Raw genomic sequence first — 57,671 nt, forward strand, 5'->3', positions numbered from 1 at the left:
GGCTGCTGCCGACCGGCCCCCCTTGCGTGCGCGTTCAGTCCCGGCCGAGTCCGGCCTCGACGTCCCGGACGACCCGCCACATCGGTGTCCGGCGCCGGGTGATGACGATGACCACGTCGTCCTCCTCGGCCGCGGCGCCGGCGGCGGACGGCGTCGGTGTCCAGGTGGCCGCGACGTAGTCGAGCGCGCGGTCCATCTCGGCCGTCGCGTCACCCTCCCCGTCGGCGCGCAGCCAGGTGCGCAGGGCGTGGTTGTGCGCGGCGACCACGGCCGCGGCGACCACGTTGGCCCGCAGGGCGCCGTCGTGCCGGTCGGCGAACCGGCCCCGCAGGTAGTCGGCGAGGGTGCGCTCGTAGCTGCGGACCACGGACAGCTCGTAGGTGCGCAGGCCGGGGACCTTCTTGGTCAGGCGGTAGCGCTGCACCGAGAAGGTGGGGTTCTCGGCGTACATCCGCAGGACCAGGCGGGCGGCGTCGCAGACCCGCAGGACGGGGTCGTCCTCGTCCTCGCTGGCCTGCAGGAAGGCCGTCATGTCCTCCAGGCACTGCTCGTGGTCGGGGAAGACCACGTCCTCCTTGGAGGGGAAGTAGCGGAAGAACGACCGCCGGCCGACGCCGGCCAGCGCCACGATGTCGTCGATCGTCGTCTGCTCGTAGCCCCGCTCCAGGAACAGCCGGATCGCCGCCGCGACGAGGGAGTCGCGCATGGCGGGCTTCGCGGCGGCGGGGGCGGACGCCCGGTCGGCGGGCTGCGGGTCGGTCATGTCGTGAACCTAGCATTTTCCGACCAGGAAGCGGCACTCGGTACACCCGACAGAGGATACTGCGTACCGTGTGCCGCTTCCGGGATCAGCCCTCCCGGGCGGCGTCGATCTCGGCGATCAGGCCCTCGATCAGACCCTTGATCTCGTCCCGGATCGGCCGGACGGCCTCGACGCCCTGGCCGGCCGGGTCGTCCAGCTTCCAGTCGAGGTACGTCTTGCCGGGGTAGTACGGGCAGGCGTCGCCGCAGCCCATGGTGATCACGTAGTCGGACGCCTGGACGGCCTCGGCGGTGAGGATCTTCGGCGCCTGGTGGGAGATGTCGACGCCCAGCTCCGCCATCGCCGCGACCGCGGCCGGATTGACCCGCTCACCCGGGACGGAGCCGGCCGAGCGGACCTCGACCCGGTCGCCGGCGAGGTGGCGCAGGAAGCCGGCGGCCATCTGCGAACGCCCGGCGTTGTGGATGCAGACGAACAGCACGGAGGCGACGGGAGCGGGCATCGTTCTCATTCCTTCGGTTGCGCGGCCCGGTGCCCCGCCGGGCGGCCGGGGAAGGGCTCGGGAGGGCTCGGGAGGGCTCGGGCTCGCCAAGTGGGCCCGACGCCGGGTAACGTATCAGCCCATGGTGACGTCAGTCGACAGTGATGTATTGAAGATTCTGGCCGACCCGCTCCGGCTGCAGATCGTACGGCTCCTCGCCCGGGAGGCGCTGTGCACGACCCATCTGGTGGCGGAGACCGGCGCCCGGCAGACCAACCTGTCCAACCACCTCAAGGCTCTCCGGGACGCCGGCCTGGTCGACACCGAGCCCTGCGGGCGCTTCACCTACTACTCGCTCCGCGCCGAGGCGGTGGAGGCCCTGGCATCGGACTTCGCGTCACTGGCCGCCACCGCCCGCGAAGCCGCCGCGGCGGGCCGCAAGCGGTCCTGCTGACCCGCCCTTCCCAGCCCGACACCCGGCGGCCGGCCCCACCCGGCCCCGTCCACCCGCCCCGCCCGAGGAGCAACCCGTGAGCACCACCGCCGAGGCCGGACCCGAGCGACTGGCCGGGTCGGAGCCCACCGCGGCCGGACACCCGGCCGAACGTCCGGCTGAACCCCCGGCCGCCCCGCTGCCGAACCGGGTGGCCGCCGAACTGGTCGGCACCGCCGCACTGGTCGCCGTCGTCGTCGGCTCCGGCATCCAGGCCACCGGGCTGAGCCAGGACACCGGCCTGCAACTGCTGGCCAACTCGCTGGCCACCGTCTTCGGCCTCGGCGTACTCATCCTCCTGCTGGGGCCGGTCTCGGGCGCCCACTTCAACCCGGTCGTGACGCTCGCCGCCTGGTGGACGGGCCGCGCGGACCGCACGGGCCCCGGCCCGCACGAGGTCGCCGCCTACATCGCCGCGCAGACCGCCGGGGCGATCGGCGGGGCCGTCCTCGCCGATGCGATGTTCGGCGAGCCGCTGGTGCGATGGTCCGCCCACGACCGCTCGGCCGGGCACCTGCTGATGGGCGAGGTCGTCGCCACCGCGGGCCTGGTCCTGCTGATCTTCGGTCTGGCCAGGACCGGCGCCCTCCGCCTCGCCGCACCCGCGGTCGCCTGCTACATCGGCGCCGCCTACTGGTTCACCTCCTCCACCTCCTTCGCCAACCCGGCCGTCACGGTGGGCCGCGCCTTCACCGACACCTTCGCCGGTATCGCCCCCGGCTCCGTCCCCGGCTTCGTCGGTGCCCAGCTGCTCGGCGGCGCCGTCGGCCTGGGCCTGGTCGCCCTGGTCTTCGACCACCGCCGCCGCAGCGCGGCCGCAGCCGGCCCGAAGTGAGCCCGCCCTCCCGGAGCCGGCCGGGCACGGCCGCGCCGACCGGGGCGGGAGGGCAGCCGCCCCGGTGCACCCGCGCGCAGGCCCGGCCGGGCCGCCGACACGGCCCACGGACGGATCTCCCACTCGACGCTGCTCCGGCCGGACGAGTGCTCGAAGATGCCGGGCCAGTAGTACCTGAACGGGTGCCGGTCTCCGGGGCCCGTGTCACCACGTCCACGAATCCGGCCGGGCTCGCCCCCCGGAAGGTCCCGTCCAGGTCGCCCGAGCCGGTACCCGGCTCGTACAGGTACCCGTAGGTGGCGCCGGACCGGTGCCCGCCTCGTACACGTGCCCGTAGGTGGCGCCGGGCCGGTGGTCGACGAACACACCCCCGTCGGCGGGCAGCGCGAGCGGCACACACTGATGCAGGCGGCCTACGAGGTCCTCCTCGTCCCACAGCTCGGCCTCGGTGTTCTCCCGGCCGATGCCGACGAGGACCCGGTGCCCCGCCGCGATCTCGGTGGTCACGGCGAGCCGGTGGCACAGCGGCAGGATTCCGCCGGCCGGGAAGCCCTCCTGCCCCGCCCCGTGGTTCCACTCGGGCTCGACGGCACCGTTGCGCCGCTCCAGCGGCATTCCGCGCTCCGGGTGGAGGACGAAGCCCAGCTGCTGCTCCAGGGCGGCGAGCTCGCCCGCCGTGGCCCCGGAGCCGGTCCGAACATAATTGATGACAACATGTCAACATGCTTCTCCGGTAGGCCAGTTGACGTCACGGCGGGAGATCCCGCTTTCATCGCGAAAGGACGGCCGCGGCCGAATTCGACGAATTCCATGTGCCGGGCCAATTCGGGCATTCGCCCTCCCACGAACCGATCCTGATCAGAACCGGACGCCGTCCGACGGCCGTACCAGTGGAGCCGGCCCTCCCGCAACTCTCGGGACGGTGCCGTGAACCCGGCCTCTCGGCATCGGGGGTTCTCCCCTCCTCGCCCTGCCGTCGGGGCAGGATCCCGCTCGGGCGAGTGCATCAGGACTGGTCCGGGCCGTTCGTCTGCGCCGTTCGACGCCGGGGAGCGACACCGCCACCCGCACCCGGGCCTGCGGATGCGCCGAGGATAAATGGGGCACTCCAGAGGGAACGGGGAATTTGGGTACTTGTCTTGATATTCCTTGCCGCAGAAGGCCGTTGCCAAGTTTGTTAATCCACTGGTAACCTCCTGTTCGCTCGGATGTTCCACTCAGTTGACGTTCCGTCTGCTGGACGTGAGACCCCGATGCATTTCTTCTGGCATCCAGCGCCGCATGCCGGTTCCAAGACTCTTTTCGACGCCGGCCCATGCTCCGGCGGCACCGCCATGGGGGAACGACAGTGGCAATACTTCGTACGGAGCGTTTCTCCGATCTCATTTCCAGATGCGCGGAGGAAGCCGACTCCCTGGTGCGCGCCGCCGATGCCGCGCGTCACGTGGCCACGCTCGGCGGGCGGCTGCCGGCGGAGCTGGGGTTCGCGGCGCTGACCCCGGAGGAGGCGCTCGTCCTGGAGGCGGCCGAGGCCGCCGGGGCCACGGTGCACTGCACCGTGTCGCAGTCCGTCCGCAGCGACCGTCTGCTGATCGCCCCGACGGGCCGTCTGAGCATCGTGGTGGCGGGCCGGGAAGCCTCGCCGGAGGCGGCGTTCGTCGGAGAGCTGGAGTGGCACGGGCGCCGGCCCGCCGACCTGGACGAGCAGTTCGCACACCTGCGTGCGGCGGGCGCGACGAGCCGCGAACAGATCAAGAAGTGGCTGGTGGCCGAGGACGGCGACCGGGCGCTCGTCCTCCTGCGGCGGCTGCGGAACACGCTCCAGCACGTCGGCCCGATGCTGGTCCACATCGGGGACCGCTCCTACACGAACCTCGGCAAGGGCGCGAACCTGGTCGGCAAGTCCGTCGCGGTCGACTCACCGCGCTGCCTGCTCACCGCGCTGGAGCCCGTCCCCGTCTGGGAGTGGGCGGCGGAGGACTGCGCGTTCCTGGTGCTGATGAGCGTGCTCATCGCGTCCGGCACCCCCTCGCGCACCGAGGAGTTCAGCGGCACCCAGCTCTCCGCGGAGCGGCTGGAGCCGTTCGTCCGCGGCCGCCTGGCGGCATACGGCCGGCCGGTGCCGCCGGACGTGGAGACGCTCCCCGTCGTGGAACGCCTCCGGAAGCTGGCCGAACTGTCCGCCGAAGGGCGGGTGGCCGCGATGGCCGGCGGGGCGGCCGTCTACCGCGTCGTCCAGGGCATGACCATCAACAAGGAGGAGCGGGTCCTCGATGAGCCGGTCGACGGCTCCGACCTCCCCGACTCCGTCCTGGCGCTGCTGCAGCCGTACCTCACCCCGGCGCAGCTCGGTGACCTGCGCGATCCGGCTGCCCTGGCGGCGGCCTGGGCGCCGTGCGTCCCGGGCCTGCACGAGCCGTCGGACGCCGGGTTCTCCTCCCGCTTCGAGGAGTTGCTGCACCGGATCGTCGCCGTCGCCACCTCGGCCACCGGCTCGCACGTCGGCATGTCGCGCGGTCCCAAGGACATCGGCCTGCTCGGGCGGCTGCTCGCCGAGGGGGACCCGGCGCCGGGTGACTGGAAGACCAGCGACTACTACTGCTGCGTCGTCCCCACGACCGATTTCGTCGACCGCTTCGCCGCCGCGCCGGACAGCCTCGTCCAGGTGGTGCGGGCCATCGCCGCCCGGATGCGCTGGAACGGCTGGCACTTCATGCCGCCGGTCGCCGGGCCGCCGGAGCTGTTCCAGGACCGCGACTGGTTCTACCCGCCGTCGATGCCCGACATCACCGAGTGGACCTCCCACCACCACCAGGGGCACATCGCCAACGGCGTACGGCACGCGATCCGCGTACCGCTGCCGCTGGTCCTCGGCGGCACCGCCCGCCCGGGTATCCACGACTTCCGTCTGATGCGTTCGGACGGCGATCCGTACGGGCTCCCCGAGCTCCGGGCCGCCATCGCGATCTCCCGGGTCCTGCAGGGGCTCTACCAGGCCCACGCCTCCGCCCTGGAGGCCGCCGGTACGAGCCTGGTCGTCGCGGACTTCAACAACCGCTGGTACCAGGCCCGCTACCAGCCGCCCGTCGAGGCCTGACCCCGGGCGGGGCCGACGCACCCCGTATGATCCGCCGATACCCCAGGACAGCAGGACAACCCGCAGATGAGAGTTGGTGCCGAGGACATGGGCCCGGACGTAGCAGCAGCCGGCCGCAAGGTGCTGATCGTCGGCTGGAAGGCCAAGGCCATCGAGGCCCTCACCCGCCACGGCGCCGAAGTCACCAGCGTGGTCACCCCGGACGAGGCGGTGAAGTGCCGCCGGCTCGGGACGGGACGGACGCTGGTGGTCGCCGACACCGGCCGCGCCGAGGAGGTCGCGGCGGTACTGGCCCGGCAGCAGGAGTCCGCCGCCGACTTCGACGTGGTCTGCAGCCCGCAGGAGTTGACCGTCCTGACGGCGGCTCTGCTCGGCACGCCCGGCGGGAACTCGGCGATCCCGCTGCGGGCCGCGCTGGCGCTGCGCGACAAGGCGATACAGAAGGCGGCCGTGCGGGCCGCCGGCCTGCCGGTCGCCGCGTGCACGGTGGTGGCCCGCACGGCCGACCTGCTCACCGCCGCCGACCAGGGGCCGGTGGTGGTGAAGCCGCTCAGCGGGGCCGGCAGCGCCGACACCTACCGGGTCGAGGACGCAGCGCAGGCCGCCGGACTCGCCGCCCGGCTCGGCGAGCAGGGCTCGTCCGGGCCGTGGCTCGTCGAGGAGTTCGTCCACGGCGAGGAGCTCCAGGTGGACGGCGTGGTCCGGGGCGGCCGGCTGCTGCGGATGTCCGTGGGCCGCTACCTGGACAACCTGATCCGGATCCACGACGGCGGCCTGGCCGGCTCGGCCGCGCTGGCGCCCGGCGCCCACCCGGAGCTGTACCGCAGCCTGCGCGAGCACGCCTCGACCGCCCTGGAGGCGATCGGATTCACCGACGGCGTCTTCCACATGGAGGTGTTCGCCGGGCCCGGCCGGATCGTGTTCAGCGAGTGCGGCGGCCGGGTGGGCGGCGCGCTCACCGACGAGATGCTGCGCCACCGCTTCGCGACGGACATCTACGACGAGTGGGCGCGCGCGGTGCTCGGCCTGCCCTCCGACGCGGCCGGGGAGATCCCGGATCCGGGCGACAGCGTCGGCTACATCCACCTGACCACCCCGCCCGGGCGGGTGGTGGCGATGCCCACCCGCGAGGAGGTGGCGGCCCGCCCCGGTGTGCTGCACGCGGAGCTCGACATCAGCGTCGGCGACGTGGTCGGCGACCTGACGGCCAGTTCGCACCTGCGGGCGGCGCGGGTGCTGGTCCGCGGCCGGGACGACGTGAGCGTCGCCGAGGACCTGCGGGCGCTGGCCCGCTGGTTCGGGCAGGCGGTCCAGCTCGCCCCGGCGCCGTGAGCACCGCACGCGCCGTGAGCGCCACACGCGCCACGAGCGCCGCACAGGTGCCCGCCGAACGTTCCGACGCCACTTCATGGAGCCGTTGAGATGACAGCAACCACGCCGACCGGCCCCCGCCAGCCCGAACGGCAGCCGGTGGTGGTCCTGGGCTGGAAGCCCACCGAAGTCCTGGAGGCCCTCGGCCGATACGGCGCCGAGGTCGTCTGCGTGTGCGAGCCCGCCGACGCGGCCGCCGCCGAGAAGTCGGGTGTCGCCGACCGGGTCGTGATGACGGCCTCCCTCGCCGACGCCGGCGAGGTGGTCGCCGCGCTGGTGCGCGAGCGCGTGCCGCTCACCGAGGACAGCATCGTCTGCTCGGCCGACGAATTCCCGCTGGTCACCGCGTCGGTGGCCGGTGAGGCCCTCGGCTGCCGGTCCTGGCCGGTCTCCCGGGCGCTGGCCCTGCGCGACAAGTTCGTGCAGAAGCTGCTGATCCGCGCCGCCGGGATCCCGGTCGCCGACGCGCACCAGGTGGACCGGCTCGCCGACCTCGCCGGCGTGCCCTTCGAACCCCCCTACGTGGTGAAGCCGTTCGACGAGGCCGGTGTCCGGCGGACGGTCCTGGTGGCCACCACCGAGCAGGCCGAGGAGATCGCCGCCCGGGGCGGGGCGGAGGACCAGGGGCCGTGGCTGGTCGAGAGCTTCGTGCCCGGCGGGGAGCTCCACGTCGACGGCGCCGTCCGGGCCGGCCGCCTCGAACTGGTCAGCGTCTCGCGCTACCTGAACAACGTGATGGCGTTCCGCGACGGCGGCCTGGTCGGCTCGACGCTGCTCGATCCCGAGGAGCACCCGGGCCTGTACGCGGCCGTCTCCGACGTGACGGCCCGTTCGCTGAACGCCCTGGGGCACCCCGACGGGGTGTTCCACCTGGAGCTGTTCGAGCAGGACGAGCTGCTGGTGTTCGGCGAGTGCGCCGGGCGGGTCGGCGGCGGCCGGGTCGACACGGTGGTCGGCCTGAAGTTCGGTGTGGACCTCCACGACGAGTGGGCCCGCGCCGTCCTCGGGCTGCCCTCGGCGGCCGGCTCGGGCCTGCGCGACAGGCGGACCTTCGGGTGGCTGCACCTGCCCGCCGTCGCCGGACGCGTCACCGCCATGCCCGGGCCGGACGAGATCCGCTCGCGGCCCGGCGTCGAGGTGGTCGAGATGAAGGCCGAGGTCGGCGGCGTGATGGCGGACGTCCGCAAGGACTCCAACTCCCGGGCCGGGCGCGTGGTCGTCTCCGGGGACGGCGCCGCCGAGGTCGAGCAGCGCCTGCGCGACCTCGCGGACTGGTTCCGCGCCGCCGTCCGGGTCGAGCAGGCGTGAGCTCCCCGATCGCCGCCCGGCTGGCGGGCCTGCTGCCCGCCGGCCGGGCCGGACGCACCCTCGCCGCAGGCTCGTTCGTCGACGCGTTCGGGTCCGGCCTGTTCCTGGCGACCTCGACGCTGTACTTCGTCGGCACGGTGGGCATCACGCCCTCCGCGGTCGCGCTGGCGCTGGCCGTGGCGGGCTGCCTCGGCCTGCTGAGCGGCGCCCCGAGCGGCCGGCTGGCCGACCGGTTCGGAATCCGTCCGGTCTACCTGGCCCTGCTCGCGCTGCGCGGCCTCTCCTACGGCCTGTACACGCTGGTCGGCGGATTCCCCGGGTTCCTGCTGGTCACCTGCCTGGCCACGGTGCTCGACCGGGCCTGCTCCCCGCTCAACCAGGCGGCCGTGCGGCAGGTCGTCGGGGCCGAGGACCGCAACCGGACGATGGCCTCCATCCGGGCGCTGCGCAACGTCGGCTACACGGCCGGCACCCTGGCCGCCGCCTCGGTGGTGGCCGCGCACAGCACGACGCTGATCCGCCTGCTGTTCGTCGTCAACGGCGTGACGTTCCTGGTGACCGCCTGGTGCTCCCGGCGGGCGCTGACCATCACCGCCGCCCCGGCCACCACGCCCGCCACCGTCCCGTCCGCCGTCCCCGGCCCCGGTGCCGCCGCCCCGGACGGCCTGCCCGCCGGCGTCCCGTCCCCGTTCCGCAGTCCCGCGTTCATGGCGCTGACCGTCGGCAACGCGCTGATGTGCCTGCACGACACGGTGCTGATCGTGCTGCTGCCGGTGTGGGTCGTGCACCACCAGGCGATCCCGGCGGGCATCGTGCCCGTCCTCCTGGCGGTCAACACGGCGCTGACCGTGGTCGTCCAGCTCTGGATCTCGTCCCTGGACGTGGACCGCAGGCAGGCGCTGCGGCTGCTCTGGGCGGCGGTCGTGACGCTGGTCGCGGCCTGCGGCCTGTTCGCGGTGGCCGGGACCGGTCCGGTGGCCGTCGGGATCACCTGCGTGGCCGCCGCGGTGGTGCTGCTCACCGTCGGCGAGAACCTGCACGCGGCGACCTCGTGGTACCTGTCCGACGCGATGGCGCCGCCGCAGGCGTACGCCCGCTACCTCGGCGCGTTCACCACCAGCGTCACCGCGCACGGGCTGCTCGGGCCCGCCCTCGTCCTCGGCGTGCTGTTCCCGTTGGGGACGGCCGGCTGGGCGGCCCTCGCCCTGCTCTTCGCGGCCGGCGCCGGCGGGATGAGCCTGGGAGCCGCCGCACGGCCCGAGCCCGCCCCACCGCCGCCCGCACCCCAGACCGCACTGTCGACCGGCACCTGACCTCCGGTCCGCCACCCACCCAGCAGGAGAGACACACATGGCAACCCAACCCACCGTGATCTACGTCGGCACCAGGCGCGGCCCCCACGAGGCCAATCGGGCGCTGATGGCCGCCCGCGACGCCGGGTACCGGGTGGCGCTGCTGGGCTCCAAGGCCCCCGGCATCCAGGACGACCTCATCCACGACTTCGAGAAGGCCAACCTCTCCAACCGGGCCGACGCCCTGGAGGCCGCCCTGCGGCTCGCCGGGCGCACCGGTGCGAGCGGCGCGCTGGCCTGGACCGACGGCGGTGTCGAGCTGGCGGCGGCGATCTCCGAGAAGTGCGGGTGGCGCGGTGTGCCCGTCGAGGCCGCGCACCGGGCCCGCAACAAGCACTCGATGCGGCAGGCCCTCGCCGGCCGCCCCGACCTGATCCCGCAGTTCCGGCACGTCACCTCGCTGGAGCAGCTGCTCGCGGCCCGCGCCGAGATCGGCGCTCCCGCCGTGCTCAAGCCGGCCGGCGGCAGCGGCAGCCGCTCCATCCTCCAGGTCGAGCCGGACACCGACCTGACGGCCCTGTACGCGCAGGCCACCGCACTCACCCTGCCGTCCGTCGCCTCGATCTTCGCCGACTACCCGGGCGAGTTCGTGTACGAGGAGCGCCTCGGCGGCACCGAGCACAGCGTCGAGGGCTTCGTCCACGACGGCCGGACCTACATCGCGGGCATCACCGACAAGCAGGTGACCTTCCCGTACTACGTCGAGTACCAGGAGATCCACCCCAGTGCGCTGCCGAGCGCGGCCGTGGACGCCGTGCACGCGCTGACCGTCGAGGTCACCCGCGCGATCGGGCTCGACTGGTGCGGCTTCCACCTGGAGTGCCGGGTCCTGCCGGACGGCACCGCGAAGCTGCTGGAGATCGCCGCCCGCCCCGGCGGCGGGTTCATCACCTCCCACCTCGTTCCCGGCAGCACCGGCATCCCGTTCCACGGCAACCTGGTGCGGCTGACCGCCGGCGAGGTGCCGGACATGGAGCACCGCCACAGCGCGCACTTCGGCGCGCGCAGCATCCTCAGCCCGACCGAGGGCGTGTTCCAGGGCTTCGACGGGCTGGACGACGTCCTGCGGGTCGGCGGGGTGGAGCACTTCGTCTTCGGCGCCGGGACCGGTGACCAGATCGTGCTGCCGCCCGGCGACGCCGGCAGCTGCGAGCTGGCCAGCGTGCTCGTGCGCGCGGCGGAGTTCCAGGACGTCGAGGCCGCCCTGGAGCGCGCCGCCGCACTGGCCCGGCCCCGGATCGGCTAACACCGGCCACCACCCGCCGCTGTTGCCGGGCAGCGGCGCACCATCCACTCCGACGTGAAAGACCTGTGACGTGAGCGACCTGATCATCCCCTCCGAGCTGAAGCCCGCCGACGGGCGTTTCGGCTCCGGGCCCTCCAAGGTCCGCCCCGAGTCGCTGGCGGCCCTGGCCGCCGCCGGCCCGGTGTTCGGCACCTCGCACCGCCAGGCCCCGGTCAAGGCCGTGGTCGGGCGGGTCCGGGCCGGCCTCGCGGAGCTCCTGGACCTCCCGGACGGCTACCAGGTCGTGCTCGGCAACGGCGGCGCGACGGCCTTCTGGGACGTCGCGGCCTACGGCCTGATCGGGAACAGGTCCCAGCACCTGGTGTTCGGCGAGTTCTCCGCGAAGTTCGCCGCCTCCGCCACCACGCCGTGGCTCGCCGCGCCCACCGTGCGGCGGGCCGAGCCCGGCACGCTCGTACCGGCCGCCGCCGAACCGGGCGTGGACGTCTACGCGTTGACGCACAACGAGACGTCGACCGGCGTCGTCGCCCCCGTCCGGCGGGTGGAGGGCGCCGACGAGGGCGCGCTGACGCTGGTCGACGGCACGTCCGCCGCCGGCGGTGTCGCGGTGGATGTCGGCCAGTGCGACGCCTACTACTTCGCCCCGCAGAAGAACCTCGGCTCGGAGGGCGGCCTGTGGATCGCCGCCCTGTCCCCCGCCGCCGTCGAGCGCGCCGGGGCGATCGCCGCCTCGGGCCGCTACATCCCGCCGTTCCTCTCCCTGACCTCGGCGATCGAGAACTCCGCCAAGGACCAGACCTACAACACGCCCTCGCTCAGCGCGCTGATCCTGCTGGCCGACCAGGTCGAGTGGCTCAACTCCCAGGGCGGTTCGGCCTGGGCGGCGGCCCGCACCCGGGACTCCTCCTCCCGGCTCTACACCTGGGCCGAGAAGTCCCCCCTGGCCGCGCCGTTCGTCGCCGACCCGGCGCTGCGCTCCCCCGTGGTCGCCACCGTCGACTTCGCCGACAGCGTCGACGCGGCGGCCGTCTCGGCGGTCCTGCGCTCCAACGGGATCGTCGACACCGAGCCGTACCGCAAGCTCGGCCGCAACCAGATCCGGGTCGCCTGCTACCCGTCGGTCGACCCCGCCGACGTCGAGGCGCTGACCGCCTGCATCGACTACGTCGCCGAGCGGCTCGGCTAGTCACCGTCCGGCCCCGGTCCGGCCCCGGTCCACAGCCGGGGCCGGACCGGACGGTCCGGTGCGGAGCCCGTTCGATTCCGGCGCGGCGGCATCGGTGGCACCATGTCAGATACCGGTGCTGGTAGGGGATCCGGGGTCGCAGTCGAGGAGGACGGATGCTCACCGAGTCGTTGGTCGCACTGGCCGGTGCGGGGGGTACGGCGGTGGTCGGGGCGATGGCCACCGATGCCTGGCAGTCCACCAGGGCGGGCGCGGCCCGGCTGTTCGGGCGGGACGGCGAGAGCCGGCACGACGTGATCACGGCCCGGCTGGAGCACGACGCCGGGCTGGTGGCCCGCGCCTCGGAGCCCGACCGGGCGCGCGGGGGCCTCGCGCCTGCCTGGCAGATCGAGTTGGAGGCCCTGCTGGAGGAGCAGCCCGGCCTCGCCGGGGAACTCCGGGCGTTCGTGGACCGGACGGTGGCCGCCCTCCCCCGGGCCGAGCAGAACTGGACGCTCAACGTCACCGCCAGGGACCACGGCCGGGCCTTCGGCGCGCTCGGCGGCAACGTGGTGGTGTACGAGTCCGGTACGGCCGAGCCGCCCCGGCCGCCGGCACCCGACCGGCGCGAGGAGGCGGCCGGGGAGTCGCCGTGACGACGTCCGGGGCCGCCTCCGACGCCGCCGGGACGCCACCCCCCACCGCTCGGCACGTCGGTCAGCACGTCGTCGCGGAGGCCGGCTTCGCCTACGGCGCGATCGGCGCGGACATCCACGTGTTCGGCGACGGCACACCCGTCTACCTGCTGGCGAACTGGCACCCCGAGGGCCCGGCGGACGGCGCCTGGCTGCGCGAACTGCCGAGCCGGATGCTCAACGCCCGCTGGGAGGTGGTCGGGTTCACCGGACGGGCCGAGGACCTCGCCCGGCTACGGTCCTGGTGCGCGGACGGCCCCCGGCTCGCCGTCCGGTGGCTGCACGCCCCCGGGGGTCAGGGCAAGACCCGCCTGGCCGCCCAGCTGGCCCGGGAGTCGGCCGCCGAGGGCTGGAAGGTCGTCACCGCCACCGAGGGCCCGGGCAGCGTCCTGCCGCCACCCGGCAGCCAGGACCTGCGCCTGGACGGCGTGGCCGGGCTGCTGCTGATCGTCGACTACGCCGACCGGTGGCCGCTCTCGCACCTGACCTGGCTGCTCAGCAACGCCCTGCTGCACCACCCGGCCGTCCCGGCGCGCGTCCTGATGATCGCCCGCGACAACGGCCCGTGGCCCGCCGTCCGCGCGGCACTGGCCGACCACCGGGCCGGCACCTCGGCCCAGGCACTGGCCCCGCTCGGCGACGGGGGCGCCGACCCCGGCGACCTGCGCGGCCGGATGTTCCGCGCCGCACTGGACGGCTTCGCCGCGCGGTACGAGGCCCGGGCCCCGGGGCCCGCGGCGCCGCCGCCCTGGCTGGACGGTCCCGAGTTCGGGCTGACCCTGGCCGTCCACATGGCCGCGCTGGTGACCGTCGACGCCCGCTCGACCGGCCGGCGGACACCGACCGACATGGCCGGGCTGACCCTGTACCTGCTGGACCGCGAGCACCTGCACTGGGCCCGCCGGCACGGCGACGGCACCCACCGGCTCGGCGAGGGCACCCACCGGCCGGGCAGCCGGGCGGCCCCCGAACCCTGGGCCACCCCGCCCGAGGTGATGAACCGCGTGGTCTTCACCGCCGCCCTGACCGGCCCGCTGGCGCGGCCGGCCGGAACGCACGCGATAGGCCGGCTGGACCTCGCCCTCCCGGCGGACGCCGTACTGGCCGACCACGCGAGCTGCTACCCGCCCGCCGACCCAGCCCGCGCCACCGTCCTCGAACCGCTCTACCCCGACCGCCTCGCCGAGGACTTCACCGCCCTCACCCTCCCCGGCCACCTCGCCGACTACCCGGCCCGGGCATGGGCGCCGCAGACCGTCCGCGCGCTCACGGACGGCCAGCCGTACCCCGGTTGGATCCGGCGCAGCGTCCTCCAGCTGGCCACGGCCGCCGACCGCTGGCCGCACGTCGGCTCCGAGCACCTCTTCCCGCTGCTGCGCGAACGGCCCCGGCTGGCGGTCGAGGCGGGCAGCCCGGCGCTCAGCGCGCTGGCCGCGCTGCCGGACGCCCCGCTGGACCTGCTGGAGGCCGTCGAGGCGCACCTCCCCTCCCACGACCGCACCGACCTGGTCACGGGGGCGGCCGACCTGGCCGGCGTGCTGGCGCGCCGACGGCTGGCCCGGACGAGCGACCCCGCTGAGCAGGCCGCGATCCACAGCCGCCTCGCGGTCGCCCTCGCCGGGGCCGGCCGCTACCGCGAGAACCTCGCCGCGCTGCGGGAGGCGGCCCGGCTCTACCGGCCGCTGGCGGCCGCCGACCCGCAGGCCTTCGAGGAGGCGTTCGCCCGGGTCCTGTCCAACCTCGCCAACCGCCTCGGGCGGTACGGCCGGCAGGTGGAGGCGCTCGCCCTCTCCCGGGAGGCCGTGGACATCGCCCGGCGGCTCGGCTGGCTGGACGCCGGCACCCCGGTGTCGGCCGGCGGCGCCCTGCTGGTCAACCTCGCCGGCAGGCTGCGCGCCGTCGGCCGCACGGTGGAGGCGCTGGAGACCGAGCACCGGGCGTTCGAGATCTTCCGGCGGCTGTCCCGGGCCGACCCCAGCGAGGACCGGCACCTGGCAGCCTGCCTGGTCAATCTCGCCTCGCTGCTGCCGCTGAACTACCTTCAGGGCAGGGGCGCCCTGGCCGCCTTCGAACAGGCCGTCACCCTGTACCGCCGCCTCGCGGCCGACGACCCGCCCCGCCACGAGGCGAGCCTCGCCTACGCCCTGACCGTGCTGGCCGGCCGGACCGTCGGCTACAACCAGCTCGCCGAGGGCATCGCCAAGGCCATGCCGGACAGTGCCCACCTGCCGCCGGTCGCCGCGGACTGGCGGCAGCGGGCGGTGGCCCTCGCCGCGGAGGCGGTCGAGATCGACCGGCGCCTGCTGGCCGCCAGTCCGGCCGTACTGGAACTCCAACTGGCCGACGGGCTCCTGATCCTGCACAACACCCTGGCCGCCGCCGGCCGGCCCGCCGAGGCCGCCGCCGCCCTGGAGGAGAGCACAGCGGTACGGGCACGCCTCGCGGACCCGGCCTCCGCCGCCCTGCCGGCCGACCCCGCCGAGTACTCGGGGCCGCCGGACCACCGGGCGGAGTCGATGGCGGCCGCCCGCGCCGGAGTCGACCTCTTCGTGTACCTGGCCGAGACCGACCCCGCGAGGTACCGCCCGGGGCTGGCCGACGCCCTCGAACAGGTCGGCGCCGTAGCACCCTTCGGCCTGGACGGGCTGCCCGACCGCGAGAGCGTCCTCCCGCACTGGCGGCTGCTCGCGGAGGCCGACCTGCCGCTCCACGGCCCGGGTCTCGTCCGGACGCTCGCCCTGATCTCCTCCGTCCAGCGCACCGCCGGGCTGGACGCGGCCGCCGCGCGGACCGCGGAGCAGAGCGAGCGGTGGGCGGCCCGGATCGCCGCCGCCCTGGCGGAGGCGGGCCGGCTGCGCCTCGCCTCCCGGATTCCGTGGGGGACGGCCGAGGACATCGACCGCGAGGCCCGGCGGCTCACCGCCGCCGGGGACGCCACCGGGCTGTGGGCGTTGACCCTTGCCGTCCCCCTGGCGGACGGCATCCGGCTCGCCCGAGCGCTCGACGGCCGCCGGCTCCCGCCCGACCCGGCCGCCCGGGAACTGGCCGGGCGCCTCGCGGCCGCGGAACCCCCCGCGCTCCCGCGCCACGGCGCCACGGCGCCGCACAGCGCGCTGCCCACCTACTACGGGAGCGGGGAGGGCATCTCCTTCGCCCACGGCCTGCCCGCGCTGGCGATGCACGGCATCCAGTCGGACGGCAGCTGGGCCCTCGGCGCGCTCGACCTCGGCAGCGGCCGTCTGAAGCGGCTCCAGCACGGCGACCGCCAGGAGTGGACGTCGATCGCCTGCCTGGGCCCGCGCCGCGCCGTCGCGCTGCGCCGCCTGCCGGAACCCCCGGACCAGGAACTCGTCCTGCTCGACCGGGGCGCCGAAGAGCGTCTCGCCTGGGGCAACGCCCTGCGCGGCGCCCAGGTGTCGGCGACCGCCACCGGCTACGTGGTGGGCCTGTCGATGATGCGCGCCGTCCTGGTCGGCACCGGCAGGGAGTTCCCGGAGCGGGTCGACCTGGAGCACACCGGGCTGTGGCGCTGCGACCGCCTCGCCGTCGACCCGGCGGGCAGCAGGATCGCCCTGGTGGACGGCCGCCTGCTGGTGGTCACCGAGCTCCCCGACGCGCGGGTGGTGGCCGCGGCCCCGGCGCCCGGCGCGGCGCACGCCGTCTTCCTCGGACCCGACCGGCTGGTCACCGCCGGCGCGGACGGCGGGCTGCGCGTGTGGGAGGTGCGCGGCGAGGAGCTGCGGCCGGTCGTCGAGGCGCGGACACCGGTCATGCAGCCCCTGTTCACGGTGCCCGCCTGGCGTCTCGTCGGCGGCTGGGCGTTCGGCGCGTTGCGGTTCCACGACTCCGACACGCTGGAGCAGGTGGCGGAGCCGCCGGCGACCTCGGGGTTGCTGGAGCTCACCACGACCTGGATCTCCTCGGCCGACGGCCGGTTCGTGCTGCACGGCGGCTGGCCCCCGCAGTCCGACCCCGAGCAGGAGCCGCGCAACCTGGTGTACGACCTCCAGCACCCGCTGGCCTGGCTGGCCCGCCCCGCGGCGGCCGTCGCACCGGCCGACCTGCCGACGCTGGACGGCCTGGCCCGGCGCGCCGACCGCAGGCTCCGGCCGCTGCTGCGCCTCCTGAGGGACGTCTGCGCCCACCGCCTCGGGCCGGCCGGGCCGAACGGCTGAGCCGGGCCCGTCGGTCCGGCACCGGTGTGCGGACCGACGGGCCCGGGACGGACGGGCGCGGGACGGACGGGCGCGGGACGGACGGGCGCGGGACGGACGGGCGCGGCTGCGGCGTGCGGTGTGCGGCGTGCGGTGTGCGGCGCCGTCAGGCGAACGTGAACCAGTTGACGTTGACGAAGTCGGCGGGCTGTCCGCTGTCGAAGGTCAGGTAGACGTCATGGGTGCCGGTGGTGCGGGCGATGTCGGCGGGGACGGTGCGCCAGCTCTGCCAACCGCCGGTGTTGGCGACGGCGAAGCTGCCGACCGGCGTCCCGGTGGGGCTGCCCAGTCTGACCTGGACCAGGCCGCTGACCCCGGCGGCGGCGCCGGAGGCGACCCGGGCGTCGAAGCGGGTGGCTCCGGAGCTGCCGAAGTCGACCGCCGGGTACTTCAGCCAGACGCCGTTGGCGAGCCGCCCCATGTCGGTGCCGCCTCCCGTGTCCGAGCAGGGTTCGGCGCTCCCGCCGGAGGCCGCGCCGAAGGCCTCCGCCTGGATGGTGCCGAACGCCCCGACCCCTGCGGCGCCCCCGGTGGCGGTGGCGGTCGGGGCGGGAGTGGTGGCGGTGGCGGTCGGCGTCGGGCTCCCCGGGCCGGGGCCGCCCGCCGCACCGCCGACGGAGATGGTGAACAGGCCGGGGCTGCCGGACTGCACCTTGCCCTCGAAGTCCACGCCGGCGGGGTGCACGTCGTCGTACGGGAAGGCGTACCCGAGTCGGTCCGGGGTGCTGGAGTGCAGGATCCGGGCGTAGTGGTTGGTGCGGGCGCGCGTGTAGAAGGCCGCCGGGTTCTCGGCGGTCGGCTGGTCCGGGTTGTCGAGCAGAGTGGTGCGGTTGAAGGCGGCGGCCAGTCGCGCGCTCAGGTTGCCCATGAGGTCGTTGCCGGTCGTGAAGGGAGCGTCGCTGCACGAGAAGACCGCCAGGGTGGAGGGCCGGCCGAAACTGCCGACCCCGGGGAACGTCAGCGTGTCGCCGTTCACCCGGCCCGTCACGGTGCCCCAGGTGAACTGGGTGTCGATCCGGAGGTCGGTGGAGCGGTAGCGGTTCCACACCTCGTCGACGTAGCCGTCGAAGTAGCCGGCGAACAGCGCGGGGTTCCCCCGGATCGCCAGGTTGGGGCTCAGCACCCGCAGGTCGGCGCCGTTCCTGGTGACGATCAGGCGGCTCCAGTCGCTTCCGTCGGCGGCGGCCTGGGCCCGCAGGGCGGCCGCCACCCGGTCGAGCCCGTCGCCCGGGAGGCCGGCGACCGTCTGGACGCCCTCCGGGGTCTCCAGCCGGAACGAGATCGGCAGCCCGACCATGTCGACGAAGGTGATGTTGGCGTACAACTGATCGCTGTTGTAGGTGAATTCGCAGAAGTCGTGCCGGACGTCCACGTTCGGGTCGGTGGGGTTGCTCACGGACGGCAGGGCCAGCCCGCCCCCGCGGTTCGTCAGGAAGGTGAGCCGGGCACCGACCGAGAAGTAGATCCGCCCGCTGTCCAGGCGGGGCAGGGTCACCCGGCGGGCGGCGGCCCCCGGCTTGTTGAGGGCGATCGCGCAGTCCACGCCCAGCGGCGTCCCGTCGGCGGTGGGGGACGGCGGGTGGTGCAGGGTGACACCGTCCGACCGGATGAAGGCCCAGTTGCCGCCGGCCGCGGGGTCGCGGCCCAGGACGTAGGCGTAGACGGTGTCGCTGCCCGTCGTGTTGACCAGGTCGAGCGGGAGGGTGGCGAGCGTGGAGGCGGTCGCGGCCGACTCGATCCAACGGGCACCGGCGGGCACGGCCAGGGCCAGGGCGGCGGCGCCGACGAGAAGCTTCCGGCGGGACATCGGCCGGTGATGACGGGCGGTCATGGGCAGTCGCTTCCTTCACGGGGACGGGGTGTGATCAGGGCGGGGTGTGAGCAGGGCGGGGCGTGAGCAGGACGGGCCGCGGGTGCGACCGGCGCGAGTGCGACCGGCGCGGTCCGGTGCGGCCACGGGTGGGAGCCCGGCTCAGCCGAGGGTCCACTTCTGGTTGGCGCCGCCGGTGCAGGTCCAGATCTGGAGCCGGGTGCCGTCGGCGGCGGAGTTGCCCCGGGCGTCCAGGCACTTGCCCGATCCGGCGTTGGTGAGATCGTGTGCGGCCGTGTAGGTCCACTTCTGCGCACCCGTGCCGTTGCAGGTGTAGAGCTGGACGGCCGTCCCGTCCGCAGCGGACCCACCGCTCACGTCGAGGCACTTGCCGAGTGCGCGGACGGTGCCGTCGCCGCCAACGGTCCACTGCTGCGCCGGATTGCCCGTGCAACCGTGCAGTTGGACGGGTGTGCCGTCGGCGGCCGATCCGCCCGCCACATCGGCGCACATGCCGCCGATCCCGCGGACCGCACCGGTGCGGCCGCCACCCGCCGGGGAGTCGTCCCAGGCGAAGGCGCGTACGTAGTCGACGGTCATGCTCTGCGGGAGGGAGGTCGACGCGTCGGGGCTGCCCGGCCAGTCGCCGCCCACGGCCAGGTTGAGGACGAGGAAGAAGGGGTGGCCGAACACCCAGGCATGCCCGGCGGCGTCGGCCGGGGTACGGGTCTCGTACGCGGTGCCGTCCACCGACCAGGTGGTCGAGGTGGGGGTCCAGTCGACGGCGAAGACGTGGAAGTCGTCGGCGAAGGAGCGGCCGTCGGGCAGGGTGTACGCCGCACCGAGGCCGCCCGCACCGGAGTAGCCGGGCCCGTGGATCGTGCCGTGGACCGCACCCGGCTCGCGGCCGATGTTCTCCATCACGTCGATCTCGCCGCTGTTCGGCCAGCCGGTGCTGCCGAGGTCGTCGCCGAGCATCCAGAAGGCCGGCCAGATCCCCTGGCCGCGCGGGATCCTGATGCGGGACTCGAAGCGGCCGTAGGCCTGGGTGAAGGTCCGCGCGGTGTTCAGCCGGGCCGAGGTGTACCGGCAGGGCCCGTACCAGCAGGTGAGCCCGGGGTCGGAGTTCGTCCGGGCGGTGACCACCAGGTTGCCCCGGCCGTCGAGGGCGGCGTTGTCGGTGCTGCCGGTGTAGTACTGGAGTTCGTGGTTGCCGTTGCCCGAACCCCCGTTCTCCAGCGTCCACTTCGCGGCATCGGGAGCCCGGCCGGCCGGGCCGTCGAACTCGTCGGACCAGGTCTGCGCGGTCGCGGCCGCGCCTGCCTGCGACGTGGCGGGGCCGGTGGCCGAGAGCGTCCCCGCCAGCACGAGTGCGGAGGTCAGCGCCAGCACGATGCCCCCGAGGGACCATCGACGTGCACGATGAGCAGCCATGGCAGTGCGCACCCTTTCGTAGGGGGCCGGCCCCGGAGGAGTTCCGGATGAGGCCCGCCGGGCGGGACGGGAGCAGCCGCACGGGCCACTGCGTCGGGAGCCGCGTCGAGAGCTGCACTGAGAGCGCTCTCTCGACGGCGCCGCCCGTTCCGTGGGCCCAGATGCTACGCACGGCCCGTCGGCGGGGACAACGTGAGCCGCTGCGGCCGCCAGGACGCTGACCTGCGACGACACGGTTGCCACGCAGCCTGTTAAGGCTGCCTTAGGCCTGACTTGACCTTTGACGAAGACTCAGCCGGTCACTCCCGGCCCCTGGACAGCCGCGCCGCCTCCGGGAAGGGCGGCGGCGACCGGCCGCGCCGGACCGCCGACCGGGTGCCGGGTCAGAATATGTCACTAAATGATCAATAGTCAGACATGCCTGACATCAGGTCAGTGCCGGCCCTAACCTGGCGTCTGCCTCAATCAGTCAACTCGCAAGGGGGCACTATGTCCCGGAGTCGCAAGCTCCACCGCCTCGGCAATCCCGACACCGATGAGCGCCGCGCGCAGCGGATGCTCTTCCGTCACCTCCGCGACGACAGCAACGCGAATCGCGGCCGGATGACCAGGCGGGTCCACGAACTCCAGCTTCTGCTGGCGATGGACCCGGTCGCCTTCGAGCAGCTCATAGCCCGGCTGATGGAAGCCATGGGCATGAAAGTGGAGCTCACGGCCCGGTCCCGGGACGGCGGCGTCGACGTGCGCGGCATCGACACGGACCCGTTCCGCGGCGGGAACGTGATCGTGCAGGTGAAGCGGTACCGGGACACGGTGACACCGTCCGCCGTACGGGACCTGTACGGCACCTTGCAGCACGACCAGGCGGCGACGAAGGCCGTGCTCGTCACGACCAGCAGGTTCGGCCCGAGCTCGCACCAGTTCGTCACGGGCAAACCGATCACTCTGATCAACGGCGCCGAGCTGGTGGGCCTGCTCAAGCACCACGGCTTCCACGAGGTCTTCGCGGCCGCAGGATCCGGCGCCGCCGCTGGCGGCGCAGCGGGCGACCTGCCCCCGGTCGAGGTCGCCGCCGAGCCGGCCCGGCTCCTCCTGCACTGGACGGGCGAGCAGGAGTACGACATCGCCGCCCTGGTGTGCCGGGGCAACCGGGCGCTCTCGGACGAACACCTGGTGTTCTACAACAACGGCTCCACGCCGGACGGTTCGGTGCGGTTGGTCACCGGCTACGGCGACGCGAACGCCTGCCTGATGGTCGACTTCGACGCACTTCCGGCCGAAGCCGACCGGCTCGTCATCGTCGCCGCGGCCGACACCGAGAACCACCCGGGCTCCACCATGGGCGACTTCGCGGGGCCGGCGCTGATCCTCGAACCCGGCGCCGACCAGGCCTCGGCCGTGGTGCACCTCGCCGACGGCGCCCCGAGCAACACCGCGATGCGGCTGGGCCGATTCGACCGCGACTCCGCCGAGGACTGGGACTTGACCCCCGCCCTCGCCGGGTACCCGGGCGGGCTGCGCCAGGCCGTCGTCGCCTACGGCCTGGAGGTCGACGACGCGTAGGCGGCACGGTCGCGGCGCGAACGCCCCTGCGCCTCCCTCCCGTTGGGCGACGCCGGGGCACGGCGCCCGGATCAGGGTCGGCGCCCGGGTCGGAGTCGGGGGCTGGGCACACGCCCGGCGCCCGGCCCCCACCTGCGCCCGGGGTTTCCGCAGGCCGTAGCGGCAACTGGCTTCCGCCTGTGGTGGGTTGGAGCCACCTCCGGGTACGTCCCAGTCGCCCGACACCGGCCCGGAGATGCGCGCGCGGCGACGATCCTGCGTCCCGGCGTGTCAGGAAGATTGACATGCCCGGCGCACCCTCCCATCATGGGAGCGCTCCCAAGCTACACCCGTCGCCCCCACCGTCGACGGTTGACGCGGCACCGTACGCCGCACAGTTCCCTGTCCCTCGTCCGGCTCCGCGGCGTGGCCCCGGGCCGGCGTATCCCCCGGGAGGAACAAACCCCATGCTGTTCCGCAGGAGACCAGACCGCCTCCGCCGCCCCCTCGCCGTGACGGCCTCGGCCGCCCTGGCCGTGGTGGCAGCGGCCCTGCCGCTGTCCGCCCCCGCCCTCGCGGCCGACCCGGCCGCCACCGGCGACACCACGGTCACGGTCAACGCGAGCGCGGGCCTGGGCACCGTCAGCTCCACCGCGCTCGGCGCCAACACCGCCATCTGGGACTCGTACATGAACGACCCCCAGGTGGCGTCCCTGTACAAGGACGCCGGGATCGGCGCGCTGCGGTACCCGGGCGGCTCGTACTCCGACATCTACCACTGGGTCGACAACACCGCACCCGGCGGATACGTGGCCCCCGGCACCGACTTCGACGCCTTCATGGGCACCGTGAAGGCGTCCGGCGCCCAGCCGATCCTGATCGCCAACTACGGCTCCGGTACAGCCCAGGAGGCCGCGGACTGGGTGCGGTACGCCAACGTCACCAAGGGCTACGGGGCGAGATACTGGGAGATCGGCAACGAGATCTACGGCAACGGCGTCTACGGCAACGGCTGGGAGAACGACGCCCACGCCGACAAGACGCCGGAGCAGTACGCCAGGGAGGTCAAGGCGTACGCCGCGGCCATGAAGGCCGTCGACCCCACCGTCAAGATCGGTGCGGTGCTCACCATGCCCGGCAACTGGCCGGACGGCATCGTGGCCGCCGGCGGCACCGGCGACTGGAACCACACCGTGCTCGCCGCTGTCGCCCACGACGTCGACTTCGTCAGCGTCCACTGGTATCCGAACACCGCCGACGGCGCCCAGTCGCTGGCCGCCGTGCAGCAACTGCCCGGTGAGCTCCGCGAGGTGCGCAACCTGGTGAACCAGTACGCGGGCGCCGACTCCGCGAACATCGGCATCGCGATGACCGAGGTGAACTCCAACGCCGGCAGCGGCGCCTTCACCAGCCGTCCCAACGGCCTGTTCGCCGCCGAGGCCATGATCACGGCGCTGGAGAACGGCGTCTTCAGCGTGGACTGGTGGGACACCCACAACGGCGCGGGCGCCATCACCACCGTGGGCGGTGAGACCGACTACGGCGACATGGGCATGCTGTCGAACGGCAGTTGCACCGGCAGTGTCTGCGAGCCGGCGGTGAACACCCCGTTCGCGCCGTACTACGGCATCAAGACGCTGGGCGCGCTCAGCGACCCGGGCGACAGCATGGTGGCCTCCCGCGCCTCCAGCTCCGAGGTCTCCTCGCACGCGGTGCTCCGGGCCAACGGCGACCTCAGCGTCCTGCTGCTGAACAAGAGTTCCGCCACCCCGCACACCGTGGACCTGCGCTACCAGGGCTTCACCGCCGCCTCCCCCGCACCCGCGGTCCAGCGGTGGGCGCCCGGCGACAACGGCCTGGTGGACGCGACCGGCACCGTCACCTCCTCCTCGGCGACCCTGGCCCCGTCCTCGATCACCGTGCTGACCGTGCACCCGAGGAGCGGCACCGGCCCGTCCGCCGCGACCGTCGGTACCCCCGGTACGCCGCAGACCACCTCGGTGGGTGCCGGCACCGTCGCCCTGAGCTGGCCGGCCGCCACCGGCGCGGTGGACAAGTACGAGGTCTACGAGCAGCTCGGCACCACCATCCAGCTGCTCGGTACGTCCACCGGCACCACCGCCACGCTCTACAACCTGCCGCCGGGCTCCCGGCACACGGTCAACGTGCTGGCCCGGGACCAGGCGGGGCACCTCTCCCGGCCCTCCGTCCCGCTGACCTTCACCACCGGTACGCCGAGCGACAGCACCTGCACCGTCTCGTACCAGGTGACCACCGGCTGGGGCAACGGCTTCGTCTCCGACGTCGTGGTGAGCAACCTCGGCCCGGCGGACATCAACGGCTGGACGCTGGACTTCGACTGGCCGTCGGCCGGGCAGTCCGCCGGCTCCTGGTGGAACGCCGTGATCACCAGTCAGGGGCAGCACGTCCGGGTGACCAACGGCGAGTACAACGCGCGGCTCGCGCCGAACGGCGGCAACTCCGTCAACTTCGGCTTCGTCGGCGGCAACAACGGCGCCAACCCGTCCCCGACGGTGTTCCGGCTGAACGGGACGGTCTGCCGGACCGTCATCTGATCGGCACCGCCACCCCGGCGGGGGTACCCGTGGGTACCCCCGCCTCACGCCGGCGCCGCCTCACGCAGGTCGTACGGACCTGCGGGAGGCGGTGCCGGTGACGGCCGCCGGACCCCTCGGGGAGGCCTCTCCCGCGCTTCGCCGCACGAGGCCCCGAAGCGTGGCGGACGTCGCGTCAGGTGGCGCCGGACCCAGCGGATCCCGGCAGGGCGAGTGACCTGCCGGGACGGACGCCGGGCTCAGCGCAGGGCGTCCGCCTTGGCCCGCATGTCGGCGGCACGTGCGACGTGGAGCTGGGTGAACAGGTCGGCGGCCCGGTTCCAGTGCGTTCGGGCCTCCTCCGTCGCGCCGAGTTCGGCCAGGGCGGAGGCGAGGTTGTCCAGTGCCTCGGCCTGGTTGTAGCGGTCGTGCATCTCCTCGAAGACGCGCAGGGCCCTGCGGTGGCCGGCGACGGCGTCCTGGAGGTTGCCGAGGTCCTGGTGGGCGTAGGCGATGGTGCCCCAGGCCCCGGCCTCGTAGCGCCGGTCTCCGGCCTGCCGCAGGATGGGGATCGCCTCCTCGCACCTGGCGATGGCCTCCTGGTGATCGCCCAGCTGCACCAGCCGCCAGGCCGCGTCCGTGAGCGCCCGTCCGACCTCGTTGTGCTGGTCGAGGCTGCGGGCGGTCGCCAGGGCGTCGAGCGCGTGCCGCAGCCCTTCGGCGGGGCGCTCCAGATAGAGGTAGACCCAGCTGACATCGCGTTCGGCCCGCGCCCGGCGCTCGACGGGCAGGCGGCTCAGGTGCTGGAGGACGATGTCGAGGGGGCGGTCGACGTCACGGAGGCGGCCTGTCTCGATGAGCGACCGGACCAGGTTGTGGCCCGCCCTGTTGATGGTGACCGGATCGTCGATCTCCAGCGCGGCTTCGAGCGCGGTGCTGGACGCGCTGATCTCCTCGCTCCAACGGCCTTCCACCTCGTTGTAGGCCGCCCATTCGAGCGCGAGGTCCAGGCGGTGCCGCCGCAGAGCCGGGTCCGCCGCCGAGCGCTGAACGGCGAGGAAGGCCGGATCCTCCTGGCCGTACCAGTCGAGGGCGTCCTCACGGCTGTCGACGGTGACCCGGACGACGCCCGGTTCCGGGGTACCCATCGGCAGGGCCGGGACCCGGGACAGGAACCGGTTGGCCGCGTGGGCGTTCTGGCGCAGGTAGTCGAGGAGCCGGCACCGGGCGGCGAGACGGTCGTCGCCCTCCTGGTGGACCAGTTCGGCTCCGTAGGCACGCAGGAGATCGTGGAGGACGTAGCGGCCGGCGGCGTCGCGGGAGAGCAGGCTGGCGGCGGTCAGTTCGCGCAGGTGCAGTCGGGCGGCCGGCAGTTCCACGCCCGCCAGGGAGGCGGCGGCCTCGGCGGACACCGCCGGTCCCGGGTGGAGCGCCAGGCAGCGGAAGAAGTGTGCCGTCCGCCCGCCGAGCGAGTGGTAGGAGAGCGAGAGGACGGCGCGGACATCGGCCCGCCTGTCGTCCCCCGCCAGGGCGTCGAGGCGTGGTTCGGTCCCGCGCAGTTCGCGGACGGCCGTGCTCAGGGACATCAGGGGGTTCGCACTGAGCTGGGCGGCGACGACGGCGACGGCCAGCGGGAGGTGGCCGCACAGTCCGACCAGTTCGGCGGACGCCTCGGGTTCGGCCTGACAGCGCCGGTCGCCGATCCGCGCGGACAGCGCCGCCACGGCCTCGGCCTCCGTCCACACGTCCAGGCCGACGAGGGCGGCGCCGTCGGTGGCGGCCAGGCCGGCCAGCCGGTTGCGCGAGGTGATGATGGTCAGGCATCCCGGGGACGCGGGCAGGAGAGGGCGGACCTGTTCCGCGGTGCGGGCGTTGTCCAGCAGGACGATCATCCGCCGGTCACGCGTCCGCTTCCGGAACAGCGCGGTGCGCTCTTCGGTGCCGGACGGGATCTCGGTGCTGGCGACGCCGAGCGCACGCAGGAATCCTCCGAGGGCCGCACCGGGGTCCAGGGGGCTGCGCGCGTCCTCGAAACCCCGGAGATTGACGTAGATCTGACCGTCCGGGAAGCGGTCGGCCACCCGATGCGCCCAGTGCACCGCCAGGGCGGTCTTGCCGACGCCGGCCATGCCGCCGATCGCCGAGATGACGACATGCCCGCCCTGCCCGGAGGCCCGGTCAGTGTGTCCGAGGACGCCGGCCAGCTCTGCCTCGCGGCCGCGGAAGGCCGCGAGATCGGGCGGCAGTTGCCGGGGCACCTGGGAGGTGCGCCGGGTCGAGGCCTGGACGAGGGCGCGTCGGGCGCTCCCCTCCAGCTGCAGGGCGTCCAGGAGTTCGGTGAGCGTGGCCGGGCGGGGCAGACTCCTGCCCCGCTCCATGTCACCGATGGCCCGCACACTCACCCCGGATGCCTGGGCGAGCCCCTCCAGGGTGAACTGACCGCGCCGGCGCGCCTCGCGCAGCAGCTGACCGAATGCACCTTCGTCCGTCCCCATCCGCAGGAAGCTAGAACAAGTCGGCGCCTCCCACGATCGATGTCCGCATCCCGGACGTCCTGGCCCCGGAGGTGCTACGCGGCGCCGGCGAGGTGCTCCGTGAAGAAGGCCGCGAGCCTGTCGACGGCGGGCTCGACGTACTCCTTCCGGTCGTAGAGATCGACGTGGCTGGCGCCCTGGATCCAGTGGAGTTCCTTGGGTCCGGTCGCCCGCTGGTGGACGTCGACGGCCATCCAGGAGGTGACCGCGCGGGTGCCGACGACCTGTAGGAGGGGACGGGGGCCGATGAGCGGCACGGCGTGGAAGGCGTCGAAGAAGGCCAGCTTGTCGACGCTGGGCCAGGCGAAGCTCCTGGCCGACCGGTCGTGCCGGCCCCGGGTGGTGCAGTAGTACTCGAATCCCTCGACGGCGTGCTCGCCACCGAGCGCGGCGGCCTGCTCGGCGGTCTCGGGAAAGATCGGCAGCGCGCCGGGGTCCTCGCCGCGGGCCACGGCGGTACGGGCCCGAGCGGCGGCGTCGAGCAGGCCCCGGAAGACGGCCGGGTCCTGCGTCCCGTCGGCGCCCAGGCGGAACTGGCGGGCCACGTCGACGCCGCTGACGGTGGCAACGGCCCTGACCCGCCGGTCCCCGCCCGCGGCGGCCAGCGAGTATCCGCCGGAGGCGCAGATGCCGAGCAGTCCGATCCGGTCGGTGTCGACGTCCGCGCGGGTGGTGAGGTAGGAAACGGCGGCCTTGAAGTCCTCCACCCGCTGGGCAGGGTCCTCCAGGCCACGGGGAGTGCCGCCGGACTCGCCCTGGTAGGCGGCGTCGAAGGTGAGGGTGAGGAAGCCGCGCTCGGCCAACTGCCCTGCGTACAGGGCGGGGGACTGCTCCTTCACGCTGGTGCCGGGGTGTCCCACCACGACGACGGGAAGCGGCCCCGGGGCCCGGCGGCCGGGGAGGTACAGGTGGGCGGCGATGTCGGTGCCGGCGCTCTCGAAGGTCACGCTGCTACGGGTCATGAGGGCTCCTGGTGGATCTCGGACCGCTGACGGGCCGAAGGACCGGTCCCGGCGGTCGGGTCGGGTGCCGAGGGGATCACCGGCGGCGGAGGATGGCCCCGCTTCGCAGTGATCGCTTCCACCGTGCCCGGTCGAAGGGGGTGCGACATCCGTCAGATGACGGTCGGTCGGTGCGCCGGTTCCCGACCGTCCCGGGGGTTCGTGTGACGGAGGCGGACCCAGGTCGGCACGCACCCGCCCGGTCACCACCGCACCGAGGCCGACCGTCATCTGACGGATGTCCGGCACGGGCCACGAGGTGAGAGTGAGCACGGGGCAGGGTCCCGGCCGCTCGGACGGGTGTCGCCGGGCGCCCTTGCCGTCACAGAACCTGTTCAAGCGGTTACCTTTCGGCAGCTCGCTTGACCCGAACACCTGGCTTGCCCAGAACCCAGAAGGAGACAGCGATGACAGTCAGCTACACCGGCGTGGTGACCGTGACGGGAGAGGGCCGCAACGGCGGGCGGGTCACCGCCAGCGACGGTTCTCTCACCACCGCACTCGCCATACCGCAGGAGCTGGGGGGCGGCGGTGGCGCCACCAACCCCGAGCAGTTGTTCGCCGCCGGCTGGGGAGCGTGCTTCCTCGGGGCCGTGCGCCGCGCCGCCGCCCAGCGCAGGATCCGGCTGACGAGCACCGCCATCACCGTCGAGATGACCCTGACCCACGGCGACGACGACGCGTTCGGCCTCGGCGCGGTGCTCACCCTCGAACTCGGTGGCGTGGAGCAGGAGACGGCCGCCGAGCTGGCCGATGCCGCGCACCAGCTGTGCCCCTACTCCAAGGCGACCCGTGGCAACATCCCGGTGACCATCAACGCCAAGGCCGTGGCGGTCTGACGCAGCCGGCGTCCGCCCGGCCGGGCCGGGCAGCGGAAGCGCCGGCCGGGCCGGGCGGACGAGGCGGAGGGCGGACGACGGACGGCGTTCGCCCGCCGCGCCACCCCTGCGCGTCTCCGTCCCGTACGGGTGCGGGCGTCGGGAACGGCGTCGGGGGTACCCTCACGAGCCAGGCTCACCACTGTGGCGCGCGCGGTAGGTGGCGGCCTTGACCCGGTTGCCGCAGGTCCTCATGGCGCACCACTCACGCCGGTGACCGCGTGAGCGGTCCAGGTAGACCTGGGTGCACTCGGGCCGGGAGCACTCGCGGAGCAGCGCCGCGTCGTCACCGCCGAGGATCTCGACGGTCTCGCGGGCGAGGGCGGCGAGCCCCTGGGCCGCGAGCCCGGTCCTGGTGGCGCCGTCGGCGTAGAGGCGCAGCGTCACGGGCAGTCCCGCCGCATGCCTGTTCACCTCGGCGATCGCCCGCGGCGGCAGCGCTTCGCCGTGGAGCCGGGCGCCGACCAGCGCGTAGATCGACTCGCGCAGGTCCACGGCGATGTCGAGGTCGGTCTCGTCGGCGCCGGGTGCGGCGTCGAACATCCCGGCCTCGACGAACCAGGCGTCGAGCTGCCGGGGGGTGGCCAGCTTCTCCGCCGGTGCCTCGTTGCGCCGCGCGCGTAGGGTCCCGACGAAGTCGAGCGGCAGGGTCCCGCAGGGGAAGGCATGCATCACATAACTATTCTGACCGGTTGCTCCCCCGGCAGGCAATCCACACCTCGTACGGGCCGGCCCGGGTGCGGCAGAGCGGGGTGGCCGCCGGGGGTGCCCGGACGGGGCCACGGGCACCCCCGGCCTCCGTCGGCGGTCAGCGAGCGTGCAGCGGACCGGCGAACGACTTGCGCAGGGACGACGGGGCGACCACGGGGAGCAGCGACGCCAGGAGCTTCCCCTTCAGGGTGCCCGGCTCTCTGGTCAGCCGGACGTCGACGCGGGTCCCGTCCCCCTCGGGGGTCAGCCGGAACACCCATCCTCCCCCGGGCCCGAAGATCTTGGAGTCGAGGGTGGTGATGACGACTTCGTCGCCGCCGGGCTGCCAGTCGTAGCGGGCGCGTTCCCAGGCGGCGGCGGTGCCCTCGGTCACCTCGGCCCAGCCCTCGCCGAGGCCGTGCACCTCGAAGTGGTCCGCGTCGATGGTGGGCCACGCCTCGGCCCGGGCAGCGCTGAAGTCGGTGAGGACCTCCAGCACAGCGGTCGGGCTCAGCGAGGAGAGGAGATGGAAGTTCACGACGGTCACGGTGTCTCCAGGTGCGTGTGCACGCGTCGGATCGTGTCGGACGACGCGCGGGGTGACATGGGGCCTGCGGGTGCTCCCCGCCCGGCCGCACCCACTCTGGTCGGCTGCCGGGGCGTCCACATCCGTCAGTTGACCGCCCGCGGGCGGTTGAGTCATGGGCCGCGTGTTCGTGGACGGTTGCGTGTTCCTCGCACCGCCGGAACGGAACCGAATCGGCCTGAGCCCGGGCAGGGCCGGGGCGGACCGGACGAGGCGTCAGGCGGTGGGCTCGTCGGTGCCTTGGCCGAACAGCGCGTCGCGGATCGCGGTGCGGGAGGCGATACCGAGCTTCGGGTAGATCCGGTAGAGGTGGGCGCCGACCGTCCGGTGGGAGATGAAGAGGCGTCCGGCGATCTGCTTGTTCGTCAGGCCGGTGGCGGCCAGCTCGGCGATCTCCCGCTCCTGCGGTGTGAGCGCGCCGACGCCCCGGCCGTCCGGGACCCCGGCCGGTTCGCCCGCGGCCCGGAGCTCCTTGCGGGCGCGCTCGGCCCACGGTTCGGCGCCCAGGCTCTCGAAGATCCGCAGGGCCGCCGCGAGCGGGGCTCTGGCGTCCGAGACGGCCCGGTCCCGGCGCAGCCGCTCGCCCTGGGCCAGGCGTACCCGGGCCAGGTCGAAGGGCCACTTCTCGGCCTCCGGCGCGCCGACCGCCCGCGCGAAGAGGCGGGCCGCGTCGCGGTCGTCCACCGCGGCGATCGCCTCCGCGCCGGTGGCGAGGAGCGCGAGGCGGGGCGAGAGCGCGGCGAGGTTGCTCTCCCGCGCCGCCCGGACGTGCGCCGCCGCCGCTTCGTGCCGGCCGGTGCGCGCGGCCGATTCCACCAGGTCGAAGAAGACCCACAGGGCGTGGGGGGTACGGGGGGCGAAGGTGCCGGCGGGGCTGACGGCGTCGGCGTGGCCGAAGGCCCGGTCGTAGTCGCCCTCCGCGATGTCGGCCAGCAGGTGCACCTGGCGGGCGCAGTCCGTGCTCATGCGCACCCCGCGCGGCGCCGCCCAGTCGGTCATGGCGGTGGCCAGGGTGCGGGCCTGCTCGGCGTCGCCCCTGGAGGCGACGACGAGGCCCTTGGTGAACTGGAAGAACCAGGTGCAGACGGTGTAGCCGGAGTCCGCGCACAGCGCGAGGCCCTCGTCGGACAGGTCCAGCGCCTCCTGCCACCTCCCGCGCAGGTAGTCGTCGAGGCAGAGGTGGAGGAGGGAGCCGATGTGGCGGCGTACCGGTCCGCCCTCGCGGCCCTGCCGGACCACGCGCCACGAGGCCTCGCGCAGTGCCGACAGCCGGTCCGGGTAGATCGCCGCCGCCCCGATGCGGACGATCTCGGCGAGTTCGGTGCCGGGGGTGACGCCGTCGATGATCTCGTCGAGCCGGCGCAGTGTCGCCTCGTCGGCGTGCAGGGGGTCGGAGAAGGTCTGGGCGCCGATGCCGAGCAGGGGCGGGGCGGTGGGCCGCAGCCGGGACAGGGCCGCGTGGAACGGTGCCCACAGCTCCTCCTTGCCGCCGTAGCTGCACAGGAGCATGAGGAAGTGGAGGGTGTCGAGGAGTGCCGGGTCCTCGGCCTGGTAGCCGTGGTCGCCCTCCTCGACGGCGCCGACCAGGAGGCGGTGGGCGGTGGCCACGTCGCCGTCGCTGTTCAGCAGGAGTTGGACGGCGGCGCCGGCCGCCCGCAGCGAGACCCGGTGGCCGGGATCGGCCAGCCGGGCGTCTTCGAGCAGTGCCGAGGCGCTGCTCAGCGCGCCGACGGCCTCGGCCCCCACGTAGGCCGCCTCGGCGAGGCGGCGGGCGCGGTCGGCGCCGAGCGGGCTGAGGTCCGCGGCGCGGGTGAGCGCGGCGATGGCGGCCACCGAGTCGCCGCGCTCCAGGATGCGGCCGGCCGCGTGCTCCAGCAGGACGGCGACCTCCTCGTCGGGAAGGAGGGTGGCCTCCCCCAGGTGCCAGGCACGCTGCACCGGCCGGTGTTCCAGCACCTGGGCCAGGGCGCGGTGGGCGGCGCGCAGGCGGCTGCTGGTGGCGGCCTCGACGACCGCCGACCGGACCAGGGGGTGGCGGAACACCAGGCGGTGGGTTCCCCCGTCGACCCTGACCAGCTGGTCGCTTTCGGCGGGGCCGAGGTCCTCCGGCCCGGCGCCGCCGTCGGTCCGGTGGGCCGCCGCGGACACCACTCCGAGGTCGCCGGTGCCGTCGAGGGCGGCCAGGAGCAGCAGGTCGCGGGTGGCGGCGGGCAGCTCGCGGACGCGGGTGAGGAACAGCGACCGGAGGCGTTCGCCCAGCGGCAGGATGGCGGGCGGGATGTCCCGGTCGCGCGGTTGGTCCTGCCGCAGGGCGTTGGGGAGTTCGAGCAGTGCCAGGGGGTTGCCCTGGGCGGTGTCGAGCAGGCGTCGGCGGACGGCGCGGGCCAGGGCGGGGAACCGGGTGTCGACCAGGCGCGCCGCCGCCTCCGGGGCGAGCGGGGAGATCTCGTGGGCCGGCAGGCCGGCGTGTTCGAAGAAGCCGCCGGCGCCGGTGCGGGCGGCCCCGAGGAACCCGACGCGTTCGCCGGCCGTCCGCCGGGCGACGAATCCGAAGACGGCGGCGCTGGCGCGGTCCACCCACGGCAGGTCGTCGACGACCAGCAGCACGGGGGCGCCCAGGGCGGCCGCCCGCAGCAGGGCCAGTGCGGCGTTGCAGACGACGAAGCGCTCCGGCGGGGCGCCGGCGCCCAGGCCGAGGGCGACGTCGAGGGCCTCCCGGTGGTGGGGGCCGAGCTGGTCGAAGACGTCCTGGAGCGGGAGGAGCGCCTGGTTCAGTGCCGAGTAGCTGATGTCGGCCTCGAACTCCACGCCCGCCGCGCGCAGGACGCGGGTGCCCCCGGCGGCGGCCGCCCTGGCCGCGGCATCCAGCACGGCGGACTTGCCGATGCCGGGCTGCCCGGACAGGAGCAGGGCGCCGCCCTCCTGCTCGCGGGTGAGGCCGGCGGTGATGCGGTCCAGGTCGTGCTCCCGGCCGACCAGCGGGTCGGTGGAGCCGGCGAGGTTCACCGGAGACCGCCCCGGGGCTGCGACGGGCCGTCCCGGTGCTGCGCCGGGCGGGAGGAGGCGGGCGGGTGTGCCGCGCGTGCTGCCACGATGCGCCCCATCCGTCTCACTCGTCCTCGCGAGGGGCCAGTCTAGGGCGCGGGCCGAAGCCCGGCGGGCCTGGCCCGGGACTGCGGGCCAGGCCAGGGGCTCGCGACGGGTGCTCAGGCGACCCGCGACCGGACAGCGGCCTTCTCGGCCGGGCGGTCCCCGACGGCCGGGCCGGTGCCCGCTCGGGTCTGCTTGAGCAGCAGGGCGAGTACGGTGCCGGCCGCGAGGGCCGGGGCGATCCACAGGAAGGCGCCGCCGGTGGCGTGGGCGAAGGCGGCCCGTGCGAGGTCCTGGGCGTGGGCGGGGAGCTGGGCGAGGGATTCGGGGCGCGAGGGGTCGAAGCCGCCGGTACGCGGCAGGTCGCGGGTGCGGGTGGCGAAGTCGGCGGTGAGCAGGGCGCCGAAGACCGCGACCCCGAACGCGGCGCCGATGGAGCGGGCGAAGGTGACCACGGCACTGGCGGCGCCGATGTCGGCCGTGGGGACGGAGTTCTGGACGGCGGTGAGCACGACCATCGGGACCATGCCGATGCCGATGCCGGTGATCAGGAAGTAGAGGCTCAGGACCACGGTGCCGGTGGCCGCGCCGACGGTCGACAGCAGAATCAGCCCGACCAGGTTGAAGGCCAGTCCGGAGACCAGGATCAGGCGCAGGCGTCCGGCGTGCGCCGCCCAGCGCCCGGCGAGGGTCTGGCTGAGGACAAGGCCGACGACCAGCGGCAGCATGTGGACGCCGGACAGGGTCGCCGAGACGCCGTCGACGATCTGAAGGTAGGTGGGCAGGTAGACCAGGACGCTGAACATGGCGGCGTTGGCGGCGAAGCCGATCAGTGAGGAGAGCACCACCGTGCGGGAGGTGAGCATGGTGACCGGCAGGACGGGGGCGGCGGCGCGGCGTTCGAGGGGGACGAACAGGGCCGCGAGGGCGACGGTGGCGGTGATCAGGGCGATGATCGCGGGCGAGGTCCAGCCCCAGCGGCCCGCGAACGAGGTGACCAGCACCAGGCCGGTGGCGATGGCGGCGAGGACGAGCGCGCCGGCGTAGTCGATGGGGGCCCTGGCGCCCCGGACGGCCGCGGGGAGGGTCCGGGCGGCGACGGCGAGCGCGACGATGCCGATCGGCAGGTTGACCAGGAAGGCCCAGCGCCAGGAGAGCTGGTCGGTGAAGACCCCGCCGAGCAGCGGTCCGATGATGCTGGCGACGCCGTACACGGAGCCGAACAGGCTCTGGTAGCGGCCGCGCCGCTCGGGCGCGACGATGTCGCCGACCAGGGCGAAGGTCAGCACGATCATGCCGCCGCCGCCCACGCCCTGCAGAACACGGGCGGCGATCAGCTGGGGCAGGTCCTGCGCGAGGCCGCAGGCCACGGACGCCGCGAGGAACACGGCGGTGGAGGCCAGGTAGAGCCGCTTGCGGCCGAACATGTCGCCGAGCTTGCCCCAGAGCGGGGTGACGGCGGTGGAGGCGAGCAGGTAGCCGGCGCTGACCCAGGCGATGTCGTCGAACCCGTCGAGGTCGGCGGCTATCCGCGGCAGGGCGGTGGAGACGATGGTCTGGTCGAGGGCGGCGAGCAGCACCGCGAGGACGAGGGCGCTCATCGCGGCGCCGACGCCGCGGGTTCCGGGGGCTGGGGAGGACTGTTCCTTGGGCATGGCAGGTGGTCCTGTCGGTCGGGGGCGCGCCGGGCCGGGGTTTCGCGTCCGGTACCGGTGGAGGGGTGCGGCGGGCCGCGGGGCGGCGGACGGCCGGGGTTGCCGCCGCCGGCCCGCGGGTGGTGCGTCAGAGCGTGATGGTCTTGTACTCGGTGTAGGTGCCGAGGCCGACGGCGCCGTACTCGCGGCCGGTGCCGCTGGCCTTGAAGCCGCCGAAGGGGCCGTCGAAGCCGACGGCGGCGCCGTTGACGGTCACCGTGCCGGTGCGGATGCGGCGGGCGACGGCCAGCGCGTGCTCGGTACTGGCGGACCAGACGCCGCCCGACAGGCCGTACTCGGAGTCGTTGGCGATGCGGACGGCGTCGTCCTCGTCCTCGTAGGCGATGACCACCAGGACCGGGCCGAAGATCTCCTCCTGGGCGATGCGCATGGAGTTGTCGACGTCGGCGAAGAGGGTCGGGGTCACGTAGTTGCCGGCCTCCAGCCCCTCGGGGACCTGCGGGCCGCCGGTCACCAGGCGGGCGCCCTCCTCGATGCCGAGGGCGATGTACTGGCGGACGCGCTCCTGCTGGTCCCGGCGGATCATCGGCCCGATGAAGGTGTCCGGATCCCCGGGATCACCGACCTTGAGGGACTCGACGAGCTCCTTCAGCCCGGCGACGACCTCCTCGTAGCGGCTGCGCGGGGCCAGGATCCGGGTCTGGGCGATGCAGGACTCCCCGTTGTTGAGCAGGGAGGAGAACTTCAGGCCCTGGACGGCCTTGGCGATGTCGGCGTCGGGCAGGATGACGGCGGCGGACTTGCCTCCCAGTTCGAGGCTGACGCGCTTGAGCTGCTCACCGGCGATCGAGGCGATCCGACGGCCCGCCTGGGTGGAGCCGGTGAAGGCGATCTTGTCGACGTCGGGGTGCGAGACCAGGTACTCGCTGGTCTCCCGGTCGGCGGGCAGGATGCTGACCACTCCCTGCGGCAGCCCGACCTGCTCCAGCAGGTCGGCGAGCAGGCCCATGCTCAGCGAGTTCTCCGGGGATGCCTTCAGCACCACCGAGTTGCCCGCGAGCAGCGCCGGAATGATCTTGGCGGTGGCCGCCGAGAAGGGCGAGTTCCACGGGATCACCGCCGCCACGACGCCCACGGCCTCCCGCCGCACCACGCTGCGCACCGGCGAGGCCGGGTCCGACGGGGTCAGGGTCTGCTCCCAGCCGAACTCCTCCGCGGCCTTCAGGTAGGCGTTGGCCTGCCGGGTCAGACCCGACTGGCCGGCCCGGGTGAACCAGCCCGCCGAGCCGTTCTCGGCGGCGATCAGCTGGGCGATCCGCTCCGCGTTCTTCTCCCGCAGGGCGTTGAAGTGCCGTAGCACCGCGACCCGTTCCAGCGGCGACGTCTCACGCCAGGTGCCCTCGTCGAAGGCGGCCCGGGCGGCGGCCACCGCGCGGTCGACGTCGGCCGGCCGGGCCTGCGCCGCCCTGCCGATCACCGTCCCGTCGTGCGGGGACCGGATGTCCAGCGGCTCGACGACGCTCGGCTCGGCCCAGGCGCCCGCAATGAAGAGCCGGTCATAGATGATCATGTCTCGCTCCCGCAGCCTCTCGATTACTGTCACATTAATGTAGCACTTACCGCGACAGGTATGACACTGCTGCCGTTTTTTTCGGGTATGCCGCCACCTTGGAGATGCATCTGATGGTGCAACGCGACCGACCCGCCGACAGCGTTCGTGAGCACCGTGGCCGGCCGGGACACCGCAGGCACTACCCGTCGTCGACCTGTGCACGACGTGTCGCCCGTGCACGAGGTATGCCTGTGGACGACGTATGCCCGTACACGACATGTGGCCGTACACGACATGTGGCCGGGGCGGCTCACCGGAAGCGGCGACGCCGCCGAGGTCGCGGCCGGCGTCCAAGGCTGCGTGAATCCGCCGTGGACGCCGAACTCCCCTGTCGCTCTTCCAGAATGGAGCCGGGGCGCCGCGCGCACATCCGTCGGATGACTGACCGGTCCGCACGCCTGCGGGTCCCGCCGCCCCCGGTCAAACGACGTATGCCTCGCGCAGGACGTGCCAGGGCGGACGTGGACGCCCGCAGATCCCGGTGGCGCCACGCGGACGCCACGGGCGCAGCTACGCGCCGGCCTCCTGGTGCCGCCGCGCACGGTAGGCAGCGGCCTTGACCCGGTTGCCGCAGGTCTTCATGGCGCACCACTCGCGCCGCAGTCCGCGCGAGCGGTCGAGGTAGACCTGGGCGCATTCCGGCCGGGCGCACTCGCGCAGCAGGGCGGCGTCGTCGCCGCCGATGATCTCGACGGTTTCGCGGGCAAGGGCAGCCAACCCCTGGGCCGCGCCCCCGGTCCTGGTGACGGTGTCGGCATCGAGGCGCAGCGACACCGGCAGTCCCGCCGCGTGCCTGTTCACCTCGGCGACCGCCTGCGGCGGCAGCGGCAGGCCGTCGAGCCGGGCGACGACGAGCGAGTAGACCGCCTCGCGCAGGTCGACGGCGATCCGCAGGTCGGTCTCGTCGGCACCGGGTGCGGCGTCGAACATCCCGGCCTCGACGAACCAGGCGTCGAGCTGCCGGGGTGAGGCCAGCTTCTCGGCCGGCACGGCGTTGCGCCGTGCGCGCAGGGTTCCGACGAAGTCGAGCGGCAGGGTTCCGCAGGGAAAGGCATGCATCACGTCACCATATTGGCAAGTTACTCACAGGGGCGCAATGCCTGCAGATCCTGACCACCAATGGATTCAGTTGGTCCGATCGGCGACTTCTATCACTGTTCAGACAGGTGACCCCGCGGGATGGGCCCGGGAGCCGTCGTGCACCCGCCTACCGGCCCGTGCAGGACGGCCGTCAGTCCTCCGTCTGCCGGCGGCGGTCGTCGAGCAGTCCGGAGAGGAACCCGTCCCAGTCGAGGGCCGCGCCCTCGCCCGGCGCCGGTGCGATCTCGTAGGTTCCTTCGAGCCAGTCCGCCAGGGCCGGCACGGGCAACTCCAGCACGGCACTGGACTGCCGCGACGACAGCAGGAGGAAGGCGATCCCGCCCTCCCGGCCGGGTGCGGGCCACACCTTCACGTGGCCTTCGCCGCTCTCCTCGAAGAACCCCTGGTGCAGCAGATCCCTGCCGATCCGCCACACGACGCTCGGCCCACGGCCCGGCACGAGGGTCACGGACACGATCATGGGGGTGGCCGGGTCGAAGCGGAACTCCGCCCGGACGGGCCGCCAGGCGCAGCCGTCCAGCACCCGCTTGACGAGCAGGGTCAGCACCGGGACGTCGTGGGGGCCCGTGCGGCGCTCCCGGAGGCCGTACTGTTCGCCGTCCATGGCGGGTTCCCCTTCTGCAGAGCGACTTGGTCAGACACGACTGTTGCCCACGGGGTGCGGCGGGCGGCATCAGTCGCTTCACCATGGGCTCGATTAGGTCATCCGGGCGGCGGCTGCGGTCCGGCCCCCAGAGGGCGGGCTCGCAGCCGCCGGGGAAGCAGGCGTCCGCCGGGCGCCCTGAGTCAGAACGCTTCCCGCGCCCGACCGTCAACTGACTGATGTCGCGGACCCGCCCGGACGGAAGAGTGAGGTGCGCCGGGCCGGTGACCGGCCTGCCGCAGGGTCCGCCCGGGCTCCGTACGCCAGGCGGCGCACGGAGGGGCGCTGCCCGTCGCACTCGGGGTATGTCCCGACGACACCTGCCCCGTACCCAGGGCACTTCCGCACCACTCGAAAGGCATCACATGATCGACAGGCGTAGCTTCAACAAGGCTCTGGGGCTGGGCGCCGGAGCGGCCGCCGCCTCGCTGACCGGTCTGCAGGGAGTCGCCGACGCGGCACCCGTCCCGGGCCGCTCCGGCAGCGCCCCCGTCGTGCCGACCATTGCTCCGGGCAGCCACACGACCTTCCCCGCCCTGAAGCAGGTCGAAGCCGGACTGCTCAACGTCGGCTACGCCGAACTGGGCCCCGCCCGGGGGCCGGTGGTCCTGTGCCTGCACGGATGGCCCTACGACATCCACAGCTTCGTCGACGTGGCCCCGCTGCTCGCCGACCAGGGCTACCGCGTGATCGTGCCCTACCTGCGCGGCCACGGCACCACCCGCTTCCTGTCGCCCCGGACCTTCCGCAACGGCCAGCAGTCCGCCATCGCGCTGGACATCATCGCCCTGATGGACGCCCTGAGGATCGACAAGGCAGTCGTGGCCGGCTTCGACTGGGGTTCCCGGACCGGGGACATCCTGGCGGCCCTGTGGCCCGACCGGGTCAAGGCGCTGGTCTCGGTGAGCGGCTACCTCATCACGAACCGCGCAGCCCAGCTGGAGCCGATCGCTCCGGCCGGCGAGCACACCTGGTGGTACCAGTACTACTTCGCCACCGAGCGCGGCGAGAAGGCCATGCAGACCAAGAACCTCCGGCACGACCTGACCCGGCTGGTCTGGCAGCTGGTCTCCCCCACCTGGAACTTCGACGACGCGACCTTCGAGCGCACGGAGGCCGCCTTCGAGAACCCCGACTACGCAGCCGTCGTGATCCACAACTACCGCTGGCGCCTCAGCGTCGCCGAGGGGGAACGCCGCTACGACCGCTACGAGGACCGGTTGGCACTGAAGCCGACCATCGGCGTCCCGACCATCACCATCGACCCGGCACTGGACCCCTTCACCGCCCCCGGCGACGGATCCGCCTACCGCTCGATGTTCACCGGGGCCTACGAGCACCGGACCCTGGCCGGCATCGGCCACAACCTGCCCCAGGAGGCACCGACCGCCTTCGCCCAGGCCGTCGTGGACGTCGACCACTTCTGACGGAGCACCACCGAGGGGCCCGGCCACGGCCGGGCCCCTTGACAGCTCGCGGCTCAGTACTCTCCGTCATCATCGAACTCCCAGACAGCGGGCAAGCAGGCGGCGGCCCGCCCGCAGATGCTGAAGGCCACGGGTGCCCGGCGCCCGGCATATTCGGCCCGCTGCCAGCTGCTCTTGCGGCCTACCGGGCCCGGAAGCCCCCGCAGGTAAACCCCTCATCCTGCTCCGGGACTCCACCAGCGTGAGACGGCCCCCGATCCGCGGGAGGAATTCGCCGAGTTCCCGGTCCCACGCATCTGTCAGCAGGCCATCGCTCACGCCCGCGGCTTCTCCACGCCGTTGTCACTACATGCGGCGAGGCCGCCCGTGGGTGGGACCGCCACGTCAGAACTGCCCCACCCACGCCCCTGCCTCGCACCACCCATCGCCCCAAGCGACTGACCAGGGCATACGGAGAACTCTCACCGGAGTAGCAGCCGGGGAGTTTCACCCCCGGCTCACACGGAACCGCGCGCAAGGATCTGGTTTGCACGGCTCTCGCCATTCTGATCACCAGGCCGAAGACGCTGCGGCGGTCATTTTCCGGTGCGCGAAGATGCAGGAGTACCGCGCGGCGATCTCCCGCATCTTCCGAGGAGCCTTGCGCAGTGCCGCGAGCCGCTTGTACTCCTTGCGGCAACCCAGGAGCCGTACCGAAAATTCATTGATCTCCCCTCCCCCGCGATCGCAGCTCACCTCCCTGAGACCAGAGCATCGCCCGCCTTGTTGAATGTATACCCGTTGGAGAGCAGGTAGTTCACCTCTCGCACATACACCGAATTCATCTTCATTTCGTCTATGGGCGTCCCCAGTCGGAAGATGGCCCCTTCCTTGATTCCTCGGTCGAGGAATCTCTGGTTCGCCCCCCACTGCTCTTCCGGCGTGAGCTTGTTCCACTGCTCCATGGGTACCTCAAAATATTGCGCGCCTTCCGCTGCGGCAACTTTTTGATAGTCGGGATTGTTCCCAATGACCCTCGGGCAAGTAGAATTGTGGACCAGGACGGGTGTGCCGCCCGCCAGAACATAGTACGTGTGGAGGTCTCGGACGGTTAGATTGAAGGCTGCCTGCAATCCTGTCCATGGGACGGAATCAGTGACGGTGACCTTCGACGTACTGCTTGTCCGCAGCGAGTCGCCGGGGCTCAGGTCCACGGCATCGAGCCACCGGTGCCGGTTTTCGGACCAGAACGGGTGGTGGTCCGTCGAGCTGAGGGAAATCGTCGTGCCGTCGGCGGCTTTGACGGTGAGAGTGGTGAACTGACGGTCATCCGAGGTCATGATCGTGGCATCGACCCTGCGGGGGCCGGTTTCGCCGGTCTCCGGATCGGTGGACAACACTTCGTCGCCTATTTGCAGCTCATCAATCGCCACAGCTGAGCCGTCGGACTTGAGGACGAGAGTCCCCTCCGGAAAGCTGTTCTTCGAGCTGCAGGAGCCTCCGCCCCCCAGGTAGAGTTCGGAGTTTCCCGGAAGCTTGGCGGGGCCGGATGCACTGACCTCCATCATCCGCTTGAAGGCGGCCACATCACCGATCGGGCTCATCGCGCCGAAACTGCCCGGCCCCTCCGCCCCGATCGTCATGGAAACGATGAGGAGCGAAATCCCCTGGAGCATCCTGAGAAGAATAAGTTCATCCCTGGAGCACGCACCCTTGACCATCTCGCAGATGTCGACGGCGAGCCACAGCTGGGAAGTGATCGGTGGGTCCGGGGAATACTTGCTGACGATCCGATGGCGATTCGCGTAGTAGGCCTCCATGAACTTGGTCGGGTTGGAGAAGGTGACCGGGATGTAGAGGTCGTTGTCGACCTGTGTCTGCCCCGGCTTCATGTTCTCGGTATCGCGGTCCGGCTCGTCAGCGTCCTCGTAGGATCCGTGGATGCCGGGCAGGCCGCCCGGGTTCTGGCCGTACCCGTCGCAGAGGTCGCGGGGGCATGTCCCGCTGGGGTCGCTGACGGTGAGGGGGTTGTTGTTGCTGTAGATGTAGGCGTTGAGCGACTGCGGGTCGGTCGGGAGGATGACCGGATCGACGGATACGAAGCGCCCGGTGGCAGGGTCGTAGTCGCGGGCCCCGAGGTGGGTGAGGGCGGTGGGTTCGGTGGTGCCCCCGAGGAAGCCGCGTGTGCCTGCCCAGCCGGTGGGCGCGGTACCGCGGACAGCGCCGAAGGGGGTGGTGCGGCGCTGGTCGACGGCGCCGGTGGCAGCATTGATGCCGATCTCGGCGGTGCCGTGGTGGTCGTTGACCTGGAAGGTCAGGGTGCTGTCGTCGGCGCGCACACCCGTTGCCACGCCGAGCGGGTAGTAGCGGGTGGCGGCCGGCTTGGCCGCGCCCTTGGTGAGCTTGAGCTCGGTGCCTCCGAGGTAGAGGGTCCAGCTCTCGGCCGCCGGGCCGGCGGTGTCGAGGTTGTGGGTGAGGAGCCGGCCTCCGGTGGCGTCGTAGAGGTAGTCGGTGGTGTTCAGCGTGGTTGTCGTGGTGGTGCCGACCGTGGTCCTGACCGTGTCGGAGACCTTGCCGAGGTTTCCTTCGGCGTCCCAGGTCAGGGTCTGGTCACTGCTCCGGTCGGCGCTCGGCCTGACCTTGCGACTGGTGGTGTGGCCGGCGAGGTCGTAGGCGTAGGTCTCGTCGACGGGGGCGCCGAGGGCGCCGGTGACGGTACCGGTCCTGGTCAGGGTGTGCGGCTGGGCGGCGGTGGCCACCGGGTAGGTGTAGGTGGAGGTGGCGTCCTGTGCGGTGTTGCCGGCAGGGTCGTGGCGGGTCTCGGTGTTGCGGGTGCCGTTGGTGTTGTAGGTCCAGCTGGTCCAGTACGGGGCCGGGCCGCCGAGGGCCGCACCGGTGGGACTGCTCGGGCAGGTGGCGGCAGTGGGCGTGAACGCCTCGGTGAGGCGGGCGAGGTGGTCGTAGCGGTAGCACTGCCGGTCGGTACCGGAAGCGCTGGTGTCGGTCAGCGATGTGACGTTGCCGGCCTGGTCGTAGGTGTACTCGGCGGCCCGGGCCGGCGTGGTGACACCGTAGCGGTCGGTGCGACTGGACTTGAGGCGCTGGGTGCCGAACTCGTAGGCGTCGGTGACGTAGACCTGCTTGTTCGCGGTGCCGTTGGAAAGCGTCGACTGCAGCGGCTTGCCGACGTAGTCGTAGGTCCGGCCGGTGAGATAGGTGCTCAGGCCGGAGCCCGCGGCGGTCGGCCGGTGAAGGGTGTCGTAGGTGGTGGAGACGGTCTCGGCGGCGAGGTTCCCGGCGGCCGGGTAGGAGACGGACTTGGTGGTGCCGTCGAGGTTGTAGACGGTGTTGATCTGGTAGCCGCCGGCGAGGGCCTCCTGTCCGGGGACGGACGGGACGGTGAAGGTCACGCGGGTGGGCCGGTACAGCTTGTCGAAGAGCGAGTACGTGGTCCTGTACTCGTAGCTGGTACCGGCCACGGTGGTGAAGCGGCTGCTGGAGGCGAGCCGGCCCTTGTTGTTGGCCGGATCCCAGACCTGTGAGGTCAGCAGCGGCCCGGCGGTGCTCCCGTCGTGGGTCTCCGTGACCCGCGAGAGGTTGTCGTAGACGGTGGCGACTGTCCTGCCGCGGCCGTCGGTCGTGCTGGTGACCTCACCGCGGATGCTGTAGGTCCTGGTGCCGGTCCCGGAGTCGGGGTCGACTGCCTGGGTCTGACGGCCGAGCTGGTCGTACAGCCATGTCCAGGTGGTGCCCGCCGGATCGCGCAGGCCGGTCATGTGGCCGGCCGGGTCGTAGCCGTACGTGGTGCTGTCGTACGCGCCGGTCGGGGTGGCCGCCTTGTACTGGCGCAGTTCGGTGGTGTGTCCGGCCGCGTCGGTGATCGTCGTGGTGGGGGTGCTGCCGGTGGGAGGGGTGACGGTCACCCGGTCGCCGCCGTACTCGGTCAGTGTGCTGGCGAGCGGCGTGCCGACGCCGTTGCCCGCCAGGACGGTGGCCTTGGTGACGCGTCCGAGTCCGTCGTACTCGGTGCGGGTCTGGGTCTCGACGCCGGTGGCGTCCTCGACCTTCTGCAGCGTGGCGGAGGGGGCGCCGGTGGCGTAGTAGGGGCTGTAGACGAGGACGGCCTGGCCGCGTTCGTCGTAGAACGTGTCCGTGATCAGGCGCCCGCCGCTCGCGGCAGGGGCCTGTGCCTGGCGCAGACGGCCGAAGCCGTCGTAGAGGGCGTAGGAGGTGTCCTGGGACTGGTCGTTGTTGACGGTCCTGCTGGTGACGGCGGCGACCTGCCCGTCGGCCAGGGTGTAGGCGTACTCGGTGCTCGGAGTGTTCGGGAAGTTCGCCTTGGGCTGGTTGGGCAGCCAGACCTTCACGGTGCGCCCGAGGGCGTCGTAGGTGGTGTCGGTGCGCAGGGTGTTGGGGTCGATGGTGTCGACGGCCTGACCGCGCAGCAGGTCGTAGTCGGTGGTGGTGGTCCGGGCGGTGGTGCTGTCGCCGGCCTTGGCGGGCGGTGAGGTGACCACGGTTCTGGTCGGGCGACCGGTGGCCGGGGTGTAGGCGGTCGTGGCGGTCCGGGCCTCGGCCAGGGCGGTGGTGGTGCCGGCCTCGGTGGCGAGGTTGAAGACGGTGCGGTCGGCGAGTTCCGTGGTGGCCAGGGTGCGGCCGTAGAGATCGTGGGTGTTGACCGTGTCGAGGTAGGTGGCGGTGGTGGCGGTACGGCTCTGCAGGGTTTCGACCGTGGTGGCGTCACCCCTGACGGGGGCGGTGCCGTAGGGCTGGCCGTCGAAACGGACCCGGACGTCGGACAGGACGACGGAGGTGCCGTTCGCGCGGGTGGTGCGGTCGACGGTGGCGGCGCAGTTGGCGGCGACGGTCTCGGTGCGGACGGTGCCGGTGAGGATCCAGGCGGTGGTGTTGTCCGCGTAGGTGCTGGTGGTGCACTGATCGTCGGCGGTGACCGCGACATCGCCGAGGTGCTCGGCGGTGAGGGCGCGGCCGTATCCGTCGAAGGTGTTGTCGGTCCGGGTCTCGCGCCAGCTCACACCCGCGCCGTTGTCGAGGGAGGTGAAGGTACGGGTGGCCTGGGTTCCGGTCAGGTTGGCGGTGGTGGTGCCCCAGTCACGGGTGCGGGTGGCGGTGGTCCTCTTCCACGGCGTGTTGACCGTCTTGGAGAGGATCTTGCCGGCAGGTCGGTCGTACTGCTCGGTGCGGTACTCGAACCCGGCCCACGCCTGGTCGTCGGTGAGCGTGGTGCCCTGCCCGTCGCCGACGGTGACGGTGCGCTTCTGCGTCTTGTCCGTCGGACTGCTGCGGTCGTCGTGCATGCCGCGCAGGAACCAGTGCTCGGCCTGCGTCGACATGCCCGACGTGCCACCGGTCTCGACCTTCACGTGCGCATAACCGCGCCACTGGGACCAGGTCTTGAGTTTCTCCTTCGTGATGCCGTCGAGGTCGTCGAAGTGCCAGGCGGCGTCGCCGAGGTAGGTGTAGTGGGTGACCGTGTCGGGGGCGTGGCCGGTGCGGTCGGTGCCGATCACGGCCTCGACGACGTACTTGTTGAACCACTCCGTGGTCACCGGGGTGTTGCTGTCGGGCTGGTACTGCTGCGGGAAGCAGCGCGTCACGTTCGACTGCGGGACCGGAAGAGCCGACGGGCTGCAGGCGGCGGCGGAGTAGTTGACGTCGGTCTGGCCGCCGAGCTCGTCGGTGATGGTGCCCAGGCGCTGTTTGATGAAGGGCAGTCGGCCGTCACCGGTGCGGTCCAGCCGGTTGACCAGCTGCTTGTAGGCCAGCGTGGTCTTCGGGAGCGCGACAGTGGGGGCGGTGGCGGTGCCGGTGTGCTGGATGGTGTCGAGCAGCAACTGGTAGTCGTAGTCCGCGGTGCCCCACTTGTGGGTCAGGTCCCAGGTGTCGACGCCCTTGTACGTGCCGTTGGCCTGTAGCGTGCTCGCCACCACTTGGGTGAGGCGTGTGCGGCTGAAGAAGGCCGGACTCACGGAGTCACAGTCCGTGTTGTCCTTGCAGTGCTGGTCCCACGGGGTGTCGTACCAGTACTGCCTGTTGGCGTCGATGTTCGCGGGGTCGCACAGCGAAGCGGCGGTCTCCAGGCAGCGCTCGGCGGTCCTGAACTCGACCTTCGCCATCGGCTCGACCGTGGCGGAGTAGAGGTCGGTCTGCTGCTGACCGTACTCGATGTGGTCGAGGTGCCCGCCGCGGATGTAGGGGGTGTGGTCCGAAGCCTTCAGGTTCCGGCCGTAGTTGTCGGTCTCGGGGGTGTACCAGTAGGTGATGTCGTTGCCGTGCGTGTCGACGACCAGGTCGAGGTTCCAGCGCCAGCCCTGCTGGCACCACGAGGAGCCGAATCCGCCGCTGCTGTAGCAGGGTTCGCCGCTGTTGTTGCCGAAGACGGGCACGGTGTAGACGGACTTCGTCTCGGCCTTGCCCGCCGCCCAGTTGGGCAGCCGGTTGTAGCCGAAGTAGTAGCTGGTGCCGTCGGTGGTGGTGGCCTTGAAGTACTCGCCGTCGTTGTCGCCGTTGCCCCGGCCCGTGTCACGGACCCGGACGACCTTGGTGTTGTCGTCGCCCTTGATCCGCCACTCGTCCCCCGAGACCGGGATCAGCTCACCGGAGTGGCCTGCGAAGGAGATGGTGACGTTGTCGGTCGCCCAGCACAGGTCACCGGGGTCGGAGCCGTCGGTCTTGGGCGCGCCGTCGTCGGAACACGACTTGTAGGTCCGCTCCACGGAGCCGAGGTCGATGGTGAACCCGTCGCCTGCCCACGAACCCTGATTGTTCGAGTTCGAGGTGCGGCCGTCGATGCTGCCCGAGTCGTACGAGAGGCCGACCTTCGGGGTCAGACCGCCGGGCATCGCGGTCAGCGGCATGCCGTAGGACCAGGTGAACGAGCCGCTGTTCAGCGACGTCGACCACGTGGAGGCCGCCGACAGCGGCGTCGCCCTGTAGTCACCGGTCGGCCCCGCGTCACCCGCGGTCGCGGCCAGCACCGTCACCCTGCCCGATGCGGACTGTTCGCGCAGCTGACCCACCGGGGTCTGCGGCGCCGTGAGAGGAACGCTGTCGGCGGTGACCGTCTGGTGCTCGGCGTCGTTGCCGCCCTTGAGCGGGGTCTGCACCCGGCACTCGGGCTTCTCGGGAGTGATCAGCACGCACGCGGGCAGCTGGACCATGTGGAGGCGGGCGCCGAACCCTGCGCCCGCGGCCCGGGCGAAACCGCTGTAGTCGACCGCGAGTTTGGTGCTGACCCCGGCGGGACCGGCCGATCCGGTGACGGTGAGCAGGACACCGGTGATGCCCGCGTTGCGGGAGGCCTCCTGAGGGAGGATCCGGACGTCGGTGTCGACCGGGGTGAGGGCCGGAGCCGACGTGCTGCCACTCGTGGTGGGGGCCGTGGCGGTGAGGGTGACGGGAAGGTCACCGGCCTTGATGGCTCCGCTGCCCGGTGCGGTGACCTTGGCGGTGCCGGCGTTCGGCCAGGCAGTGTGCTTCGCCTCCGGCTTGCTGACGGTGCTGTCGGCCTTGCGGCCCTGGACACCGGAGTCCTTGACCTTGACGATCCTGCCAGGTGAAGGGGAGTCGGGTTTCGTGTGGCCGGCGGCGACCGCGCTCGCGGCGAGCGGGAGTGCCGGCAGCAGGGACCCGACCAGGAGGGCAGCCACCACGGCTGCCGTCCTGGGCCGGGACCGCCGCACGGCAGCTCTTGGTGAACTCATGGATGCGTTCCTCCGATCGGCGCCCCCGTTCGGGGCGCTGGGGTGCGGTGCTGTGGGCGACCGCGGCTTGGGGTGGCAGTCCACGACGAGGCGGACGGGTTCACGAAGGAACCGGGCGGCTCTCGGGCCGCCCGGCCCCTTCGTTCGAGCGGGCCGGTCGCGAACCGGCCCCGGTGTCGGCCCTGTCTAGGCGGCCAGTTGGCCGATCTGCTGCAGGCCGAGGACACCCTGGTAGACACGGACGTCGTTCAGCTGGCCGGAGAAGTACTCCTGCCAGGCGCCACCCGTCCGGGTGCGGCCGAGATCGACGGTGACCGTCCCGCTGGCCGCGGCGTCGAACGGCCGGAAGAGCGGACGCTTGTTGCTGGGGCCGTCACAGGAGTCGATCGCCCCGCACCCGGTCCGGTCGGGTTCCCCGTTGACGTACAGCGAGAGCTTCCCGGCCAGGCCGTCGTAGACGAGCGCGAGGTGTGTCCAGTTCTCGCTCCGGGCCTCGACCGTGACGTGGGAGACGACGGCCGTGGCCGGCGCGGGGGCGTCCTTGTCGCTGATGACGGCCTGCCATTCACCGAACGGCAGCTGGGTGTCGGGGTTGATGCCCCGGTAGTGCCAGCGCACCGTCACCACCGAGCCGGACGCGCCGGGCACCGAGAGGACCGTCATGTCCCGGGTCGGTGTGCCCGCGGTGTTCGCCCACGCCGTCAGGGTGAAGCTGCGGTCGGTGTGCAGCGGGGTGGCGGTGCTCTCCGCTGCCCCGGCGATGCCGTCCAGGGTCAGTACCCCGTCCGTGTCGCCGAACAGTTCAGTACCGGTGGTGACGGAGGCACCGGTGGTGAGGGTGGCCGAGGCGTCCGCCCCGGAGGCGTCCGGGGTGGTCGCCGGGCTGCCGGTGGCGCCGTCGAGCGCCCAGTGCCCGACGAGCTTCGCGTTGACACTGGCGAGGTTCGTGACCTCGGGGCCCGTGACCACGCGGTCGTACACGCGCACGTCGTCGATGTCGCCGGTGAAGAACTGGCTGTGGACGCCGTTGCGGTACACCGCGCCGATCCGCAGCGCACCGGGGGTCGCCCACGGGGTGGTCTGGGTGTAGTCGGACTCTCCGACGAGGTAGCCGTTGATGTACAGGCGCAGCTTCTTGGCCGTGAGGTCCGAGACGCCGACGAGGTGGGTCCACTGGTCGTCGAGGCCGTTGAAGCACGGGGCGCCGTTGACGGCGGTGCCGGGGGTGCAGTCGGGCTGCATGGCGCGCACGAGGGTGTCGGTGTCGGAGTCCTCCTTGTAGCGGCCGAAGACCCATCGCTTCCAGTAACCGGAGTAGTAGAGGCTGAACTCGTCGCTGTGGACGCCGCCCTGGGAGACGGCCGTGCGGACGCTGCTGTCCGTGTCCGCCATCCTCGGCGACTTGACCCAGGCGGATACGGTGAAGCTCCTGGTGCCCTGGACCTGTGGCCGGATGGTCCTGGCGTAGCCGTCCGTGCCGTCGAACTGCAGGGCGGAGCCGTTGAGGCCGGCAGCGCCGGTCCGGGCGGCGCCGGTGAGTGCCAGGACGTCGGCCTCCGGGGCCGCGGCCGTGGTGGTGGCGCCGACCGGCTCGTCCAGGTGCCACACGGCCTTGGCCGGGACGCCCGTGGTCAGGTTCTGGTCGGTAGCGATCTTGACGATCTCGGAGGGGGCCAGAACTCGGTCCCACATGCGGACCTCGTCGAGGGAGCCCTTCCACGGGTCGACGTACTTGGCCATGTAGCGCATCCGGCCGAACTCGACGGGGCCCGACGCGGCGAAGGACGCCGGCGCCGCGGCGCTGGACACGAGCACCCCGTCGACGTACAGCAGGACCTTCGCCGTCTCGGCGCTGTACACGCCGGTCAGGTGGGTCCAGCGGTTGGGGACGACGACGGCGTTGCCGTTGGCGGACTGCCAGCCGAAGCCGCTGGCGACGTCCTTGCTGAAGGTGGTGAAGGACCACGTGCCGCCGCGCGCGCCCAGGGCGAAGAAGCCGGTGTCCGTACCGGCCTGGCTCACCGCAGTCCGGGAGACGGCGGTGTCGGCGACGTTCACCCAAACCGAGACGGTGAAGCTCCTGCTCGTGTCCAGGAGACCGGCCGGCCCGTCGGCGTAGGCGTTGGTCGTGCCGTCGAAGGCCATCGCCGTCCCGGTGTGCCCGGCGGCCTGGAGTGAGGTGCCGGGGTTGAGCGTCGAGGTGATGGCGGCCCCGCCGCCCGCCGGCGGGGTGCCGGAGGCCTCGTCCATCGCCCAGCCGGTGCGCTGGCCCTGGCCGTTGAGCACGTTGAAGTAATAGACCTCCTGCTGGGAGGAGTTGCCCGAGCCGTCGATCGCCTTGACGTGGAGCAGATGGACACCGGGGGCGTCCGGCAGGATGTCGATCGTCCGGGGGTCGCCGGCGGTGGTAGCCACCTCGTGGTTCGCGGAGGCCGGAACGTCCAGTCCCCACTGGTACTTGACGACGTCGGTGGCGGTGGAATCGATCGTGAAGGACCCGTAGCGGCCGACGCCGTCGGCCCACGGGAGCGGTGCGGCCGGGTTGTCGGTGACCGGGTAGGAGGACGAGGTGACGTTGGGACCGTCCGGTGCGGAGACGTCCACGCGGACGTAGCAGGCACTCGGGTCCCCGTCGGAGTTCCACGGACCCCAGCCGGCGCCGTCCCAGGCCCGCACCTCCCAGGTGAAGTACCGGTCGGTGGGTGTGCCGGCCGGCGGCTGGATGTTGAAGAGGGAGCCGGATCCCTTGAAGGTGCCGGAAGCTGGTGCGGTCCCCTCGCTGCCGGTGTTCCACCAGCGCCGCTGCCAGCCGGTGCCGTCGTCCCAGCCGAGGGCGAACTGGGCGCCGATCGCCTCGCCGTCCGGGTCGCTGAGGACGGCGGTGAGCTGCGGCATCATGTTGACCTGCACGGGGGTGCCGGAGCAGACCGCTCCCGGCTGCATGCTGAGGTCACTCGCGGCGGGCTGACGGGGCGGCAGGTTGTAGTACACCGACAGGTAGGCGTCGTTGGTGAAACGCTTCCAGGCGTAGGTGTCGCTCTCGTTGGCGGCCTTCAGGCCGAAGGTGGTGGTCGGCCAGCCCCAGTTCGCCGCGTCCTGCGCCAGCGCGCGGACCGTGTCCGAGGTCGTGCCGCCGAACTCCAGCCAGCCGCCCGCGCTGCAGGTGCTGCCCGAACCGCTCCAGCCCTTGGCCTCGGTGACCGTCTGCAGATTCCGGCTCCAGAACCCCGCCGCGTTCTGCGAGTTCCACGTCGTGCCCGACGACACGTAGCTGGTGGACCACAGCTCCACGGGCTTCTTCGTGCACGAGTAGGAGTGGCTCTCCCACGCGCCGAACGTCGCAGACAGGATCTGCCTGCCGATGAACTGGCTGGTCGGGATCTGGAAGAACGCCCGCTTGACGTCGGTCGGTGCGCACCGTGCGGTGTCACCGCAGTAGCCGACACCGAAGTCGGGGTTGTAGTGCCAGTACGGCTGGTTCGGGTAGGACCGGGAGACGCCGGCCCAGTCTCCGGCGTGCGGAGAACTCCAGGCAGGGTCGATCATCACGGGGAACACGGTCGCGGGATCGTCCAGCAGCGCCTGGTCGGGGGTCAGGACGAGCCTGTCCTGGGCCGTGGGGAAGTCGACGGCGACCTTCGCCACCCGGGCACCCGGCTGCGGCACGACGGCCGGGTCACCGCCGGGGTCGCCCGCGGGTGTTGCCGCAACGGCGCCCTCGGCAACGTCGGCCGCCGGGCCCTGCCCGGTGGAGGAGTCCCACATCAACGGGACAGGGGCTTCGAAGACGGTGCCTCCCGCAGCCTTGTCGACGGCGCGCAGCGAGCCGTCCGCGGCCTTCTGGATCGTCACGCCCTGGCCCTCCATGCCCAGGCGCAGTGCGTCCAGTTGCGGGTTCTTGGCAGCCTGGGGAGTGTGGACGACCAAGACCTGGGTGAAGCCGGTCCGCGTGGCGGTGAGCTTCAGGTCGACGTCCGGCAGGACGGAGCGGTACTCGGCGCTGGTGCCGGTGATGACCGGCTTCGGGAGGGCCTGGGGCCAGGTCAGGCTCAGCTGCTTGCCCGCCGAGGCCATCGTGACGAGCGGCCGAACGCTGCCACCGCCCGAGAAGGCGATGTCTGTGGTGACCGCCCTGGGTGCCACCGACCCGTCGGAACGGACCTGGAGCGTCGGATCGATGTCGACCCACGTACCCGAGCGGCGCACCCGCTGGGGCTGCAGGTACGTCGTCGACTTCAGCCGGCCGTCCGGCTGCGCGACGACGTCTCTGGTCTCGGTGCGCATCGTGGCGACGTCGACGGGCTTCCCGGTCCGCTTGGCCTCGGCCACCGCCAGGGTCTCCGCGGTCCCCGCCGGCGGCGCAGCTGCCGAGGGCGAGGACGGTGCGCCGCCGACTCCTGCCCGTTCGGCGGCTGCTGCCGGAAGGGCGCCTGTCGCCCCGATTCCTGCTATCAGGCCGGCGGACAGGCATGCCGCGAGCGCTCTGCGCCCCGCGGTCCACCCCCACCGGCCGTGGTCACCCACAACCGACCCCATGACGGGCCCTCACTCACGCTCGATGATTCGACGGTGAAGCCTCCTGACCCGGCCCGCTCGCTCGTTGCGTTCCGGGCCGTCGGGGCGTTCCGGTCCTCCGTGTTCGGCCGACAGGTCCGGTACGAGGCAGAGGCGGCGTGCTGCCGCAGTGGCTTCTCACGGAGGATGCCAAGGCGTCGTCGGGGCATGTTGTCGCTGAGTCGACGGTTTCCTGGCACTGCGTCTACTCGCCTGTTTCGCCCGCCAGTACGCGGTATCGGTGCTCGCGGGGTGAGAGTCCGTACGCGGCCTGGAAGGCACGGCTGAAGTCGGAGGCGCGGGGGATGCCCGAGCGGGCGGCGACGGTGTGGATCGGCATGGCCCGCAGCGCGGGGTCGGCCAGGTCGCGTCGTGCTCTCTCCAGTCGCCGGCGGCGGATCCAGGCGGCGAGGGTCTCGCCCCGCGTGTGCCGGGTGAAGATGCGATGGAGGTAGCTGACGGAGATGTGGTGCGTGGTGGCGATCACGGACGGGGACAGTTCGGGGTCGTGCAGGTTCCGCAGGATGAAGGCCTGGATGCTCCTCATCATGGCCCGGTGCCGGACGTCCTCGGGGACGGCGGCTTCGGCGTCCAGTTCCCGGGCCAGCCAGGCGGTGACCAGGTCGATCACGACCGTTCCCAGGCGGGAGGCCTCGGCGGGCCCCAGGGCGGCGGCCTGTCGGTCCAGACCGAGGAGGAACGGCGGGAGCAGCGCTCCCGCGCCCTCTCGGGCCGGGAGGCCCCGGGCGAGCAGGTCGCTCACTCGGTGCGGCGGCAGAGGGATCAGCGATGCGGGGAAGTCCACGCCCACTGCTTCGACCCGGTGTTCTTCACCAGTGGTGGCGACGGCGCCGAGCGCCCGCAGGTCGAAAGGGTTCGAACTGTGGACCATGTGCAGGTCACCCGGCGTGAACGTCTCCGTCCGGCCGGCACCGCGGGTCAGCGCCATGCCTCCGTCGAGGAGCAGCGTCAGGTGGCACACCTCCGGGTTCGAGCGCCGAACCATGGCCTCCGTCCGCCGGAACCGCGCCGGCGGGAACGACGATCTCAGGAGGCTGACAGGTCCCAGCTCCACGCGCCGCAAGTCCGCCGCGAAGTTGTCGCTGTGGATGCTGGTCACCTCGGCGGCGCGTGTCTGCACGATCACGTCCCGCCAGTAGGCGAATTGCTCCTTGGCGGGCATGTCCTCGCTCCCGGCCGGGCTCCGCGTCTCGGTGTCCATGCTCCGCTTCCCTCCGGAATCCTCGCCGTACCGGACGGACCGGGCCTTCTCGTCCGAATCCGTCCCGTGGGCCACCGCACGGCCCGTGCCCGCACGACCACCGCGACTACGGGGGTCACCCGGACTCGACGGCCCGATGGTGAGACATCCGGCACATCCGTCCGGACCGTCGACAACAATGCGGCCCTGGCCAAGTATTTCTGACGAATCATCATTTGCGGGCACGGCCGAGGAGGGATCGACCGGACCAGCCGGACAACGTCATGTGCGACCCATCACTTGCGCCCGCGCGCCCGCCCTCCCGGTCGAAATCCTGTCCGCACTCACACTGTCGGGTCTGGGGCGTGGACTGCAGTCGGCACACTGGCCGGCCGTCAGGACCAACGGCAGAACTGGCACCTACCATCCGCGCTCAGGTGGACCTTGGCGGGGAAGCCACCACGCGAACGCCCCCGGTCCGAACCCGGTACAGAACCCCGTCGATGACCTGGCGACAATCACGCCACCGGCCACAACGCCCATTGCCCACCGGCAGCAACGGCTCCAACCGAGCCCACCGCGCATCCGTCAGACCACCCCCGCCCGCCACCCTGGTCATATCAACGCCTCAACCGATCGCAGGACACTGCCTACTGCCACAAGCCTGACGCATTTGAACGCACTCATGCCGCCTGTCCGTGGTGGTCACAGCTATAGACTGCACAACGGCCGGTAGACTTCCCGACATGAGAGCTGACGCCGCGCGGAACATCCAGGCTGTGCTGACCACCGGAGCGCGGATGCTGGCCGCCGACCCGGGTGCCAGCATCTCGGCCATCGCCGAACAGGCGGGGGTGGACCGACGCACCGTGTACCGGCGTTTCGCCTCGCGCGAGGAACTCCTCGCGGGCATCTACGCGGCCCGTCTGGAGGCTGTCGAGCACGCCGTCGCCGACGCCCGCCTGCGTGAGGCCCCCGTCGCCGTGGCCCTGCACCGCTACGTGGAGAACATCATCGAGGTCAACCGGACCTGGCCGGTCGACCTCGCCCGCATGCTCGCCGACCCGGACAGCCGCGAACGCCGGGACGTCGTCGTCGCCGAGGTCGACGCCTTTCTGCAACGCGCCACCGACGAAGGCCTGCTCCGCGCCGCGCTGCCCGCGGGCTGGGCCGCGGCCCTGCTGCCGGAACTCATGCACCTGGCGGCCCGGCAGGAGCCGGATCTCGCGGCCGGCCCGGCAGCCGACCTGGTGGTCGCCACCCTGCTGCGGGGAATCGGCTCGCCGTGACCGGGGCAGCCGGGAGGTTCCTGTCGGTCAGGAGCGGCCAGGACCGGGGGCAGAACCGGAGCCTGGGTCTGGGCCGGTGGGTCGGACGCCCCGTCGGTCGAGCCAGCCGAGCACGTGGTCGGCGACGAACCGCCAGCCGCTGTCGATGACCAGCGAGTGGCCCCGGTCGGCGAACTGCTTGAGGTCCGTGAGGGCCGTGGAGTCGCCGTACTCCTTGTACACGGTGCGGGTCACGACGTCGGGGACCAGCAGGTCCTCCTGGCCCGAGACCAGCAGCAGCGGGCCGCGCCGCGTGTTGCCGGTGTCCACGGGAGCGCTCTGACGACGGGGGCGGCCGTCGCACCCGAGGTCGTCGAGCAGGCGGCGCGGGACGGGCACCACGTACCTCTCGTACAACCGCTCGGACTCCTCGGGGCCGACGGTGTTGGCGAACACGTCGCGGAAGCGTTCGGGCGAGAGCAGGACGGGGGCCCGGGACGGCTCGGCGGCGGGCCCGGGGCGGGTGGGCACCGCGATGTCGTTGATCGGCGCGGGGGCGATGGCGACCGCCGCCTGCCCCAGCCGGGCCCCGATCAGGTGCTGGGCGACCAGTCCGCCGACCGAGTGCCCGACGATCACCGGAGGGACCTCGAAGGAGCGTACGATCTCGGCGAAGTGCTCGGTCAGGTCGTCCAGACCGAGGTCGGGGACGGCGTCCGGACGCTCGCGCGCCTCGCGCGCGCTGGGCGCTTCGCCGGGCCACCCCGGTGCACAGGTGGTGTAGCCGTGTCCGGCGAACCGCGCTGCCCAGGACTCCCACGACCGTGCGTGCAGCCACGCGCCATGGATGAACACGACGGGAGTACGGATCACCACTGGTCCTCCGAGCCTGATGGCGGCCCGCACCGATGCGGCCGCCACCCCAGCTTGCTGGAGAGTGCTTCGTGGGGGATCAGTCGAATGACTGAAAGTGACCGGGCGCGGACACACCCCGTCCCGCGTCCTGGCCTGCGGGTGGATCCAGCAGAGCACGCGCGGCGGGCCGGGCGGCCCCGGAGCGGGGCGCCGACGTGCGTCACCGGTGGTGGACGGTACGGGTGGACCTGACCGTCAACTTACGGATGTGTGCCGGCGCGGGGGCGTCGAGAGTTGGTGTCGCAAGCCACCGTCATTCGAGAGGACCAAGCGGCATGAGCGACGACCAGCCCGGAGCGAGCGGGCACCCGGTGGCCTCCCCCGGCCCGCTGTCCCTGGACATCCACCAGTTCCTGGGCTTCGGCGAACAGCGGCGGTCCCTGCGGGCGGAGTTCCGGTTCGACCCGGCCTCCGCGCTGGTCGTCACGGTGACCTTCGTGGCGCCGGAGGGCCGCATCCCCTGGGTGATGGGGCGGGATCTGCTCGATCAGGGCCTGTCCGCGCTCGGCGGCCTGGGGGACGTGCAGATCTGGCCGGTCGGCCCGGAGGGGACACGGGCGGTGCGCCTGCGGCTCGACCAGCGCGCCGGGACGGCCCTGTTCGAACTCCCCCGGCCCCCGCTCGCTCAGTGGCTGGCGGCGACCTACCAGCGGGTGCCCGCCGGCACCGAACTGCGGGACGCGGACTGGGATGCCTGGGCTGCCGCTCTGCACAGATCGCCCGAGGTCCGCTCCGACTGACAGCCGTCAGGCCGTCAGTCCACGGCCGCCCGCGCCGCCCTCCCCCTGGGGCACGCGGGCGGCCGCTTCGCTGTCGTGGCACGGCTTCGGCAGCCCGGCTCAGAGGCTGCCCGGCACCGCACCCGGCCCGTGCGACCTCGTCACTCCGGCGGCGATCCCCACCCGCCCGTGGAAATGCCACGGCCCGCACCCCTGGACGAGGTGCGGGCCGTGGCACTGACGAGTCGGCTCAGTGGCCGGACGCTGGGGTGCAGCGGAAGCTGGCGGCGTCGGCGGTGTCACCGTCGCCCTTGTAGCGCGAGACCGAGGGGTAGGCGCACAGGTTCCGGCTGACGCTCTGCCCGGAGGCCGTGGTCAGCGTGGCTGCCAGCGTCTTCGGTGCCTTGCCGTGCTCGACCCAGGCGGTCAGGGCCGCCAGGCCGCTGTTCTGGCCGTTGAGCCCGCAGTGGGCGGTGCCCGGCGCGAGGAAGAGGCGGTAGAAGTCGTCGGTCTTCTTCGCGCCGCCCATCCGCTGCTCGACCTGCTGACGGTACTTCACCGTGCCGTCGGTGGGGATGTACTGGTCAGCGGTGCCGTGGTAGGTGATGAGCTTGCCGCCGGCCCTGCGGAACGCCGACAGGTCGGGATCGTCCGTCCCGATGACCTTGTCGTACTCGGACTGGGACTGCTTGAAGAGCTGGGCGAACTGGCCGTAGGTGATGGTCGAGACATCGAACGCGGGCTGCTTCGCCACCCACCCGGACACCCACTCGGCCGGCACCGGGAACGGCGTTCCCACGGACTTCCCGTCGGCCCCGGTGGTCGTGCCCGCAAGGCCGCTCAGGTCCGCCCCGACCGGGACGCCGGACCACAGCTTCCGGCCCGAGGCGGTGCGCGGGCCGTCCCAGATCCTGCGTACCACCTCGGCGTCGGCCGCGGTGACCGTCACCTGCCTGCCGTCGCACTCAATGGTCTTGCCGACCAGCCGGCGCGGGTCGTAGCCGCAGCGGTCGGGGTCGGACAGCAGGCCGTCCACGACGCCGTCGTTGGGGTCGCAGGCCTGGACGGCCGCGTCGGTGAACGCCTTGAACTCACAGGCGGTCGGGTACGTCTTCTGCTCGTTCATCACCACCTGCGGCCACAGCGTGGCGACCTCGAACTCGTCCCAGTTGATGCCGGGGGCGTTGGCGAGGATCCCGTCGTAGTCCTCCGGGTAGGCCTGGGCCTCCGCGTAGCCCTGACGCCCGCCCGTCGAACAGCCGGTGAAGTAGGAGTACGAGGCCGCCCGGCTGTAGTGGCCGGCGACGACCTGCTTCGCGAGGACCGCCGCCTCGTGCTCGGAACGCGAGGCGAAGTTCTGCAGCAGCCCGGTGTTGACCTTGCCGTCAGCCCCCAGCGCCCAACTCGCGTCGAGGTACGTACCGACACCCGCGTCGGTGGTGGCGGCGGCGTACCCGCCCTTCACCGCCCCGGCCAGATCGGTGCCGTAGTCGCCCGCGGCGTAGGCACTGCCGCCCACCGACTGCAGTCGGCCGTTCCAGTTCTGCTGCGGCAGCCACACCCGGACGTGGGCGTGATCGCCCTGGCCGGGGTGGGTGAGCGTGACCGTGACGTCGCAGAACGCCGGCACGTCCGCGACCTGCCCGGCCGGCAGCGGGAACACCGCGGGCACGTCGAACGTGCCCGCAGCGTGGGCGACCGCCGTGACGCTCTCCACCTGGGTACCGGCCGGG

36 protein-coding genes (1 of these 36 running past the window's edge) are annotated in these 57,671 nt (G+C 72.6%); 16 read left to right on the top strand and 20 right to left on the bottom strand.

What is annotated here, in order from left to right; all coding sequences use genetic code 11:
• Positions 1 to 34 precede the first annotated feature (34 nt).
• Together ACFUK0_RS02160 and ACFUK0_RS02165 are read right to left on the bottom strand one after the other, a co-directional pair.
• Positions 35 to 706, bottom strand: a complete 672-nt coding sequence (locus ACFUK0_RS02160; protein ID WP_380246178.1) for a TetR family transcriptional regulator — start codon at positions 704 to 706, stop codon at positions 35 to 37.
• A 142-nt stretch (positions 707 to 848) separates the two neighbouring features.
• The gene (locus ACFUK0_RS02165; protein ID WP_380246086.1) at positions 849 to 1,265 is read right to left on the bottom strand and encodes an arsenate reductase ArsC; all 417 of its coding nucleotides are present in this window, start codon (positions 1,263 to 1,265) and stop codon (positions 849 to 851) included.
• A gap of 121 nt (positions 1,266 to 1,386) precedes the next feature.
• Between ACFUK0_RS02165 and ACFUK0_RS02170 the strand changes: the two genes are divergently transcribed.
• A complete protein-coding gene (locus tag ACFUK0_RS02170; protein ID WP_380246087.1) occupies positions 1,387 to 1,698 on the top strand; it encodes an ArsR/SmtB family transcription factor in 312 nt (103 codons plus the stop codon).
• A 76-nt stretch (positions 1,699 to 1,774) separates the two neighbouring features.
• On the top strand, positions 1,775 to 2,572 hold the full coding sequence (locus ACFUK0_RS02175; RefSeq protein WP_380246088.1) for an aquaporin: 798 nt from the start codon (positions 1,775 to 1,777) through the stop codon (positions 2,570 to 2,572).
• A gap of 204 nt (positions 2,573 to 2,776) precedes the next feature.
• Here the strand turns inward: ACFUK0_RS02175 and ACFUK0_RS02180 are convergent, their stop codons facing one another.
• On the bottom strand, positions 2,777 to 3,187 hold the full coding sequence (locus ACFUK0_RS02180; protein ID WP_380246089.1) for a hypothetical protein: 411 nt from the start codon (positions 3,185 to 3,187) through the stop codon (positions 2,777 to 2,779).
• Between the two features lie 802 nt (positions 3,188 to 3,989).
• On the opposite strand from ACFUK0_RS02180, the gene ACFUK0_RS02185 reads away from it, so the two are divergent.
• The 8 genes from ACFUK0_RS02185 to ACFUK0_RS02220 all read left to right on the top strand — a co-directional run bounded on the left by ACFUK0_RS02185 (position 3,990) and on the right by ACFUK0_RS02220 (position 16,981).
• Positions 3,990 to 5,669, top strand: a complete 1,680-nt coding sequence (locus tag ACFUK0_RS02185) for a hypothetical protein (RefSeq protein ID WP_380246090.1) — start codon at positions 3,990 to 3,992, stop codon at positions 5,667 to 5,669.
• A 66-nt stretch (positions 5,670 to 5,735) separates the two neighbouring features.
• Positions 5,736 to 7,001: a hypothetical protein gene (locus ACFUK0_RS02190; protein ID WP_380246091.1), complete on the top strand. Its 1,266-nt coding sequence runs from the start codon at positions 5,736 to 5,738 to the stop codon at positions 6,999 to 7,001.
• A 90-nt stretch (positions 7,002 to 7,091) separates the two neighbouring features.
• Positions 7,092 to 8,348 (top strand): hypothetical protein, encoded by a 1,257-nt coding sequence (locus tag ACFUK0_RS02195; RefSeq protein WP_380246092.1) that lies wholly within the window; start codon positions 7,092 to 7,094, stop codon positions 8,346 to 8,348.
• Positions 8,345 to 9,661 carry an MFS transporter gene (locus ACFUK0_RS02200; protein ID WP_380246093.1) on the top strand — a complete coding sequence of 439 codons (1,317 nt, stop codon included), beginning with the start codon at positions 8,345 to 8,347 and terminating at the stop codon, positions 9,659 to 9,661. The genes ACFUK0_RS02195 and ACFUK0_RS02200 overlap by 4 nt, the downstream gene beginning before the upstream one ends.
• Positions 9,662 to 9,698: 37 nt before the next feature.
• Positions 9,699 to 10,946: an acetyl-CoA carboxylase biotin carboxylase subunit family protein gene (locus tag ACFUK0_RS02205; protein ID WP_380246094.1), complete on the top strand. Its 1,248-nt coding sequence runs from the start codon at positions 9,699 to 9,701 to the stop codon at positions 10,944 to 10,946.
• 70 nt (positions 10,947 to 11,016) lie between these two features.
• Positions 11,017 to 12,132 (top strand): phosphoserine transaminase, encoded by a 1,116-nt coding sequence (gene serC, locus ACFUK0_RS02210; protein ID WP_380246095.1) that lies wholly within the window; start codon positions 11,017 to 11,019, stop codon positions 12,130 to 12,132.
• Positions 12,133 to 12,287: 155 nt separating this feature from the next.
• Positions 12,288 to 12,767, top strand: a complete 480-nt coding sequence (locus tag ACFUK0_RS02215) for a hypothetical protein (RefSeq protein WP_380246096.1) — start codon at positions 12,288 to 12,290, stop codon at positions 12,765 to 12,767.
• On the top strand, positions 12,764 to 16,981 hold the full coding sequence (locus tag ACFUK0_RS02220; protein ID WP_380246097.1) for a hypothetical protein: 4,218 nt from the start codon (positions 12,764 to 12,766) through the stop codon (positions 16,979 to 16,981). Before ACFUK0_RS02215 ends, ACFUK0_RS02220 begins: the two co-directional genes overlap by 4 nt.
• A gap of 145 nt (positions 16,982 to 17,126) precedes the next feature.
• Here ACFUK0_RS02220 and ACFUK0_RS02225 read toward each other — a convergent pair whose 3' ends face one another.
• Positions 17,127 to 18,851, bottom strand: a complete 1,725-nt coding sequence (locus tag ACFUK0_RS02225; protein ID WP_380246098.1) for a beta-1,3-glucanase family protein — start codon at positions 18,849 to 18,851, stop codon at positions 17,127 to 17,129.
• Between the two features lie 141 nt (positions 18,852 to 18,992).
• Positions 18,993 to 20,264, bottom strand: a complete 1,272-nt coding sequence (locus tag ACFUK0_RS02230) for a ricin-type beta-trefoil lectin domain protein (RefSeq protein ID WP_380246099.1) — start codon at positions 20,262 to 20,264, stop codon at positions 18,993 to 18,995.
• Positions 20,265 to 20,753: 489 nt separating this feature from the next.
• Between ACFUK0_RS02230 and ACFUK0_RS02235 the strand changes: the two genes are divergently transcribed.
• Both ACFUK0_RS02235 and ACFUK0_RS02240 read left to right on the top strand, forming a co-directional pair.
• Positions 20,754 to 21,827 (top strand): restriction endonuclease, encoded by a 1,074-nt coding sequence (locus ACFUK0_RS02235; RefSeq protein ID WP_380246100.1) that lies wholly within the window; start codon positions 20,754 to 20,756, stop codon positions 21,825 to 21,827.
• A 446-nt stretch (positions 21,828 to 22,273) separates the two neighbouring features.
• Entirely contained in the window at positions 22,274 to 24,382 is a 2,109-nt protein-coding gene (locus ACFUK0_RS02240; RefSeq protein WP_380246101.1) for a cellulose binding domain-containing protein, read from the top strand.
• 239 nt (positions 24,383 to 24,621) lie between these two features.
• On the opposite strand, the gene ACFUK0_RS02245 is transcribed toward ACFUK0_RS02240, so the two are convergent.
• Positions 24,622 to 26,856, bottom strand: coding sequence for an ATP-binding protein (locus ACFUK0_RS02245; protein ID WP_380246102.1), 2,235 nt, complete (start codon positions 26,854 to 26,856; stop codon positions 24,622 to 24,624).
• Between the two features lie 74 nt (positions 26,857 to 26,930).
• Entirely contained in the window at positions 26,931 to 27,857 is a 927-nt protein-coding gene (locus ACFUK0_RS02250) for an alpha/beta hydrolase (protein ID WP_380246103.1), read from the bottom strand.
• Positions 27,858 to 28,303: 446 nt separating this feature from the next.
• Here ACFUK0_RS02250 and ACFUK0_RS02255 point away from each other — a divergent pair, with 446 nt between their 5' ends.
• Positions 28,304 to 28,735 (top strand): Ohr family peroxiredoxin, encoded by a 432-nt coding sequence (locus ACFUK0_RS02255; protein WP_380246104.1) that lies wholly within the window; start codon positions 28,304 to 28,306, stop codon positions 28,733 to 28,735.
• Between the two features lie 162 nt (positions 28,736 to 28,897).
• Here ACFUK0_RS02255 and ACFUK0_RS02260 read toward each other — a convergent pair whose 3' ends face one another.
• From ACFUK0_RS02260 to ACFUK0_RS02290, 7 genes are all read right to left on the bottom strand, one after another.
• A complete protein-coding gene (locus tag ACFUK0_RS02260; RefSeq protein WP_380246105.1) occupies positions 28,898 to 29,449 on the bottom strand; it encodes a CGNR zinc finger domain-containing protein in 552 nt (183 codons plus the stop codon).
• Between the two features lie 133 nt (positions 29,450 to 29,582).
• On the bottom strand, positions 29,583 to 30,011 hold the full coding sequence (locus ACFUK0_RS02265) for a hypothetical protein (protein WP_380246106.1): 429 nt from the start codon (positions 30,009 to 30,011) through the stop codon (positions 29,583 to 29,585).
• Positions 30,012 to 30,266: 255 nt separating this feature from the next.
• A complete protein-coding gene (locus tag ACFUK0_RS02270; protein WP_380246107.1) occupies positions 30,267 to 33,056 on the bottom strand; it encodes an AAA family ATPase in 2,790 nt (929 codons plus the stop codon).
• A gap of 200 nt (positions 33,057 to 33,256) precedes the next feature.
• Entirely contained in the window at positions 33,257 to 34,795 is a 1,539-nt protein-coding gene (locus ACFUK0_RS02275) for an MDR family MFS transporter (protein ID WP_380246108.1), read from the bottom strand.
• A 127-nt stretch (positions 34,796 to 34,922) separates the two neighbouring features.
• Entirely contained in the window at positions 34,923 to 36,365 is a 1,443-nt protein-coding gene (locus ACFUK0_RS02280; RefSeq protein WP_380246109.1) for an aldehyde dehydrogenase, read from the bottom strand.
• 552 nt (positions 36,366 to 36,917) lie between these two features.
• A complete protein-coding gene (locus ACFUK0_RS02285; RefSeq protein WP_380246110.1) occupies positions 36,918 to 37,466 on the bottom strand; it encodes a CGNR zinc finger domain-containing protein in 549 nt (182 codons plus the stop codon).
• Positions 37,467 to 37,638: 172 nt separating this feature from the next.
• Positions 37,639 to 38,112, bottom strand: a complete 474-nt coding sequence (locus ACFUK0_RS02290; RefSeq protein WP_380246111.1) for an SsgA family sporulation/cell division regulator — start codon at positions 38,110 to 38,112, stop codon at positions 37,639 to 37,641.
• Positions 38,113 to 38,516: 404 nt separating this feature from the next.
• On the opposite strand from ACFUK0_RS02290, the gene ACFUK0_RS02295 reads away from it, so the two are divergent.
• Positions 38,517 to 39,578, top strand: a complete 1,062-nt coding sequence (locus ACFUK0_RS02295; protein WP_380246112.1) for an alpha/beta fold hydrolase — start codon at positions 38,517 to 38,519, stop codon at positions 39,576 to 39,578.
• Positions 39,579 to 40,309: 731 nt separating this feature from the next.
• Here the strand turns inward: ACFUK0_RS02295 and ACFUK0_RS02300 are convergent.
• The 4 genes from ACFUK0_RS02300 to ACFUK0_RS02315 form a co-directional block, all read right to left on the bottom strand.
• Positions 40,310 to 47,230 (bottom strand): polymorphic toxin-type HINT domain-containing protein, encoded by a 6,921-nt coding sequence (locus ACFUK0_RS02300; RefSeq protein ID WP_380246113.1) that lies wholly within the window; start codon positions 47,228 to 47,230, stop codon positions 40,310 to 40,312.
• A gap of 237 nt (positions 47,231 to 47,467) precedes the next feature.
• The gene (locus ACFUK0_RS02305) at positions 47,468 to 51,610 is read right to left on the bottom strand and encodes a LamG-like jellyroll fold domain-containing protein (RefSeq protein ID WP_380246114.1); all 4,143 of its coding nucleotides are present in this window, start codon (positions 51,608 to 51,610) and stop codon (positions 47,468 to 47,470) included.
• 430 nt (positions 51,611 to 52,040) lie between these two features.
• Positions 52,041 to 53,057, bottom strand: coding sequence for a helix-turn-helix domain-containing protein (locus ACFUK0_RS02310; protein ID WP_380246115.1), 1,017 nt, complete (start codon positions 53,055 to 53,057; stop codon positions 52,041 to 52,043).
• A gap of 412 nt (positions 53,058 to 53,469) precedes the next feature.
• On the bottom strand, positions 53,470 to 53,655 hold the full coding sequence (locus ACFUK0_RS02315; protein ID WP_380246116.1) for a transposase: 186 nt from the start codon (positions 53,653 to 53,655) through the stop codon (positions 53,470 to 53,472).
• Positions 53,656 to 53,836: 181 nt separating this feature from the next.
• Between ACFUK0_RS02315 and ACFUK0_RS02320 the strand changes: the two genes are divergently transcribed.
• Positions 53,837 to 54,325 (top strand): TetR/AcrR family transcriptional regulator, encoded by a 489-nt coding sequence (locus tag ACFUK0_RS02320; protein WP_380246179.1) that lies wholly within the window; start codon positions 53,837 to 53,839, stop codon positions 54,323 to 54,325.
• Positions 54,326 to 54,352: 27 nt separating this feature from the next.
• Here ACFUK0_RS02320 and ACFUK0_RS02325 read toward each other — a convergent pair whose 3' ends face one another.
• Positions 54,353 to 55,177, bottom strand: a complete 825-nt coding sequence (locus ACFUK0_RS02325; RefSeq protein WP_380246117.1) for an alpha/beta hydrolase — start codon at positions 55,175 to 55,177, stop codon at positions 54,353 to 54,355.
• Between the two features lie 317 nt (positions 55,178 to 55,494).
• On the opposite strand from ACFUK0_RS02325, the gene ACFUK0_RS02330 reads away from it, so the two are divergent.
• A complete protein-coding gene (locus tag ACFUK0_RS02330; protein WP_380246118.1) occupies positions 55,495 to 55,959 on the top strand; it encodes an SsgA family sporulation/cell division regulator in 465 nt (154 codons plus the stop codon).
• Between the two features lie 229 nt (positions 55,960 to 56,188).
• On the opposite strand, the gene ACFUK0_RS02335 is transcribed toward ACFUK0_RS02330, so the two are convergent.
• Positions 56,189 to 57,671, bottom strand: partial view of a tannase/feruloyl esterase family alpha/beta hydrolase gene (locus ACFUK0_RS02335; protein WP_380246119.1) — the 3' portion only. 113 nt of this gene lie beyond the right edge of the window; the window shows 1,483 of its 1,596 coding nt (coding positions 114-1,596); the start codon falls outside the window, past its right edge — the gene reads right to left on this strand; the stop codon is at positions 56,189 to 56,191.

The sequence above is a fragment of the Kitasatospora sp. NPDC057223 genome (assembly GCF_042669755.1).
Taxonomy (GTDB): Bacteria; Actinomycetota; Actinomycetes; order Streptomycetales; family Streptomycetaceae; genus Kitasatospora.

Bases quoted from the DNA above. Each gene is read 5' to 3' on its own strand.
- ACFUK0_RS02315 (WP_380246116.1), bottom strand. From the start codon at position 53,655: ATGACCAGGGTGGCGGGCGGGGGTGGTCTGACGGATGCGCGGTGGGCT.
- ACFUK0_RS02275 (WP_380246108.1), bottom strand. From the start codon at position 34,795: ATGCCCAAGGAACAGTCCTCCCCAGCCCCCGGAACCCGCGGCGTCGGC.
- ACFUK0_RS02190 (WP_380246091.1), top strand. From the start codon at position 5,736: ATGAGAGTTGGTGCCGAGGACATGGGCCCGGACGTAGCAGCAGCCGGC.
- ACFUK0_RS02195 (WP_380246092.1), top strand. From the start codon at position 7,092: ATGACAGCAACCACGCCGACCGGCCCCCGCCAGCCCGAACGGCAGCCG.
- ACFUK0_RS02290 (WP_380246111.1), bottom strand. From the start codon at position 38,112: ATGGACGGCGAACAGTACGGCCTCCGGGAGCGCCGCACGGGCCCCCAC.
- ACFUK0_RS02255 (WP_380246104.1), top strand. From the start codon at position 28,304: ATGACAGTCAGCTACACCGGCGTGGTGACCGTGACGGGAGAGGGCCGC.
- ACFUK0_RS02280 (WP_380246109.1), bottom strand. From the start codon at position 36,365: ATGATCATCTATGACCGGCTCTTCATTGCGGGCGCCTGGGCCGAGCCG.
- ACFUK0_RS02330 (WP_380246118.1), top strand. From the start codon at position 55,495: ATGAGCGACGACCAGCCCGGAGCGAGCGGGCACCCGGTGGCCTCCCCC.
- ACFUK0_RS02310 (WP_380246115.1), bottom strand. From the start codon at position 53,057: ATGGACACCGAGACGCGGAGCCCGGCCGGGAGCGAGGACATGCCCGCC.
- ACFUK0_RS02230 (WP_380246099.1), bottom strand. From the start codon at position 20,264: ATGGCTGCTCATCGTGCACGTCGATGGTCCCTCGGGGGCATCGTGCTG.
- ACFUK0_RS02170 (WP_380246087.1), top strand. From the start codon at position 1,387: ATGGTGACGTCAGTCGACAGTGATGTATTGAAGATTCTGGCCGACCCG.
- ACFUK0_RS02250 (WP_380246103.1), bottom strand. From the start codon at position 27,857: ATGACCCGTAGCAGCGTGACCTTCGAGAGCGCCGGCACCGACATCGCC.
- ACFUK0_RS02235 (WP_380246100.1), top strand. From the start codon at position 20,754: ATGTCCCGGAGTCGCAAGCTCCACCGCCTCGGCAATCCCGACACCGAT.
- ACFUK0_RS02240 (WP_380246101.1), top strand. From the start codon at position 22,274: ATGCTGTTCCGCAGGAGACCAGACCGCCTCCGCCGCCCCCTCGCCGTG.
- ACFUK0_RS02245 (WP_380246102.1), bottom strand. From the start codon at position 26,856: ATGGGGACGGACGAAGGTGCATTCGGTCAGCTGCTGCGCGAGGCGCGC.
- ACFUK0_RS02285 (WP_380246110.1), bottom strand. From the start codon at position 37,466: ATGCATGCCTTTCCCTGCGGAACCCTGCCGCTCGACTTCGTCGGAACC.
- ACFUK0_RS02160 (WP_380246178.1), bottom strand. From the start codon at position 706: ATGCGCGACTCCCTCGTCGCGGCGGCGATCCGGCTGTTCCTGGAGCGG.
- ACFUK0_RS02215 (WP_380246096.1), top strand. From the start codon at position 12,288: ATGCTCACCGAGTCGTTGGTCGCACTGGCCGGTGCGGGGGGTACGGCG.
- ACFUK0_RS02320 (WP_380246179.1), top strand. From the start codon at position 53,837: ATGCTGGCCGCCGACCCGGGTGCCAGCATCTCGGCCATCGCCGAACAG.
- ACFUK0_RS02180 (WP_380246089.1), bottom strand. From the start codon at position 3,187: ATGCCGCTGGAGCGGCGCAACGGTGCCGTCGAGCCCGAGTGGAACCAC.
- ACFUK0_RS02205 (WP_380246094.1), top strand. From the start codon at position 9,699: ATGGCAACCCAACCCACCGTGATCTACGTCGGCACCAGGCGCGGCCCC.
- ACFUK0_RS02165 (WP_380246086.1), bottom strand. From the start codon at position 1,265: ATGCCCGCTCCCGTCGCCTCCGTGCTGTTCGTCTGCATCCACAACGCC.
- ACFUK0_RS02225 (WP_380246098.1), bottom strand. From the start codon at position 18,851: ATGACCGCCCGTCATCACCGGCCGATGTCCCGCCGGAAGCTTCTCGTC.
- ACFUK0_RS02295 (WP_380246112.1), top strand. From the start codon at position 38,517: ATGATCGACAGGCGTAGCTTCAACAAGGCTCTGGGGCTGGGCGCCGGA.